The 57,671-nt window shown below is 39.9% G+C and carries 55 protein-coding genes (2 of these 55 cut by a window edge); 26 read left to right on the top strand and 29 right to left on the bottom strand.

Features of this window, described 5'->3' with window-relative positions; all coding sequences use genetic code 11:
* From IE199_RS19190 to IE199_RS19170, 5 genes are all read right to left on the bottom strand, one after another.
* Positions 1–541 carry the 5' portion of a cytochrome c1 gene (locus tag IE199_RS19190; protein WP_189773917.1) on the bottom strand. The gene continues 158 nt to the left of window position 1, outside the view, so 541 of the gene's 699 nt are visible here — the first part of the coding sequence; its start codon is at positions 539–541; its stop codon lies off the left edge, out of view.
* A complete protein-coding gene (locus IE199_RS19185; RefSeq protein ID WP_189773915.1) occupies positions 541–1,803 on the bottom strand; it encodes a cytochrome b in 1,263 nt (420 codons plus the stop codon). The genes IE199_RS19190 and IE199_RS19185 overlap by 1 nt, the downstream gene beginning before the upstream one ends.
* Entirely contained in the window at positions 1,803–2,393 is a 591-nt protein-coding gene (gene petA / locus IE199_RS19180; RefSeq protein WP_189773913.1) for a ubiquinol-cytochrome c reductase iron-sulfur subunit, read from the bottom strand. The genes IE199_RS19185 and petA overlap by 1 nt, the downstream gene beginning before the upstream one ends.
* 378 nt (positions 2,394–2,771) lie before the next feature.
* Positions 2,772–5,111, bottom strand: coding sequence for a penicillin-binding protein 1B (gene mrcB, locus IE199_RS19175; RefSeq protein ID WP_189773911.1), 2,340 nt, complete (start codon positions 5,109–5,111; stop codon positions 2,772–2,774).
* 9 nt (positions 5,112–5,120) lie between these two features.
* Positions 5,121–6,179, bottom strand: coding sequence for a CNNM domain-containing protein (locus IE199_RS19170; RefSeq protein ID WP_189773909.1), 1,059 nt, complete (start codon positions 6,177–6,179; stop codon positions 5,121–5,123).
* Between the two features lie 187 nt (positions 6,180–6,366).
* Here IE199_RS19170 and IE199_RS19165 point away from each other — a divergent pair, with 187 nt between their 5' ends.
* A complete protein-coding gene (locus tag IE199_RS19165) occupies positions 6,367–7,749 on the top strand; it encodes a S41 family peptidase (RefSeq protein ID WP_189773901.1) in 1,383 nt (460 codons plus the stop codon).
* 145 nt (positions 7,750–7,894) lie between these two features.
* On the opposite strand, the gene hrpB is transcribed toward IE199_RS19165, so the two are convergent.
* Entirely contained in the window at positions 7,895–10,393 is a 2,499-nt protein-coding gene (gene hrpB, locus IE199_RS19160; RefSeq protein WP_189773898.1) for an ATP-dependent helicase HrpB, read from the bottom strand.
* A gap of 143 nt (positions 10,394–10,536) precedes the next feature.
* On the opposite strand from hrpB, the gene thpR reads away from it, so the two are divergent.
* Together thpR and IE199_RS19150 are read left to right on the top strand one after the other, a co-directional pair.
* The gene (gene thpR, locus IE199_RS19155) at positions 10,537–11,061 is read left to right on the top strand and encodes an RNA 2',3'-cyclic phosphodiesterase (protein ID WP_189773896.1); all 525 of its coding nucleotides are present in this window, start codon (positions 10,537–10,539) and stop codon (positions 11,059–11,061) included.
* A 112-nt stretch (positions 11,062–11,173) separates the two neighbouring features.
* Positions 11,174–11,590: a hypothetical protein gene (locus IE199_RS19150; RefSeq protein WP_189773894.1), complete on the top strand. Its 417-nt coding sequence runs from the start codon at positions 11,174–11,176 to the stop codon at positions 11,588–11,590.
* 43 nt (positions 11,591–11,633) lie between these two features.
* Here IE199_RS19150 and pepB read toward each other — a convergent pair whose 3' ends face one another.
* A complete protein-coding gene (gene pepB / locus IE199_RS19145) occupies positions 11,634–12,926 on the bottom strand; it encodes an aminopeptidase PepB (protein WP_189773893.1) in 1,293 nt (430 codons plus the stop codon).
* Between the two features lie 166 nt (positions 12,927–13,092).
* On the opposite strand from pepB, the gene sfsA reads away from it, so the two are divergent.
* The 7 genes from sfsA (at position 13,093) to panC (ending at position 19,175) form a co-directional block, all read left to right on the top strand.
* A complete protein-coding gene (gene sfsA / locus IE199_RS19140; RefSeq protein ID WP_189773891.1) occupies positions 13,093–13,815 on the top strand; it encodes a DNA/RNA nuclease SfsA in 723 nt (240 codons plus the stop codon).
* Positions 13,816–14,095: 280 nt separating this feature from the next.
* Positions 14,096–14,536: an RNA polymerase-binding protein DksA gene (gene dksA / locus IE199_RS19135; RefSeq protein WP_189773890.1), complete on the top strand. Its 441-nt coding sequence runs from the start codon at positions 14,096–14,098 to the stop codon at positions 14,534–14,536.
* A 12-nt stretch (positions 14,537–14,548) separates the two neighbouring features.
* Positions 14,549–15,448: a tRNA glutamyl-Q(34) synthetase GluQRS gene (gene gluQRS, locus IE199_RS19130; RefSeq protein WP_189773888.1), complete on the top strand. Its 900-nt coding sequence runs from the start codon at positions 14,549–14,551 to the stop codon at positions 15,446–15,448.
* 127 nt (positions 15,449–15,575) lie between these two features.
* Positions 15,576–16,961 (top strand): polynucleotide adenylyltransferase PcnB, encoded by a 1,386-nt coding sequence (pcnB, locus tag IE199_RS19125; RefSeq protein ID WP_189773886.1) that lies wholly within the window; start codon positions 15,576–15,578, stop codon positions 16,959–16,961.
* Positions 16,962–16,965: 4 nt separating this feature from the next.
* A complete protein-coding gene (folK, locus tag IE199_RS19120; RefSeq protein ID WP_189773884.1) occupies positions 16,966–17,457 on the top strand; it encodes a 2-amino-4-hydroxy-6-hydroxymethyldihydropteridine diphosphokinase in 492 nt (163 codons plus the stop codon).
* A 69-nt stretch (positions 17,458–17,526) separates the two neighbouring features.
* Positions 17,527–18,321 (top strand): 3-methyl-2-oxobutanoate hydroxymethyltransferase, encoded by a 795-nt coding sequence (panB, locus tag IE199_RS19115; protein WP_189773882.1) that lies wholly within the window; start codon positions 17,527–17,529, stop codon positions 18,319–18,321.
* A gap of 8 nt (positions 18,322–18,329) precedes the next feature.
* Positions 18,330–19,175: a pantoate--beta-alanine ligase gene (gene panC, locus IE199_RS19110; protein ID WP_189773880.1), complete on the top strand. Its 846-nt coding sequence runs from the start codon at positions 18,330–18,332 to the stop codon at positions 19,173–19,175.
* A gap of 81 nt (positions 19,176–19,256) precedes the next feature.
* Here panC and IE199_RS22125 read toward each other — a convergent pair whose 3' ends face one another.
* The 5 genes from IE199_RS22125 to IE199_RS19090 form a co-directional block, all read right to left on the bottom strand.
* Positions 19,257–19,382, bottom strand: a complete 126-nt coding sequence (locus IE199_RS22125) for a hypothetical protein (RefSeq protein ID WP_268245336.1) — start codon at positions 19,380–19,382, stop codon at positions 19,257–19,259.
* A 185-nt stretch (positions 19,383–19,567) separates the two neighbouring features.
* Complete coding sequence (gene panP, locus IE199_RS19105; protein WP_189773878.1) at positions 19,568–21,202, bottom strand: pyridoxal-dependent aspartate 1-decarboxylase PanP; 1,635 nt, start codon at positions 21,200–21,202, stop codon at positions 19,568–19,570.
* 441 nt (positions 21,203–21,643) lie between these two features.
* Positions 21,644–22,327, bottom strand: a complete 684-nt coding sequence (gene trmB / locus IE199_RS19100; RefSeq protein WP_189773876.1) for a tRNA (guanine(46)-N(7))-methyltransferase TrmB — start codon at positions 22,325–22,327, stop codon at positions 21,644–21,646.
* Complete coding sequence (locus IE199_RS19095) at positions 22,327–23,100, bottom strand: ABC transporter permease (RefSeq protein ID WP_189773874.1); 774 nt, start codon at positions 23,098–23,100, stop codon at positions 22,327–22,329. Before IE199_RS19095 ends, trmB begins: the two co-directional genes overlap by 1 nt.
* A gap of 1 nt (position 23,101) precedes the next feature.
* Entirely contained in the window at positions 23,102–24,031 is a 930-nt protein-coding gene (locus tag IE199_RS19090) for an ABC transporter ATP-binding protein (protein ID WP_189773872.1), read from the bottom strand.
* A gap of 171 nt (positions 24,032–24,202) precedes the next feature.
* Here IE199_RS19090 and IE199_RS19085 point away from each other — a divergent pair, with 171 nt between their 5' ends.
* Both IE199_RS19085 and IE199_RS19080 read left to right on the top strand, forming a co-directional pair.
* Positions 24,203–26,527 (top strand): S9 family peptidase, encoded by a 2,325-nt coding sequence (locus IE199_RS19085; RefSeq protein ID WP_189773870.1) that lies wholly within the window; start codon positions 24,203–24,205, stop codon positions 26,525–26,527.
* Positions 26,528–26,759: 232 nt separating this feature from the next.
* Positions 26,760–27,074, top strand: a complete 315-nt coding sequence (locus tag IE199_RS19080; protein WP_189773868.1) for a DUF4389 domain-containing protein — start codon at positions 26,760–26,762, stop codon at positions 27,072–27,074.
* A gap of 58 nt (positions 27,075–27,132) precedes the next feature.
* Here the strand turns inward: IE199_RS19080 and efp are convergent, their stop codons facing one another.
* Complete coding sequence (gene efp / locus IE199_RS19075; protein ID WP_189773866.1) at positions 27,133–27,702, bottom strand: elongation factor P; 570 nt, start codon at positions 27,700–27,702, stop codon at positions 27,133–27,135.
* A gap of 37 nt (positions 27,703–27,739) precedes the next feature.
* Here efp and epmB point away from each other — a divergent pair, with 37 nt between their 5' ends.
* Together epmB and IE199_RS19065 are read left to right on the top strand one after the other, a co-directional pair.
* Complete coding sequence (gene epmB / locus IE199_RS19070; protein ID WP_189773864.1) at positions 27,740–28,756, top strand: EF-P beta-lysylation protein EpmB; 1,017 nt, start codon at positions 27,740–27,742, stop codon at positions 28,754–28,756.
* Positions 28,757–28,784: 28 nt separating this feature from the next.
* Positions 28,785–29,093 (top strand): hypothetical protein, encoded by a 309-nt coding sequence (locus tag IE199_RS19065; RefSeq protein ID WP_189773861.1) that lies wholly within the window; start codon positions 28,785–28,787, stop codon positions 29,091–29,093.
* A 26-nt stretch (positions 29,094–29,119) separates the two neighbouring features.
* On the opposite strand, the gene IE199_RS19060 is transcribed toward IE199_RS19065, so the two are convergent.
* The 4 genes from IE199_RS19060 to IE199_RS19045 form a co-directional block, all read right to left on the bottom strand.
* Positions 29,120–29,605 (bottom strand): DUF3016 domain-containing protein, encoded by a 486-nt coding sequence (locus IE199_RS19060; protein WP_189773859.1) that lies wholly within the window; start codon positions 29,603–29,605, stop codon positions 29,120–29,122.
* Positions 29,606–29,842: 237 nt separating this feature from the next.
* On the bottom strand, positions 29,843–31,489 hold the full coding sequence (gene groL / locus IE199_RS19055; protein WP_189773856.1) for a chaperonin GroEL: 1,647 nt from the start codon (positions 31,487–31,489) through the stop codon (positions 29,843–29,845).
* Positions 31,490–31,555: 66 nt separating this feature from the next.
* On the bottom strand, positions 31,556–31,846 hold the full coding sequence (locus tag IE199_RS19050) for a co-chaperone GroES (protein ID WP_189773854.1): 291 nt from the start codon (positions 31,844–31,846) through the stop codon (positions 31,556–31,558).
* A 91-nt stretch (positions 31,847–31,937) separates the two neighbouring features.
* Complete coding sequence (locus tag IE199_RS19045; protein ID WP_189773852.1) at positions 31,938–32,426, bottom strand: FxsA family protein; 489 nt, start codon at positions 32,424–32,426, stop codon at positions 31,938–31,940.
* A 125-nt stretch (positions 32,427–32,551) separates the two neighbouring features.
* On the opposite strand from IE199_RS19045, the gene cutA reads away from it, so the two are divergent.
* Both cutA and IE199_RS19035 read left to right on the top strand, forming a co-directional pair.
* Positions 32,552–32,884 carry a divalent-cation tolerance protein CutA gene (gene cutA / locus IE199_RS19040; protein ID WP_189773850.1) on the top strand — a complete coding sequence of 111 codons (333 nt, stop codon included), beginning with the start codon at positions 32,552–32,554 and terminating at the stop codon, positions 32,882–32,884.
* Complete coding sequence (locus tag IE199_RS19035; RefSeq protein ID WP_189773848.1) at positions 32,862–34,691, top strand: protein-disulfide reductase DsbD; 1,830 nt, start codon at positions 32,862–32,864, stop codon at positions 34,689–34,691. Before cutA ends, IE199_RS19035 begins: the two co-directional genes overlap by 23 nt.
* A 30-nt stretch (positions 34,692–34,721) precedes the next feature.
* On the opposite strand, the gene ung is transcribed toward IE199_RS19035, so the two are convergent.
* From ung to IE199_RS19015, 4 genes are read right to left on the bottom strand one after another with little or no spacing between them, the layout of a single operon-like run.
* Entirely contained in the window at positions 34,722–35,381 is a 660-nt protein-coding gene (gene ung / locus IE199_RS19030; RefSeq protein ID WP_189773846.1) for a uracil-DNA glycosylase, read from the bottom strand.
* 24 nt (positions 35,382–35,405) lie between these two features.
* Entirely contained in the window at positions 35,406–37,853 is a 2,448-nt protein-coding gene (locus IE199_RS19025) for a bifunctional diguanylate cyclase/phosphodiesterase (RefSeq protein ID WP_189773844.1), read from the bottom strand.
* A gap of 2 nt (positions 37,854–37,855) precedes the next feature.
* The gene (locus tag IE199_RS19020) at positions 37,856–39,049 is read right to left on the bottom strand and encodes a hypothetical protein (RefSeq protein ID WP_189773842.1); all 1,194 of its coding nucleotides are present in this window, start codon (positions 39,047–39,049) and stop codon (positions 37,856–37,858) included.
* A gap of 13 nt (positions 39,050–39,062) precedes the next feature.
* Complete coding sequence (locus IE199_RS19015; RefSeq protein ID WP_189773840.1) at positions 39,063–39,500, bottom strand: type 2 periplasmic-binding domain-containing protein; 438 nt, start codon at positions 39,498–39,500, stop codon at positions 39,063–39,065.
* Positions 39,501–39,818: 318 nt separating this feature from the next.
* Between IE199_RS19015 and aroQ the strand changes: the two genes are divergently transcribed.
* From aroQ to IE199_RS18990, 5 genes are all read left to right on the top strand, one after another.
* Positions 39,819–40,277, top strand: coding sequence for a type II 3-dehydroquinate dehydratase (aroQ, locus tag IE199_RS19010; protein ID WP_189773838.1), 459 nt, complete (start codon positions 39,819–39,821; stop codon positions 40,275–40,277).
* A 49-nt stretch (positions 40,278–40,326) separates the two neighbouring features.
* Positions 40,327–40,788 (top strand): acetyl-CoA carboxylase biotin carboxyl carrier protein, encoded by a 462-nt coding sequence (gene accB, locus IE199_RS19005; RefSeq protein WP_189773835.1) that lies wholly within the window; start codon positions 40,327–40,329, stop codon positions 40,786–40,788.
* Between the two features lie 22 nt (positions 40,789–40,810).
* On the top strand, positions 40,811–42,157 hold the full coding sequence (gene accC / locus IE199_RS19000) for an acetyl-CoA carboxylase biotin carboxylase subunit (RefSeq protein WP_189773833.1): 1,347 nt from the start codon (positions 40,811–40,813) through the stop codon (positions 42,155–42,157).
* A gap of 63 nt (positions 42,158–42,220) precedes the next feature.
* Entirely contained in the window at positions 42,221–42,829 is a 609-nt protein-coding gene (locus tag IE199_RS18995; protein WP_229854842.1) for a hypothetical protein, read from the top strand.
* A gap of 53 nt (positions 42,830–42,882) precedes the next feature.
* A complete protein-coding gene (locus tag IE199_RS18990; RefSeq protein WP_189773832.1) occupies positions 42,883–43,044 on the top strand; it encodes an oxidoreductase-like domain-containing protein in 162 nt (53 codons plus the stop codon).
* 29 nt (positions 43,045–43,073) lie between these two features.
* Here the strand turns inward: IE199_RS18990 and IE199_RS18985 are convergent, their stop codons facing one another.
* From IE199_RS18985 to ahpC, 3 genes are all read right to left on the bottom strand, one after another.
* Positions 43,074–45,629, bottom strand: a complete 2,556-nt coding sequence (locus tag IE199_RS18985) for a DUF748 domain-containing protein (protein ID WP_229854838.1) — start codon at positions 45,627–45,629, stop codon at positions 43,074–43,076.
* Positions 45,630–45,802: 173 nt separating this feature from the next.
* Positions 45,803–47,353 carry an alkyl hydroperoxide reductase subunit F gene (gene ahpF / locus IE199_RS18980; RefSeq protein WP_189773828.1) on the bottom strand — a complete coding sequence of 517 codons (1,551 nt, stop codon included), beginning with the start codon at positions 47,351–47,353 and terminating at the stop codon, positions 45,803–45,805.
* An 80-nt stretch (positions 47,354–47,433) separates the two neighbouring features.
* Positions 47,434–47,997 carry an alkyl hydroperoxide reductase subunit C gene (gene ahpC / locus IE199_RS18975; RefSeq protein WP_229854835.1) on the bottom strand — a complete coding sequence of 188 codons (564 nt, stop codon included), beginning with the start codon at positions 47,995–47,997 and terminating at the stop codon, positions 47,434–47,436.
* A gap of 143 nt (positions 47,998–48,140) precedes the next feature.
* Between ahpC and IE199_RS18970 the strand changes: the two genes are divergently transcribed.
* From IE199_RS18970 to IE199_RS18965, 3 genes are all read left to right on the top strand, one after another.
* Positions 48,141–49,064, top strand: a complete 924-nt coding sequence (locus tag IE199_RS18970; RefSeq protein ID WP_189773826.1) for a hydrogen peroxide-inducible genes activator — start codon at positions 48,141–48,143, stop codon at positions 49,062–49,064.
* Between the two features lie 130 nt (positions 49,065–49,194).
* The gene (locus IE199_RS22120; RefSeq protein WP_268245335.1) at positions 49,195–49,323 is read left to right on the top strand and encodes a hypothetical protein; all 129 of its coding nucleotides are present in this window, start codon (positions 49,195–49,197) and stop codon (positions 49,321–49,323) included.
* A gap of 112 nt (positions 49,324–49,435) precedes the next feature.
* Positions 49,436–49,621, top strand: coding sequence for a hypothetical protein (locus tag IE199_RS18965; RefSeq protein WP_189773824.1), 186 nt, complete (start codon positions 49,436–49,438; stop codon positions 49,619–49,621).
* A gap of 85 nt (positions 49,622–49,706) precedes the next feature.
* On the opposite strand, the gene IE199_RS18960 is transcribed toward IE199_RS18965, so the two are convergent.
* Together IE199_RS18960 and IE199_RS18955 are read right to left on the bottom strand one after the other, a co-directional pair.
* Positions 49,707–50,339, bottom strand: coding sequence for a LysE family translocator (locus tag IE199_RS18960; RefSeq protein ID WP_189773822.1), 633 nt, complete (start codon positions 50,337–50,339; stop codon positions 49,707–49,709).
* Positions 50,340–50,409: 70 nt separating this feature from the next.
* Positions 50,410–51,570 carry an alpha/beta hydrolase gene (locus IE199_RS18955; protein WP_189773819.1) on the bottom strand — a complete coding sequence of 387 codons (1,161 nt, stop codon included), beginning with the start codon at positions 51,568–51,570 and terminating at the stop codon, positions 50,410–50,412.
* Positions 51,571–51,795: 225 nt separating this feature from the next.
* Between IE199_RS18955 and IE199_RS18950 the strand changes: the two genes are divergently transcribed.
* Positions 51,796–53,946, top strand: a complete 2,151-nt coding sequence (locus tag IE199_RS18950; RefSeq protein WP_189773817.1) for a winged helix-turn-helix domain-containing protein — start codon at positions 51,796–51,798, stop codon at positions 53,944–53,946.
* Between the two features lie 83 nt (positions 53,947–54,029).
* Here IE199_RS18950 and elbB read toward each other — a convergent pair whose 3' ends face one another.
* The 3 genes from elbB to IE199_RS18935 are packed head-to-tail and all read right to left on the bottom strand — an operon-like array spanning position 54,030 to position 57,324.
* A complete protein-coding gene (elbB, locus tag IE199_RS18945) occupies positions 54,030–54,680 on the bottom strand; it encodes an isoprenoid biosynthesis glyoxalase ElbB (protein ID WP_189773815.1) in 651 nt (216 codons plus the stop codon).
* Entirely contained in the window at positions 54,677–55,870 is a 1,194-nt protein-coding gene (locus tag IE199_RS18940; RefSeq protein ID WP_189773813.1) for a multidrug effflux MFS transporter, read from the bottom strand. The genes elbB and IE199_RS18940 overlap by 4 nt, the downstream gene beginning before the upstream one ends.
* Positions 55,870–57,324: an aminotransferase-like domain-containing protein gene (locus IE199_RS18935; protein WP_189773811.1), complete on the bottom strand. Its 1,455-nt coding sequence runs from the start codon at positions 57,322–57,324 to the stop codon at positions 55,870–55,872. The genes IE199_RS18940 and IE199_RS18935 overlap by 1 nt, the downstream gene beginning before the upstream one ends.
* 96 nt (positions 57,325–57,420) lie before the next feature.
* On the opposite strand from IE199_RS18935, the gene IE199_RS18930 reads away from it, so the two are divergent.
* On the top strand, positions 57,421–57,671 hold the 5' end (the start) of the coding sequence (locus tag IE199_RS18930; RefSeq protein ID WP_189773809.1) for a DMT family transporter. 661 nt of this gene lie beyond the right edge of the window; only the first 251 of its 912 coding nucleotides appear in the window; its start codon is at positions 57,421–57,423; its stop codon lies beyond the right edge, outside the window.

The raw sequence follows: 57,671 nt of genomic DNA, 5'->3' as shown, positions 1-57,671 counted from the left end.
CGTATTCTTCTGGTGACATTTGACCACCAGTAGCTGGCGTTAATTCACCATGCTCGTCAATCGTTTGTAAACCTTGTAAGCCTTGTAACACGTGAGGCATACCAACGTCTTTAAACACCTTGTTGTTTACACCAAATGGACGTTCTGGATCTTGGTAGAAAGAACGCATATAAGTGTAAATGTAGTCAGGGCTTTTCAAACGAGCAATTAACGTTAAATCTGGTGGCGCAGTACCAAACCACGCTGCCGCATCTTTTTTCGGCATTGCGTTTTGGATGTGGTCACCAACATTTTTACCCGTAGGCATGTACTTTTCTTTGCCTTCTTCGTCACTAATACCTAAATCACGAAACGTACGATTGTAACGTTGGTACTGTAATGAATGACAACCTAAACAGTTTTGTAAGTAAGCTTCAAAGCCTCTTTTTAAAGATTCTTTATCACTTAAATCATTATTCGCTTTATCAAGCGGCATCGTAGGCCCAGCAGCAAACGCTAGAAAAGGCACACATGCTAAAATCGTTACGATTAACTTTCTCATTATCCTGTTACCCTCTCTGGAACTGGCTTAGTTTTCTCACCTTTACTGTAGAACCACAAGGCGACGAAGAATCCGAAATAACCAAAGGTAGCAATAACACCAATAAGGTTATTCAAGTCAGTTGCAGGTTTAGTACCTAAAATACCCAAAATGACAAAACAGATAGCAAATTGTGTAATGTTAAGTAGGTGTAACTTACTACGATAACGAATTGAACGAACTGTACCGCGATCAAACCATGGTAACGCAAATAACATACCGATAGCGGCAAACATTAATAGCGCGCCCATTAACTTATCAGGAACAACACGCAGGATAGTATAAAACGGTCCGAAGTACCAAACTGGTGCGATGTGTTCAGGTGTTTTCAAACCATTTGCAGGTTCGAAGTTTGGCGCTTCAATGAAGTAACCACCACCTTCTGGAGCAAAGAACATTACCCAGCTAAAACCAATTAAGAAGATCACAACTGCGACTAAATCTTTCACCGTGTAGTATGGGTGGAAAGGAATCGCGTCTACAATATCGTATTTCTTAGTGTATTGTTTGTGGAAAGTAAATTTGCTTTGCTCTTCAGGAGGTACACTGCCTTTTGGCTTTTTAATGTCAGTACCGTCTGGGTTATTTGAACCAACTTCGTGAAGTGCAATGATGTGTAAAAATACAAGAACACACAATACTAATGGTAAAGCAATTACGTGAAGTGCGAAGAATCTGTTCAACGTAGCACCAGAGATAACGTAGTCACCTTTGATCCAAATAGTAAGTTCTTCACCAACAACAGGAATCGCACCAAATAATCCGATGATTACCTGTGCCCCCCAGTATGACATGTTACCCCAAGGTAGTAGGTAACCCATGAAAGCTTCAGCCATTAATACTAAGTAAATTAGCATACCGAAGATCCACAGTAATTCACGTGGCTTTTGATATGAGCCGTAGATTAAACCACGGAACATGTGAAGATAAACAACAACGAAGAATGCTGAAGCACCTGTTGAATGCATGTAACGTAGCAACCAACCGTAGTCAACGTCACGCATGATGTATTCAATTGAAGCAAATGCACCATCACCTGATGGTTCATAGTTCATCGTTAACCAGATACCGGTCAAGATTTGGTTAACAAGTACTACTGTTGCCAAAATACCGAAAACGTACCAAAAGTTGAAGTTTTTCGGTGCAGGATATTGAATCGCATGCTTGTTCATGGCATCCATGAATGGCAAACGTTTTTCGATCCACGCCATAAAGTTTTCCATTACGCTTCTCCTTGACCAACACCGATCAATAAGGTGTCTGCAGTTGGGAATGAATGCTCAGGAACGACCAAGTTCAAAGGCGCTGGAACACCTTGGAATACACGACCAGCCATATCAAACTTTGAACCGTGACATGGACAGAAGAAACCGTTCTTTGTACCTTCAACTTTCTCTTCAAAATCGCCTTTATGGTATGTTGGAGCACAACCTAAGTGAGTACAAACACCTAACGCCACCATAAACTCTGGCTTAATTGAGCGATGACGATTTGTCGCATAGTCAGGTTGCTGAGGCTCTTGAGACTCAGGGTCACGAAGTTGATCTTCATGGCCAGCTAACTCTTCAATAATCGCGTCAGTACGACGTATAACATAGACAGGTTTACCACGCCATTCAGCACGGATTAACTGACCAGGTTCAATTTTGCTAACATTGACTTCAACCGGCGCCCCAGCGGCTTTCGCTCGCTCACTTGGGTTCCAGGAGCCAATGAAAGGCACAGCCACACCGACCGCACCGACACCACCCACTACCGAAGTAGCAGCAGTTAAAAAGCGTCGACGGCCGTTATTCACAGGCGCATTGCTCATTCAACATCTCCAAATTTTGGTTTATGTAGTTTAAAGATTGAATTCTTCTTGCTTACCTAATGATAGCCAAAGCATTGATTCTTTTTTAAACAAATAAACTTAGCGATAAAAAATTTTTCCGATCATAAAGAAAAGCCCTGTTTTTTACAAGGATTTATCCCTTTAAAAACGGAGTAAAAGTGAAAAAGATGTCAAATTGTTTCAAATAAAAAAAACACTGGTTTTGAATAACAAATTATTCACTTATTACGATGATATTTTGTACAAATATAGCTGACGATAATCTAATTATCGAAATGACGAACAAAAGTTCGTTATTTTGTTGGATCCTTTGTATTGAAAAACTGCATAAACACAGATAAAGCTCAGTAATTTTGGCTAATCAGAGCCAAATATTCGTTCTAACCAAGATTTTTTCTTTTTCGCTGGTTGCGGCTCAGAGCAAGAGTATTGCATTGCTAACCCTCGATTAACTGCAGGTAACATCACATTACCTTCACAATCAACTGCCATTGGATAACCGGTTTTTGCTTCAAAGGCAATCTCATCAACGCCGTCTGGTGGTGTTGACAACTTACTGACAGCACCTAACGAATTCATAAAGTCGGCATACAACACCAATGCACCTGAGCTTCCCGTTAGTTTTGTCGGTTGGTTATCATCGTAGCCAATCCAGGTTGTTACTAGATATTGATCATCGTACCCGACATACCAACTATCTCTTTGATCATTAGTTGTACCGGTTTTACCAGCGACGGTTTTGCCTTTTAAACGCCAAGTTAGTGACTTTGCCGTACCTTCTTTTGCAACTTTTGTTAAGGCATAATCAAGTAAATAACTCGCCTGCTCAGAGAAGTACTGTACATTTTCAGGCATATGTTCATAAACCGTTTCGCCCTGAGCAGAAATAATTTTATTCACTGTATGACCATAAACGCCATAGCCATTATTCACCATAGGTAAGTAAAACTGGTTCACTTCAACAGGCGACATATTAATCGCACCTAATAACATGGAAGGTCTTAGCGTGATATCGTGTTGATAGCCCAATAAATGCATAACCTGAGCGACATTTTCAAGCCCAAGCGCCATGCCCAAATTAACCGTTGGGATATTAAGAGATTTAACAAGGCTATCTTGTAACGATGCTTTACCAGAAAACTTACCATCATAGTTTTTTGGTTGCCAAACATCACCGTTATCGGCCTTAAAGGTTATCGCTTTATCATCTAACATGGTTGCTAACTGATAAGTTTGGTAGCGCTCTAACGCAGACACAAATATTGCCGGTTTAATGAGTGAACCAATAGGTCTAGATGCATTAACCGCTCGGTTGAAACCTGCATAACCTTTTTGTTTTCCCCCAATCACACCAACTATCGCACCAGTATTTTTTTCACTGACCACCATAGCCGTTTCAAGATCATGTTCCGCCGTGCCTGCAAGCTTTTCTAATGAAGTCTCGGCAACATTTTCCATTGTAGTTTGAGTGTATAGAGAAAATTCGGTAAAAACTCGAATGCCTGAATGTTGATCTTGTGGCGACAGTAATTCGCTCAGCTCTTTTTTAACTAACTGTAGGTAGTGTGGAAATTTTTGACTTTTTGTGCGTAATTTTCTTGATGATCGCACCGACAACGAAGAGTTTACCGCCGTTAAGTATTCATCTTTTGAAATGTATTCGTGATCAAACATTAGCTTAAGTACCAGATCACGACGACGTTTAACTCGCTCTTCGTAACGCCAAGGATCGTAATAACTAGGACCTTTAATGACACCAACAAGGGTAGCCATTTGTTCGTTACTTAACTGCGCAATGTTTTTACCAAAGTAAAACTCAGCCGCTAACCCAAAACCATAAATACCATTGGCATAATGTTGGCCTAGGTACACTTCGTTAATATAGGCTTCTAGTAGCTGGTCTTTGCTATAGCGATACTCAAGCAGCAATGCCATGATGGCTTCATTCACTTTACGCCAGATGGTTTTATCTCGTGTTAAGTACATATTTTTAACGAGTTGTTGCGTTAAAGTACTGCCACCTTGAACAGTGCGGCCCGCTTTGATATTGCTATAAAGCGCACGAGCTATACCAAGAGGCGAGACGCCATGGTGAAAATAAAAATCTCTATCTTCTACAACCAATAAAGTATCAAGTAATTTTTCAGGTACCGATTGCAGTGGTACTAATACTCTATCTTCTTTACTCTCTGGAACAATCCGATCGATCAGGTACGGCTCCAATTCAACCGCGTCTGTTGGTTGCTCATCAATATACAACTTGCTAACAAACTGTTGTTCTTGTCCCTGATTAACGTCGATCATTATTTTTTCTGGGTATTCTACTCCAGAGCCAAAATCGAAAGCTCGACGAAAAATAATGATACGTGATTTTGATAATGCAAACTGCCCAGGGTTGCTCACTTTAGTCACACGTTTATAACCCATTAAGGTCAATTCACGTTTCAAGTGGCTTAAATTAATTGGGCTATTTGGATAGAAGCGATGGACTTTGCCGTAGACTTGTACTGGGATTTTCCAGCGTTGACCCTCAAATTTTTCAACAACTCTTGCATCCAAATAGAGGGTATAAAATGCAATAACTAATAGCCCCAACAAGCTTAGTTTAAACATAAACCAAACAAATCGACGTAATTTGCTTTTTTGCGGGGCTACTGGATTTTTGTTATTTGTAGATTTGCCTTTAGAAACTACCACAGCTAGCCTTTACTCGTCGTAATCTGCTGATATTTTATTGTTGGTAGATTTCAATCGTTGCCTAAACTTTGCTTTAGCCAACATTTGCATATCTTCAACTTGGTCACTTTCATCCATGATTTCACGTCCTAAGAAAGTTTCTATGGCGTCTTCTAAGGTGACAATACCTGCGGTTTGTCCAAAGTGATCTTCCACTAAAAATATGTGTTCTTGTCGTTTGATAAATACATCAAGCAACGGCAAAACCGGCAAACTTTCTGAAATACTGTGAATAGCTTGTTTCACCTCACTGAGCTGCACATCACCCTTACCTTGTCGTTCCAACTCATAGAGCTGACCTTTGATAATAACCCCAACAATGCTGTCGATAGAGCCAGCAAATACAGGTATTCTGGTAAAGTTAGCGGTTTGAGGGGCAGACAAAGCCTCAGAAACCGTCATAGTTTCGTCTAGCGCGTGCACAACACTGCGTGGTGTAAGAATGTCTTCTGCTTTGACATCTCTTAAGGTCAAAATATTTTCAACCAACTGATTTTCTTGCCTAAAAAGTGAACCGCCCTTGTGGCCAAGTGCAGCAAACGCTCTGATCTCATCACGTGATACTACATCAAGCTTATCTTTACTAAACATGCGAGTCAGCAGTGATGAAAACCACACTAACGGATAAACGATTTTAACTAAAAAGTTAATGATGTATGCAGATGGTATCGCCAAATTACGCCAAAATTTTGCGCCAATAGTTTTAGGGATGATTTCTGAAAAATATAAAATGGCCAGTGTTAACAAGAACGCAATCAGGGTTTCTTTTTCTTCACCAAACACTCGAATGGCTTGTGCACCAACACCAGCAGCCCCCATAGTGTGAGCAAATGTGTTCAAGATAAGAATACTTGAAATAGATTTATCAATATTTTCTTTTACTTGGCGAAGTACTTTACCGCCAATTGGTTTTTCTGCTTGAGTTTTTTCTACAAAACTTGGCGTTACTGATAGTAGTACCGCTTCAAGCACAGAACATAAAAATGAAACTCCAATTGCTATGGCCAAATAGGTAAAGAGCAAAGTCATAAAATATAGATGAATGAATTAAAATTAAAGGGTTATTGTAAACTAGCTGTATTGCTTTTCATATGGCTGGGAAATTAATTATTTGTTTATCACAAATTAATACTAAAAAAATTTTCTAAAAAACAAACTATTAATCAAGGTACTTCGTCTTAACCATTGTCTAAATTAAAATGGAAAGTAAAAAAGTATGTTTTTTAGAATAATGGTCGCCGGCTTTTGTGCACTGCTCATGTTGCCTAGTCTTAAAGTATCGGCTGACTCAGAGTTAATTGATATGGATAAAGTTGTATCAGTCGCAGATTTACATGCTGACTTATACGCACTGGTAGAAGGTTACTATTCTTTACATCCCGCGCCACATCATAATCTTGACGCCATTGAGTTAAATAACACGGTTAAGAAAATTAAAAGTCAGTTGACTAAACCGATGACCGTGAAGGAAGCATGGCGATTGTTTTCTCTAATCAACCCAGTGTTACACGACGGGCACGCTGGAATTGCAATTCCGAGACGGAAGTCGCTCATAGAAAAGGAATTATCACAAGGGAAGCGAGTTTTCCCGCTGCATGTATATTTGGATCTGAATAATCGATTATTTCTTAGAAAAGATTTTCATGGCTCCTCATTTTTGCCAAGTGGTATTGAAATACTTTCCATCAATGGCAAAACATCAAAAGAAATCATCAAAGAAATGTTGTTGCGCAGATCGGGAGACAATGTGGAGCAACAAAGAGAACTAATATCACGTTGGTTTTCAGAGGAGTATTGGTCAAACTTCGATGCCGCTCCCAACTATGAAATTGAATATCTAGAAAACGACATTCGTCACACGGTAAATATCCAAGGAAGTGACACTCTTATGGATAAGAAGCTGTCACAGCGATCATTCGACAGTTTGTATAGCTACAAATTATTAAATGATTCAACTGGGTATATTCGTGTTGAGACCATGAATAAAAAGTTTTTCAAAGAGTTTCTTGCTATGACAGAAACGGCTTTTGAATATTTCAAAAAACAAAACGTTAGCGACTTGGTCATTGACATTAGCGACAATGGTGGTGGTGGCAACAGTATGTGGCAAAAGGGAATTATGCCTTACATAGCTCATACTCCTTATCGTTATAGTTCAGCATATAAAGCGAGAGTTACCAAAGAGATTGCAAGTGCAGACGATGTTATTGGAATGAGAGTTTCTGGCGATATTGAGATGACAGAACCAGATTTGACCAACCCACTAAAGTTTAAAGGTAACGTTTATATTCTAGTCGGAAGTATGACCTATTCGTCAGCAATTCACTTTGCGATTGCAGTACAAGATCATGGTATTGGTTCTATTATTGGTACACCAACTGCTGGTCGTTCTGGTACAACTGGTCTTGTCACTGATATCAAACTAAAAGCGACGGGATTGGACGCTTACGCACCAGTCGTTTTGTACAGTCGTCCAAGTAACAAAAATAATATGCTTTCGGTACAACCTGATATCTTTATTCCTTTTGATGCTATTCATTCTTATGATCTTGATAAGATGTTTGCAAATAAAGCGATCTGTTTATTGGCCAACGACTAAGCTAACATTAATGTAAACGGCAAGAAGCAGGCAATTTACCTGCTTCTAAATAGACTGTGGCTAACTTATTGTAAGGGTTTGATTTAACTAGAGGGTTCACTAGAGTTAAGTTCAAATAACGCCTGCACGCTAATTTACAAACATATTACCGAGGTTTTCTAGGTGGCGAGTTTGCTGGATCGTCTGGCCAGTAGTGCTTGGGATACCTAGACTTCATATCTTTTTGCACTTGGGCATAACTTCCACACCAAAAACCAGCCAAGTCTTTAGTCACTTGTACTGGGCGCTGCGCCGGTGACAACATTTCTAAGGTTAACAATATCGGAGCTTGTTGCTCCCCGACACTAGGCCCTACGGAACAGCCGTATAACTCATGAACGGGCAAAGAAACAATAGGATGCTGTTCATCAGAATAGTTAATAGGACACTTTCTGCCTGTAGCACCACGATAACTTACCGGTGCAGCTTGATCTAATTGTTGTTGTTGCGCATAACTGAGCAGTGTTAACAAGGCTTGGCTTAAATCAATACTATCTAGCGTCTTTTTCGACGTTGCACCCAGTAAAAATGGTGCCAGCCATTGTTCCAACGAAGCTAAAAGCTTTTCTTCACAAACATCAGGAAAGTCCAATTGATTTTGCCAGCGGTTAAGCCAACGCCAACGTGCCAATAGCTGTTTGTCTTTCTCTTGCCAGTTGAGCCAATGTATCCCTTGTTGACGAATAGTTGTTAGCCACATTTCGCTAAGTTGTGCATCGTTTAAAGCGATTTTGATTGGTTTGTCGGAAACAACAATAGCGCCAAGACTTGTTATTGCCTTACTGGTAATAGCTTGTTTTATCTCATCATAATTAACTAATAACTTTTCTTCTAAAGTTACTACCTGCCAATCAATCAGCTGTTCAAGCTCCACTGTAGCAACTAACCTTGCTTTAAGTATTGTGCGTTGTTTGCTGACGTGTGCAGCAACAAGCCATTCGTGATCTAGTATAGGATCGTCATTTGAAATACTCAGTCCTTTACCACTCGCCGTTAAATATTCGGCTTGATTTTTACGCTTTTTAGCAACTCGCTCTGGATATGCAAAAGCAAGTAAAACACCGGTGTGTTCAACTCGAATTTGAGTAATTTTTATCTGGCGATCAAACATGCCTGCCAGCTTTTCAGCTTGTTTGGTGATTTGTTGATATCGGCCTTGGTGCCAATTTTTAAGCAACACGTGAAGACGCATGACTAAATCGCTGTTATCACGTGCTTGCTCGACAGAAAATATATCTTTAGCCTCCAATAATGAAGTGACAACACAAGCGAGCTCAACAAGGCCTTCTACTTGCTGGCTTTGTTCTAATTGTTCTGCCGCTAAAATCATATGGGCAAAGCGAGGATGGCAAGGTATTGTAGCGCCGCGTTCACCTTGAACAGTCAAACGTTGGTTGTCATCAACCATCTTTAATTCATGGAGTGTTTGCCAAGCCTGTTGCTCTATCATTTCTTTTGGTAAATCAATAAATGGCATTTCACTTAATGAACTCACACCCCACCTGGCGGCTTCAAGTACAATTGGTACAACATCTGATTGCTCTATCGCCAAGCCGTTGTGCTGAGTCGCTCGTTCAAAAAGCGCTTCACTGTATAAACGGATGCATGTGCCTGGTGCAGTTCTTCCTGCCCTTCCCGCTCGCTGTATAGCTGATGACTTACTGATTTGACGTTGCACTAGTTTATTGGCCAAGATACCTTCATCATAAACAGCAATATTTTCTAGTCCCGAATCAATGACTAAATTAATGCCATCAATAGTCAAACTAGTTTCAGCAATATTTGTTGCTAATACCAGTTTACGTTGTCCAACTTCAGGTGCTTTTATCGCAGCCATTTGTTGATCAATAGACAAGTAGCCAAACAAACTAAATACGTCAATTGCTTGCTGTTCAAGGGCTTGATGTAAAAATCGAATATCATTGCTGCTGGGTAAAAATACCAAGATTGAAGAATCAGTTTCATTTATTTGCTGCTTTATTACCTGCAGCGCGTGATCTCGCCAGCGATTCATATTATTTGCTGGTGAATAACTCACTTCTACCGGAAAACTGCGTCCTTCACTGAATAAGTAGTAGGCGTCAGGAATAGCCTGCTGTAGCTGTGAAATTGATAAAGTGGCAGACATGATAACTAAGGTTAAGTCATCACGTAATCCTTGTTGGATATCTCGTGCCAAGGCATAGGCCAAATCAGTTTGCAGTGACCGTTCGTGAAATTCATCCAAGATAACTATAGAAGTCCCTAGCAATTCAGGGTCTTCTTGCATCATTCTAACCAACACTCCTTCTGTAACTACTTCAAGTTGAGTGTGACTACTTACTTTTGCTTCATTTCTGATTCGATAACCGACACGTTGCCCAACCCCCTCTCCTAACTGTTCAGCTAGGTATTGCGCAATATTTTTAACCGCAACTCTGCGCGGCTGTAGCAAATATACTTTGCCTGACAATCCTGTACCTTTTTCCAATAACCACAGTGGTAATCGCGTGGACTTGCCAGCTCCTGGCTGTGCACTGACCAGCAAAGTAGCATGCGACTTTATCGCTGCTAAAAATTCTTTTTTAAGGGAATCTATTGGTAGAAATTGTTCAGGTGAAGACACTGGCAGTTGCTCGATATAGTAGATTATCGTATTGAGATTATTAAACTGCCTTATGGTACCGTAATGACAAATCTAAAAACATAATCTTAACTGGATTATTATAATGAATACGTTTCTTTTTTAATCACTAACAACCAAACGATATGAAACGATTATTTTTTGCTCTTGATCTTAAAACTGACGACAAACAGGCTATCGCCCTGTGGCGAGATAAACACCCTATAACAGCCAAACCAGTGCAACCTGAGAATTTTCATATTACGTTGGCTTTTTTAGGGCAGGTGACTAGCAATATTGAAAAAGCACTGATAAACCATCTAAGTCAAATCAATAAACCTAAAATAGCCACAGAATTTGTATTAAAAATAACGAAGTTAGCGCACTTTAAAAAACCACAAGTACTCTACTTAGGCTTTGATCACTTTCCAGATGAGCTAAAGTCATTAGCAAAAGCGTTACGTCAACTTGCCATAGCTCACGATATTAAACAAGAAACTCGTCACTATTTACCCCATATAACAATCTTTCGTAAGGTCAAAACACTGCCGCAATTCAATTTGCCTGCACAATTAATTAATGTCAGTTCCTTTAGTCTGTACCATTCAGAATCAACAGAAGCTGGTGTGCAATATCACCCATTAGTAAGCTGGCCAATATGCAAGTTATAACCACTTGTTTCAATTGACAATAAATATTTGCATGTCACAAAAAATCTGCTTACTTGGCAAAAGCAAACGAAATTGCTATCAATATTGTCCCAGTTAGCAGCAGAGAGCAGACATGAAATTAGCGCAGCAAGGTGATTATCAAATTGAACGTGAAGGCAATATTTTGGTTGTTGATGCCCATGGGCCATTTAGTGAAGAAACTTCTCAACAATATGTTGCCCAAATGTATAAAGCCTGCGATGAATTTAACGGAGAGCCTTGGGGGTTACTCATCACCTTTTATGGTAAAACAGTGTTTACGCCCGATATTGAACAGGCTTTAATTGAGGTGACGAAATACAGAATGGAAAGAGGCATGATCGCCAACGCCAGCGTTATTATCAATAGCACTTCGGCAGATATTCAGCAAATGCAACTACGTAGAGTATATCAATCTTGTAAGTTAACCTTTCATGTTTTTAGTGATATCGTCAGCGCCAAACGTTGGTTGGTTAATTTTGTTAATGAGCAATCTCCAAAACGAGCTTAATAATTTAAGTTTCTCGCCCGAGATTGCTCATGTTTAACTTTATTTATTTCAATAACAATTGTGCAATTGTCGCAATACCCGTGCCAGTAGCACCTGCAGCCCACAAACTATTACTTGAACCGTTATAAGCTGCAGCTAAATCAAAATGTAGCCAGCCTTTGCCTTGCTCAGGCACAAAACGTGATAAGAAACCTGCTGCGTTACTTGCACCACCTGCTCCACCACCTTTTACCGTTCTACTATTCGCAGTATCGGCAAATGCAGAGGGACATTTGTCTTGATGCCAAGGCTCTAATGGCAACTGCCATAAAGGTTCATTGACCATTGTTGCCGCATTTTTTGCTTGCTCCGCCGCATTATCATCTAATGAGAACATTGCCGTGTAATCACCACCCGTCGCCAATACAGCGGCACCAGTTAAGGTGGCGGCATCGATGATCATTTCAGGGTTTGATTCACCCGCAAGTAATAAGCCATCCGCTAAAACAAGTCTGCCTTCTGCATCAGTGTTTGCCACTTCGCAGCTTATGCCATTTTTATAGTGAATAATGTCACTAACACGGTAAGCATGACCACTTATCATATTTTCAGCATTACAGAGGATCAGCTTTACTCGCTTATTGAGGCCCTGTTTAATGGCAAGAGCCAAGGCTCCAGAAACTGTTGAAGCGCCTCCCATATCTGACTTCATGTCAAACATGCCTTCACTAGGTTTTATGCTGTAACCACCTGTATCAAAAGTAATGCCTTTACCTACAAGACAAGCAAACACGTCTGCATCATCTTTTTGGCTTGGGTTATAATCAATTTCTACTAAGCAAGGTGCTCTATCGCTCCCCTTACCCACATTGTAGACGCCCATCCAGCCTTGCTCTGCTAACTCTTCACCTTGAATAATACGAGCAGTGATATGTGACGGAGCTACAGAAGTTAAATAGTCAATTACCGTTTGCGCTAATACCTGAGGTGACTGTGTACCAGCATCTTGGTTAGTCAATGAACGCGCCCAGGCGAATACTTGTAGTTTATTGTTTAATCGCTCAACACAAGCCTCGTCACCAGTAAAACTAACACTTTCAAGCGACTTTATTGTGGTAAAACCTAAAGCAAAAGACCATTGTAATACTTCAGACCATGCATCGCCGGTTAGCACAGCATGCTGAACTCCCATAGATTGAATAGTGCGAGCAGCGCTTTGTACAGCACGGCTCATAAATGGCGTATCTGCGGGTAAATATAAATATACCTGTCCATCGACTAACTGAATTTTCTGAGATTGCTGCCAGTCGTTGGCTAAACTTTCATGAGTCAAAATAACGTTAACAGAATTTGTCACTATGATTCTTCTTTTCTTGGGAAATGGTGCCCTTATTCTATGCGATCAATAAATTTTTTTCCCAAGTTTATAAATACGTTGTCAAAGCATGTTCTTCATCAGCGAAAGAAATTTTTTTTGTTACTTGGTACTATGGCACGGCCAATTTCGCGATAAGAATTACCCTATGGAATTAGAAGTACAATCTGCTAGTTTGATTAAGCGTTATAAAAGATTTCTCGCTGACATTACTTTAGACGACGGAACAGTGACAACCATTCATTGTGCTAATACAGGTGCAATGACAGGCTGTGCAGTACCTGGAGACACAGTGTTATTTAGCACATCAGACAATAAAAAGCGTAAATACCCGTGTAGCTGGGAAATAACCAAGACGAAAAACAAACACTATATATGTGTCAATACCATCAGAGCTAACCAACTTATTGAAGAAGCTCTGATCAAAAACGTCATTTCTAGCGTAGCTAACCACAGTAACTTGAAACGCGAGGTAAAATATGGCGAAGAAAACAGCAAAGCTGACTTTTATTTAACAGATAACAACGGAACAGACACATACATAGAAGTAAAAAGTGTCACCTTGCTGGAAGATGGACATGGCTTTTTTCCTGATGCCAAAACCTTAAGAGGCCAAAAACACCTCAGAGAGTTAACCGAAATAGTAAATTCGGGAAAACGTGCAATACTTTTATTTGCAGTTTTGCATTCAGGCATCAATGAAGTTTCAGCAGCGGCTCATATTGATCCAGAATATGCAGTACTACTAAACAAAGCTCATCAAGCTGGCGTTGAAATATATGCTTATAAAGGGAAGTTTGAGGCACAATCGAATCAAGTAAATGTCACCATTTCACATCAAATTCCCGTCAAATTAAGCAATCATGATTGAACTTTGATACAAAACAATTGCCAACAAAAGATTGACGAAAGGTTGTAAAACTTGCTAAAAAAGTTAGCTTGCTAATGGGCGAGGTGAATAATTTCACTAACACCTCACTTAAGTTATTGTAATTTAATACAAATTAAAAATATTTGGATAGTTTTCTTGAAAAACATCCTGCGCAACACAATATAGTCCTGATATTTCAGGTCTAATTAAAATTGGCACATGCAATCAAATAAGCATCTCGTTGTTGTTGTTTGATCTAGTTAGCATTAGGAGAATTAGCATGCCAAACAATAAAGCTTTAGGTATTTTAGCGTTAGCTGGTGTAGAGCCATATAAAGAAAAACCTAATGAAGAATACATGAATGCTGAGCAACTTGAGCATTTTAAGAAAATACTAGAAGCTTGGCGCAATCAGCTTCGTCAAGAGGTTGACCGTACCGTTTCTCATATGAAAGATGAAGCGGCAAACTTTCCAGATCCAGTGGATCGTGCAGCACAAGAAGAAGAGTTCAGCTTAGAGCTTCGTACTCGTGACCGCGAAAGAAAACTGATCAAGAAGATTGAAAAAACATTACAACTTATCGAAGAAGATGAGTTTGGTTTCTGTAAATCATGTGGTATTGAGATTGGCATCCGTCGTTTAGAAGCTCGCCCAACAGCTGACCTTTGCATTGAGTGCAAAACGTTAGCGGAGATCAAAGAACGACAAATGGCAGGTTAATCCTCCACTTGCATGATTGATATTGCAATACAACGACCACCTGTATCCTACCGTGGTCGTTTTGCTCCTTCACCTTCGGGTTTATTACATTTCGGTTCGTTGATCACAGCGCTCGCCAGTTATCTTGATGCCAAAAGCCAATCAGGCGAATGGCTAGTTCGTATTGAAGACATAGATCCACCTCGAGAAATGGAAGGTGCAAGTCAACTTATTCTCGATACACTGTTTGACTTTGGTTTACATTGGGATGGTGACGTTGTTTATCAAAGCCAACAAACTAAACAATACCAAGATGTGCTAAATCAACTGTTAGCATCAAACAGTGCCTACACCTGTCAGTGTACACGAGCACAAATTAAAGCGCTCGGGGGCATTTATCAAGGCCATTGCAGAGACCTTAATTTACCGTTTATAAACAGTGCCCTGAGAGTAAAAAATTTATTAAAAATAAATCAGTTCAATGACTTGATTCAAGGTACTAGCAGCGGTGATAAAAATTTAGCAGCTGAGGATTTTATTGTTCTTAGGCGAGACGGGTTATTTGCCTATCAACTTGCTGTAGTAATAGATGACATTGCACAGGGTATTACACATGTCATAAGAGGTTGCGATTTACTGGAGCCTACCGTACGCCAACTCACTTTCATTCAACAATTAGGCTATCAAGTACCTCAATATGGCCACGTGCCACTGGCAGTAACTGATCAAGGCTATAAACTGAGCAAACAAAACAAGGCACCAGCGGTTGATAGAAAAAATCCACAAAAAGCCCTGTTTAGTGCACTGCAATTTCTCGGTCAGCAGCCGCCAAAGTCTCTAGTTTTAAGTTCACTTGAAGAGTTACTAACATGGGCGGTTTCACACTGGGATATTAACAAAGTGCCCAAACAACAAGAGATCATGATCGTTTAATTATTAGCTTAATGCTTTTTTTTCGTTCTCTTTTGTATGCCACTGTTATATGATCCCGCCGTTAGTTTTCGTATTGAGGTTAGGTACTATTAAAAAGGTTATCAATTTGTGTAAAAAGGTTTTTGCTATGTCAACTTCCCCCAAAGGCCAGCAAGCTGTTACGCAACCAGAAGGTCCACAAATTATTCCCAGAGACCAACACCCAGTCTCGCGAAACTTAATCAGTGCTAATGCACTTAAAGTGCTGTATCGCTTAAACAAGGCAGGCTTCGACGCATATCTTGTTGGTGGTGGCGTACGTGATATTTTATTAGGTCTAACACCAAAAGATTTTGATATTGCAACTAATGCAACCCCTGAGCAAATTAAAAGCCTATTCCGCAATTGCCGCCTCATTGGCCGCCGCTTTCGTTTAGCTCATATCGTATTTGGTCGAGATATTATTGAAGTTGCAACATTTAGAGGTCACCACGACTCAGCACCTAAAAAGTTGCAAAACTGCAACAAAACATCAAAACAAAATGACCAAGGCATGTTATTACGAGATAACATCTACGGCTCAATTGACGAAGATGCAGAAAGACGTGATTTTACCATTAACGCACTTTACTATTCGATTGCTGACTTTAAAGTATATGACTTTGCCAACGGTATCGAAGATATAGAACAACGACAAGTGCGTTTGATAGGCGATCCTGAAACTCGTTATCGCGAAGATCCTGTGCGCATGTTAAGAGCGATTCGCTTCGCTACTAAATTAGACATGTTAATTCATCCAGATACCGAAGCACCAATTAAGCCTCTTGCTTCTTTGTTGGAAAGTATTCCTCCTGCTCGTTTATTCGAAGAGTTTTTAAAGCTTTTCTTATCTGGAAAAGCGAGTGAAAACTTTAACGCATTAAGAGAATATGGCTTGTTTGGCTATTTCTTCCCGCAAGTAGAAAGCGACCTAAAGGCAGGTCAATATCCGCACATGCAGGCGTTTATCAACCAAGCGCTTAGCAACACTGATGACAGAATCAACAATGAAAAACGTGTCACACCTGCATTTTTGTTTGCGGTATTTTTATGGTATCCACTACAGCAAAAAATTCGCGAATTTCATGACTCAACAAGCCTAACACCACAAGATGCATTTTTTGCAGCTTATGGTGAAATAATGGGAAAACAGCAACAAAGTATTGCCATTCCTAAACGTTTCCAATCAGTGATCAAAGACATTTGGATCCTACAAGAAAAATTAGTTCGCCGAGAAGGGAAACGTGCATTCAAAACCTTCGAACATCCCAAATTTAGAGCTGGATACGACTTTTTGTTGTTAAGGTCACAAATCGAAAATAAAGATAGCCCAGCATTGGTTGAGTTAGCATCCTGGTGGACAGACTTTCAAAATCAGGGATATGAAACGCAACAGCAAATGGTTAAAACGGCTGCGAGACCTAAAGGTGGAGCAAGGCGTTCACCGCGCAAGCGCAGAAAACCAAGAATTAACAATAGTAACCAAAACGGGTAGAACCATGGCGAGAGCTTATATTGGTATTGGCAGTAATTTGTCTGATCCAGCAAAACAAGTACAACTAGCTGTCGACACCCTAAAAAATATTGAATTTACTAAGCTCATCTCTGTGTCTTCATTGTATGCCAGCAAACCTATGGGGCCACAAGACCAACCCGACTACATGAACGCGGTTGCCGAATTAGAAACGACACTTGAAGCAGAAGAGCTATTAGATCAGTTGCAAAAAATTGAGCTTAATGCTGGACGAGTTCGCAAAGGAGATCGTTGGGGCGCACGTATCTTAGATCTCGATATATTGTTATTTGATATGCAAAGCATCAATACCGAACGTTTAGTGGTACCTCACTACGGTATGAAAGAACGCGAATTTGTCTTACTTCCACTAGCAGAGATCGCTCCTACACTTATCCTGCCCTGTGGTAGCAGCGTTGCCACACTGGCACAGTCGATAAATACTAACGAACTAAAAATTCATAGCGAGTTAGCGTAATTTCGCTACAATAGAGCTAATTTTTAACGTAATACTACGTGAATTAAACACCAATTTGGAAACTTTCTTATGGGAAAAGTCACGACCGCTACCTTGCAAAAAATGAAACAGCAAGGCGAGAAAATTGCCACCATTACCGCCTACGATGCAAGTTTCGCCAAACTATTTGATCAAGCGGGTATTCATGCCATTTTGATCGGTGATTCATTAGGCATGGTGCTACAAGGACAAGATGATACCTTGCCTGTTAGCATCGAACATATGGCATACCATACACAGTGCGTAAAACGAGGTGTTGAAAACACCCTTATCATCAGTGATATGCCTTTTATGAGTTATGCCACCAAAGAACAAGCGTTCGACAATGCCGCAAAACTAATGCAAGCAGGTGCTAGCATGGTCAAAATTGAAGGCGGTTTATGGTTAGCTGATACCATTGCTGGTTTAGTGGAACGTGGTATTCCAGTATGTGCACATTTAGGTTTAACGCCACAATCCGTCAATGTCTTTGGCGGTTTTAAAGTACAAGGTCGTGACCAGGACAAAGCTCAAGAAATGATTGAGCATGCCAAAGCACTTGAAGCGGCAGGCGCTCAACTATTGGTACTAGAATGTATTCCAGCATCACTTGGCAAAGCCATTTCAGAGGCAATAAATATCCCAACGATTGGCATCGGCGCTGGTAAAGATACAGACGGTCAAATATTGGTCATGCATGATGCTCTTGGAATTTCATGTAGCTACATGCCGAAATTCTCACGAAACTTTTTGATTGATACCGGCGATATTAAAAAAGCTATTGAACTGTATATCGACGAAGTGGCTGCGGGCAACTTCCCGGGCGATGAACATATATTTAAATAAGGTAAAGCATGCAAACCGTCAGTGATATCCAAGCATTAAGAGAGCAAATTAGCCAATGGCGTCAGCAGGGCCTCAAAATAGGTTTTGTACCAACAATGGGCAACTTACATGCAGGTCATATATCTTTAATTGCTGAAGCCAAGAAGCGCGCTGATAAAGTTGTCGCTAGTATCTTTGTCAATCCTATGCAGTTTGGCGTAAACGAAGACATTGATAGTTACCCTCGTACCTTGGCAGACGATCAGCAAAAGCTAATGGCCGAAGGTACCGATTTGCTATTTACTCCAACACCAGACATAATTTATCCAAAAGGGTTAGATAAACAAACCTTTGTTGAGGTACCTCAAGTATCTGAAGGGTATTGTGGTGAAAGTCGACCGGGTCATTTCAGAGGTGTTGCGACCATAGTCTGTAAACTATTTAATCTTGTGCAACCTGATCTTGCTTGTTTTGGTTTAAAAGATTACCAACAAGTACAAGTGATTCAAACCATGGTAGAAGATCTGTCAATGCCTGTTGAGATTGTGCCAGTTGAAACAATCCGCGAAGCTAGTGGTTTAGCGCTTAGCTCAAGAAATGGCTACTTAACGGAACAAGAATTAGAAATAGCTCCAGTACTTAATCAAAATATTCGTTGGTTAGCGGAGCAAATTCAAACTAGTACTGACTTCATTGGTCTAGCAAAAAGAGCAGCTGATGCCATAAACGCACAAGGCTTGAAGACTGACTACATTCATATCTGTCACGCTAAAACACTACAACCAGCAAGTGAAGATGATCATGAGCTGGTCATTTTAGCGGCGGCACATTGTGGTAAAGCTCGTTTGATCGACAACATGCAAGTTTTCAAGTAGCTTTTAAAAGTCATACCGTAAAAAAGCCGTACATTAGTTAAAATGTACGGCTTTTTATTATTTGTTCATTACAAAATTAAGTTATTCGTATGAGCGCTCAAGCCACATAATTTGGCTCTTTAAGTCTTCAATTTCCTTTTGAGCATCTAGTAATTGCTGCTCGATCGAATTTTCTTCAAGTTGTTGCTCATCTTTTAATTCCGGCATTTTGCTGTCCTCATTATGCATAACATCGCCCTCATAAATGTAACTCATAATGAATTATTACACATGAACTTTCATTATGTAAGCATAACGAAACATTTAGCTTTCATGACGAAAGCTAAATGTGTAAATATTATTCAACAACAACTTATAAAATCTTTAAAATTCAGTGGGTAATATCAGCGTAATTACTGCTGTACTAACTTAAATAATTTGGGCAGGAAACGTTGGCTTTCAAGTGCCAACTCAGCTTGCTCTGATAATACATCTTGCAAAATATCATCAGAGGTTAAAGGATTTGCTAACACAACACGAAAGACAAGTGTTTTACGTCCTTGGTATTTCTCAACCTCAATACGGGTACGAGAAACAAACGACTTACCATTTTCACGTTGGCGCTTTTGAATATACTTAGTTAACTTATCGAGTAGTTTATTTACTTCTAACTGTTTGTCAGCAGTTAATTTATCGATGCCTTGCTGAATCTTTGCAGGATTGTAACGATAGGTCAGCAAACATAGCTCAGGCTTTGAAATTAACTCAAAATCTGGATGGGCCTCAATAATATCAGCAAAGTACTTGGCCTTATCAATGCTCTGATTAATCAGTAACTCATAGCCCGGACGGCTGATAATGTGCAAACTAGCATATACCAACATTGCCATGCCAGGGCGAGAGCCCTCTAAGGTATGAGATCCTAAATCTTTTGAACCCTTACGTAAAATGTATTCAGCATGATGTTCAATTGATGCAACCGACGCTGGGTTTTTAAAAACCACCAGTCCAGCGCCCATTGGCACATACATTTGTTTGTGGGCATCAATGGTGACGGAGTCTGCTAACTCGATACCAGCTAACAAGTTCCGGTGTTTATTTGATAAAAGTGTTGCTCCACCCCATGCTGCATCAACATGAAAATGACAGTCATAGTGTTTTGCTATTGCAGCCATTTCAGTTAGCGGGTCAATATTGCCGGTTTCTGTTGTTCCTGCAACGCCAACAATACTCATAACACGAATATTCTTAGCACTTAATTCTTCACATTTGGCTTTAAGGGCAACGCAATCAATCTTGTTATGCTGATCAGTTGGAATAGCGATAACACTGTCTTGGCCAATGCCTAAGACATCAGCTGCTTTTTTCAGTGAATAATGACCACGTTTAGAAACAAGAATGGCAACACCATCATATTGATAGTGTTTTAAGGCAGCGTACAAGCCTTGTCGCGCAACACCTTTAAACTCACCTTCTGGCTTTAACAAGTTATTGCGCGCAACCCAAAGTGCCGTGATATTTGCAACAGTACCGCCAGAGCAAAACGCTCCTAAGGAATGATCTGCGCTGTGCATCCACTGCTGATAAAAATCATCTTGGTAGCCATAAACCAAGCGATGCATCATACCTAAAACCTGACGCTCAAGTGGCGTGAAAGCTTTTGATGTCTCAATTTTAACTAAATTTTGATTTAGTCCTACCATCAATTTAGATAGTGGTAACAAAAAGTAAGGTAAAGCTGAAGTCATATGCCCAATAAAGCTGGGACTTGAGGTATGAACAGACTGCGCAACAAGTTTGTCTAACAAATGATGCATATGATCAGATACAAACGATGGATCTTCAGGGATTTGTGAACAGGCGAAGTCTTTTTCTATTTCGGAAAGTGCAATTTCTTTTGCAGCGATATGATCGCCCAAAAAACCCGCAAGGTTTTGCGAGATCTCTTGTTCAATGCGACCTAAGGTTGAGTCAGGCGCCTCTGGAATGGTGAAAATACGATGTAACGACTCTTGAGTCGCTTTTGCCGCACGTTTACTTGTAGCCATATATTGCACTAGTAGTTAATTTGTTAATGCTTAGGTTAAATGACAGTTTCAAAAACCAATAAGATTGTAAACTGGTATAAGTGCGGCACTTTAATAAAATTTGATGTAAATGTCTTGCTTTTTTCGCGCATCTAACGCGATATTTGCCATTGCGATCACATTAATGTAGCTAAATAGACGATACCAAGCTCAACGATTGCTAAGCTACTTAACGCCATCATCAATACATTTTTTTTGATATTGTTAGTCATTTTTAATTCCCTACAATTTGCTTAACTGTAGTCAACAATAATCAAAGTGCACGCCAACTTTTTAAACAGCTGATTTAAAAGAACTTTTACCACAACCCAGTAAAAACCCAAGCTCTTTGTAGTGTGTAAAAAAGCGAAATTTGGTCAATATGACTAACAAATTTTTATCTTTTTCACACTTTACCTGTTATCAAACAATCTCTAATTGCCAACACTGTTGGCCACTAGCTTGATACTTAGCCTCAAAAGGAGTCAATGGTAACTGATCTTTAACAGCGGTTAATGTGCCCTTTCTACCCGCGAGCTCCGCCGCTAATAAAAACTCCTCTAAATACAACTTCCAGTTGCTTCGCAAGGTGATGGTTTCACCAATACTAATAATTTCCGGAAATACTGCACTGCCATGCCAACGTCGTTGCACATGTTTAGATTTAGGCCATGGATTTGGGTATAAGATATAGTGTTTTTTGATCAACCAGTCTTGCTGCTCAATAAGGCGATAGAGGTCATTGAGATCTGCCCTTACCAACATAAAGTTATCGATATCGCTGGTCTCTGTTTTTTCCGTTAGTTCTTGATCATTTTTACCTAAGCGATGTGCAGATTTATCAACACCAATAACTAGCGCATCTGGGTTACGTTTAGCGAGTAACCGAGTGCTTTGACCAACGCCACAACATGAATCAAGGATAATATCTCCCTGGTGTTGAGCCACACGGTTTGCCACTTGTTCAAAAGCAGCTAAGGTATGCTCTTGATAAGGCTTGCGAGATCTATGTGCCAGATGTTTTTTGACAATCTCTTCGAGTTTATCATGCACACCCATTTGATTACTGACGATCGCTTTTGAATCGCCCTGCATATCATTATTCATTAACTACGTAACCCAATACCTTTGGTGATTAAATACATAGCAATAGCATATAGGGTGACGATAAACGCGCCTAGTACGCTAAAAGCTAATGTTAAACTCACATCACTAATACCCAAGAAGCCATAGCGGAAAGCGTTAACCATATAAACGATAGGGTTAAGTTGAGACACTCCCTGCCAAAATTCAGGTAATAAACTAATAGAATAGAACACACCACCCAAGTAAGTTAGTGGTGTTAATACAAATGTTGGAATAATAGAAATATCATCAAAGCTGCCCGCATACACAGCGTTGATTAATCCTCCCAATGAAAAAGTTGCTGATGTAAGAGCTACCGTTAAGATGATCACCCAAATATTGTAAATTTGAATATCGGTAAAAAACATGGCGATAATTGTCACGATTAAGCCAACAAGAATACCTCGGGCCATACCTCCACCGACATACCCAGCCACAATGACCCAATTTGGTACAGGCGCCACTAACATTTCTTCAACGTTACGTTGCCATTTAGCACTAAAAAATGATGAGGCAACGTTAGAATAAGAATTAGTAATAACACTCATCATGATTAATCCAGGCACAATAAAGGCCATGTAATCAAAGCCCCCCATTTTACCAATGCGTGAACCAATAAGAGAGCCAAAAATAACAAAATATAAACTTATGGTAATTGCAGGTGGCACCAATGTTTGCACCCAAATACGCATAAAACGATGGGTTTCTTTATGTAAAATACTTTTTAATGCAATCATGTTACGAGCAGACGACATATTACTTTTCTCCCTCTTGTTCACCAGAGCCAACCAAGCTGACAAAAAGCTCTTCAAGGCGGTTACTTTTATTTCGCATGCTTTGCACATCGATATTTTGTTCACTTAACTGTTGAAACACATCATTGATGCGTTGCGACTTTCTTACATCGACTTCCAAGGTATGATCATCAATAACTCGTGAGCAAAAACCTTGAATTTGAGGGGCTGGGCTGCCAGCTTTTAAATCCAGTACAAAGGTTTCCATATCTAGCTTAGCTAAAAGCGACTTCATATCAGTGTTTTCCACAATAACACCAGAATCAATAATGGCGATATTACGGCACAACATTTCCGCTTCTTCTAAATAGTGTGTGGTTAAGATAATGGTTATGCCTTGTTTATTAAGCTCTCGCAAAAACTCCCACATTGAGCGTCGTAATTCAATATCAACACCGGCTGTAGGTTCATCGAGGATCAGTATTTGTGGCTCATGCATCAAGGCTCGAGCTATCATTAAACGCCTTTTCATGCCACCAGATAACATACGAGCAGCATTATCGCGTTTATCCCACAAATCGAGTTGTTTAAGATATTTTTCAGCACGCTGATGAGCGGTAGCTCGCTCAACGCCGTAATAACCAGCTTGATTCACTAAAATTTTAGTAAGTGACTCAAATTGATTAAAGTTAAACTCTTGCGGTACTAAGCCAATATGGCTTTTAGCGGTTTCTAAATCACTGTCAATGTCATAGCCAAATACTTTGACCTGACCTTCAGATTTATTCACTAAGGAGGTAATAATACCTATCGTGGTTGATTTACCCGCTCCATTTGGGCCAAGTAACGCAAAAAAATCACCTTGGTTTACACTAAGGTCGATACCCTTCAATGCCTGAAAGCCACCTTTATACGTTTTTTTTAAGCCGGTAATGTCTAGTGCTTTACTCATGATGATTTGAATTTAAAGAAAATGTCATCTATAGATGCGGCAATAAACAACAAAATTCAAGCGTTTTAACAAAATTTTATTCACCTTGATATCGCGTTATTCCATCGCAAATGATTGCCTTTGAATTGTATACAATTTAAAGTAAAGCGATTATCAAAAGGAAAAATATCCATGCAATTACCTACACTCAAAAAACTATTAATAAGTGTAGCTATTACTTCTTCATTGATGGCATGTCAGGCAACAGAAGAAACCACTAGCGCACAACCAACAAGTGTTGAACAACAGCAAAATAAATTAACCCTTGATCGCATTTACAAGGACTATGAATTTAGGTCAGATTACATTGGCCAAATTCGCTGGTTAGAAGATGGCTCTGGTTATACCGCAGTTGAAAAATCTAAAACGACAAAAGCAGATGACAAAGGTAAGCAGGTACCAATTGGTCGTGATATCGTGTTATACGATCCTGAAACACTAAAAGGCGAAGTATTAGTTTCTGCCGAACAATTAACGCCAAAAGGTGCAGATAAACCACTCGCAATTCACGACTACATTTGGTCTGACGATCGCCAACAGTTACTTATATACACTAATAGTAAACGCGTATGGCGTTCAAACAGCCGCGGTGATTACTGGGTATTAAATCTAAAAACTGGCGAATTAGAACAACTCGGTGGTAACAAAGTTAAGCCAAGCAGCTTAATGTTTGCTAAGTTTTCACCTGATGGAACCCGTGTCGCTTATGTTACTGGTGACAATATTTACGTCGAAAACCTAACATCAAATAAAATCACACAATTAACGAATGACGCTGGTAACGGTGTGATCAATGGATTATTTGATTGGGTATATGAAGAAGAGTTTACTATTCGTGATGGTTTCCGTTGGAGCCCTGACGGTAAAAAAATTGCCTATTGGCAATTAGACACGACAGGCAGCAAAGACTTCATCATGATTAATAACACAGATGAACTTTACCCAACCATCACTAAATTCCCATATCCAAAAGTAGGTGAAACTAACGCCTTAGCTAAAATTGGTATTGTCGATTTAGCAACACAAAAAACAACATGGGCTGATTTACCTAACAATTCACGCGATATGTACATTCCTCGTATGAACTGGTCGGGTAACAGTAAAGAAGTTCTTGTTCAGCACTTAAACCGTAAGCAAGATACTGACAAATTATACTTGGCCAATGCTAGTACCGGTAAATCTAAAGTCATTTACACAGAGCGTGATGATGCCTTTCTTGACGGTATTACTGATGCCAAGTGGATTGATAACGGTAAGCGTTTCCTATGGACCAGTGAAGCCTCTGGTTGGCGCCACTTTTATAGCATTTCTCGCGATGGTAAAAGCAAAATTGATTTAACACCTGGTGAGTTCGATATTGTCAGTATTCAAGCAGTTGATGAAGACAGCGGCTGGTTGTATTACATTGCATCTCCTAAAGATGTAAGTCAGCGTTACTTATTTAGAAGTAAACTAGATGGCAGTGTGGTCAATCAACAAATAACACCTGAGAGTTTTGCTGGCAGTAACAGCTATCATATGTCACCAGATGGTCAATGGGCTATCCACACACATTCGAGCTTTGATCAGCCTTCAACTAAACGTTTAGTCCGTCTTGAAAACCATCAAGAAAAGCACATGTTGATGGATAACAAAGAACTCAAAGCAAAACTTGCTACGCTAAATAAACCAAGTCATGAATTTTTCCAGGTAACAGCGCGTGACGGTACGGTACTTGATGGCTACATCATGCGTCCTGCAGACTTTGATCCTAAGAAAAAATATCCAATTATTTTCTACGTTTATGGTGAAGCTTGGGGTCAAACAGTGCAAGATAGCTGGCGCGGCAATTCTTACTTGTGGGATCAAATGATGACTGAAAAAGGTTATTTGGTCGCTTCAATTGATAACCGTGGTACACGTGCACCGAAAGGCAGACACTGGCGTAAACAAGTATATGGCGCCGTAGGTGTGCTTTCTTCACGTGATCAGTCAGATGCACTAACCGAAATGGCAAAACGCTGGGATTATATCGATACTGACCGTGTTGGCATTTGGGGTCATTCAGGCGGTGGTTCAATGACACTAAACATGCTATTTCGCTACCCAGAACAATACCATGTAGGCATTTCATTGGCACCAGTGCCAGATCAAAAGCTGTACGATACCATTTATCAAGAACGTTATTCAGGCCTATTACCTGAATATGAAGAAGGGTATAAACAAGGTTCACCGATCACTCATGCTAAAAACTTACAAGGCAACTTGTTGTTAGTACATGGTACCGGTGACGATAACGTACATTACCAGGGTGCAGAGCGTTTAATTAACGAATTAGTTAAACACAATAAACAATTTGACTTTATGTCGTATCCAAACCGAAGCCACGGTTTATGGGAAGGTCAAGGTACTACGTTGCACTTACAAACGATGAAAACAAATTACTTCGACAAAAATCTAATGAATCGAGCTAAATAGTTTTCTTACTTTTTTAAAAATTTAAAAGCCCACCTTTGCGTGGGCTTTTATTTTTTTAAACATTACTGTTTTCGTCAAATCCACTAATACTAACTAGTCAATTTAACCAAGTATTAGTTTTATCTTTAAGCTCCGCCCGTCCACAAGCTCCATAACCATCTGATATATTTAAATAAATATAATTGGTTTTTATTTTGCAATGACAATAACAGAACAACATAAGGGGTGATATATGAGAGATGTTAACTCAGATTCGAAGAAGAACTGGCAAAGCGCAAATACCTGGATGCGTGGATTGTTTATGTTATTGTTTGGTTTTGTCGCAGGGTTTGCTCGTTTTTTAATTACTATTATCGCCGTTTTTCAATTTGTTTGTTTGTTGGTTACAGGCAAACCTAACACCGCGTTAAAACGTTTTGGTTTTAGCCTTAATAACTATATTTACCAAATTAATCAGTTTTTAACATTAAACTCAGATAAATATCCATTTCCGCTAAGTAGCTGGCCTGAAGAAAAGCCACATTATCGATATTCACCAAGAAGCTAAAAGAAAAAAACTCGCTAATTAGCGAGTTTTTTATAGGGTGATGTAACAATAACTTGGCTTATTTGCCAGCTCGAGAAACATATTCTCCTGAGCGAGTATCTACTTTAACTACTTCACCAATTTGTACAAATAAAGGTACACGTACAACAGCGCCTGTTGCTAATGTCGCTGGCTTACCACCTGTGCCTGCTGTATCACCTTTTAAACCAGGATCTGTTTCGGTAATTTCAATTTCAACAAAGTTTGGTGGTGTAACTGAAATCGGGTTACCATTCCAAAAAGTAATGGTACATGGGTCACCTTCAACCAACCATTTTGCCATATCGCCAACCGCTTTTTCGTCAGCTGCAACTTGCTCAAAGGTTTCATTATTCATAAAATGCCAGAATTCGCCATCGGCATACAAGTAGCCTAGATCTGAATCCATGACATCTGCACCTTCAACCGAGTCACCTGACTTAAAAGTTTTTTCTAAAACTTTACCAGAAATCAGTTTACGAATTTTCACACGGTTGAACGCTTGGCCTTTACCTGGCTTTACGATTTCATTTTCAAGAATATTGCAAGGTTCGCCGTCTATCATAAGCTTTAGACCAGCTTTAAATTGGTTTGTACTGTAAGAAGCCATAATTACTCGCTTTACTTCCGAGAGATTGAATTTATAAATGACGCAGATAATAACCCAAATTAACGATAATTTGCACACTTCGTGGCAAAAAGAGTTAGCTGATGTGGTTACTGACCCCAAAATACTGCTAGAACAGCTTGAAATTCCGGTAGCAGACTACCTCGCGCACTTTAAAGCGCGTAAGCTTTTTCCTGTACGAGTACCCAAACCTTTCATCAAACGCATGCAAAAAGGTGACTTTAATGATCCGCTGCTAAAACAAGTAATGCCATTATCTGATGAGTTTATTGTGACCGATGGTTTTAGCACCGACCCTCTAGAAGAACACGATACGGTAGCTGAAGGTTTGCTGCATAAATATAAACATCGGGTGCTTATGATCGTGAAGTCCGGATGTGCCGTTAATTGTCGCTACTGTTTTCGACGTCATTTTCCATACGCTGACAATAGCCCCAATAAACAAAGGTGGCGTTCAGCATTAGATTACATCGCTCAACACGACGAAATTAATGAAGTGATATTTAGTGGTGGCGATCCACTCATGGCTAACGATCAACATTTACATTGGTTAATCAGTGAAATTGAAGCGATATCGCATGTTACACGCCTTAGAATTCACACCCGCTTACCTATTGTTATACCTAGGCGCATTACACCAGCGCTTGTTGCCATGTTAGCTAATACACGATTAAAACCGACGATAGTTTTTCATATCAATCACGCCAATGAAATAGATCAAACTGTCATCAACGCGATTGAGCCCTTAATAGAAAAACGTATTCCACTATTAAACCAAAGCGTGTTACTCAAGGGAATTAATGACGATTGTGCAACACTATGCCAGCTCAGTGAGCGCTTATTTGACAACGGGATCATGCCCTACTACTTGCATCTATTTGATAAAGTTCAAGGCGTAGCTCATTTTGATTTATCTGAACAAAAGGTTGATAGCTTAATAAAAGAATTAATGGCAACTTTACCAGGCTTTTTAATGCCCAAAGTGGTTAGAGAAATTGCTGGAGAGCCTAACAAAACGCCATTAAAACTGGCATAATAGCGAAAATTTTTAATGAATAGATATTATGAGCGACGCAGTTAACCAGCAACTTATTGAAAACATTTCAATCATTTTAAAAAAATCTTTAGCAGCTGACGCCACACTAGCGGATCTTCGCGAAAAGAAAATGGCGAAATTTGACAATATATTCACCGCAGACGCCGGCTTTAATGTCAAAGCAAATACCTTTCAACCTTATGTTGAAGAAGTTGCAGACGAATTATTGTCTTGGCAACAAAGCAAAGACCAAAGCAGCTTAATTGCATTGGTTAAAAAAATTGAACAACTTTTTACTGTATTGGGTAACTTTGAACAAACCTATAGCGGCCAATAAAAAAGCCAGCAATTGCTGGCTTTTCTTTAGCTTTTAAACGTATCTCTAAACCAATCATCTAACATACGTTTTTCATAACTTAGCAAATCGTTGCCATATTTAGCACCGCCTCGCATCATAAAGCTCATATCTTTCAAGTTTTCTTCACCGGAGTGTAAGGTATTGCCCGAGGCATCAACAACCTCATAAGAAAACTCTAAGCGGGGAAAGTATATATCTCTGACTATGCGAATACGTTCCATATTAAATTTAGCGTCACCCGCCAAGTCAACATCGGTAACATTAATTTTAAGCACTTGTCCTTCAGGTAAGGCCTTTGCTAATTTAGCGAAATGTTTTTCAAAGTTGCTAAATATTTGACGCTTAAATTTTTCGCGATGACTATCGCCCGGATCAATATCGCGATATTTTTCAGGATTAGTCCAAGTCACTTCACTAGTGCCGGCTAAAACGGATGGCGCGAGCAGCATAGATGACAAATAGGTAATTACAACAAAATGTAGTTTCTTCATAGAATTATCCTCCGTTTTACGATTTATCGGCTTTTAACCAATAAATACTATTCCCTATATTAGACCGCAGTTTTCTAAAAATATATGTATTTAATTGTTACCTTCTCTCAAAAAAAACATACCATCTAACACAATAGCGAATATATGGTTGTCAAAAACACAACAAGTAAGCAAAGTTAAGACAGAAAAAAACCCGCCAAAGCGGGTTTTTCAAAGTACTTTAAGCGCTAGGCTGGCTTACATCATACCACCCATGCCGCCCATACCACCCATGCCACCCATATCAGGCATTGCAGGAGCGTCTTTAACTGGAGCATCTGTCACCATAGCTTCAGTTGTTAACATTAAGCCAGCTACTGATGCAGCAAACTGTAAGGCTGAACGAGTTACTTTAGCTGGATCTAAGATACCCATCTCGATCATGTCGCCGTATGCACCGTTACCTGCGTTGTAACCAAAGTTACCTTCACCGTTGCGTACTTCGTTTAATACTACTGATGCTTCTTCACCACAGTTTGACACGATTTGACGAAGTGGCGCTTCCATTGCACGAAGGGCAACGTTAATGCCGTGTGCTTGGTCTTCGTTGTCACCTTGAAGGTTTTTAATCTTCTCAGCTACACGTACTAGGGCAACACCACCACCAGCTACAACACCTTCTTCTACTGCTGCGCGAGTAGCGTGAAGTGCATCTTCAACACGTGCTTTTTTCTCTTTCATTTCAACTTCAGTTGCTGCGCCAACTTTAATAACGGCTACACCGCCAGCAAGTTTAGCTAAACGCTCTTGAAGTTTTTCTTTGTCGTAATCAGACGTTGTTTCTTCAATTTGACCACGAATTTGTGCAACACGTGCTTGAATGTCAGCTTCTTCACCGATACCGTCAATGATTGTTGTGTTGTCTTTAGAGATAACAACACGCTTCGCTTGACCAAGATCTTCTAATGAAGCTTTTTCAAGTTCCATACCGATCTCTTCAGAGATAACTGTACCAGCTGTTAACGTAGCGATGTCTTGTAACATTGCTTTACGACGGTCACCAAAGCCAGGCGCTTTAACCGCTGCAACTTTAACGATACCGCGCATGTTGTTTACTACTAGTGTAGCAAGTGCTTCACCTTCAACATCTTCAGCAATGATAAGTAATGGCTTACCTGCTTTAGCAACCGCTTCTAACGTCGTTAATAATTCACGAATGTTAGACACTTTCTTGTCTACAAGTAAGATGAATGGATTTTCTAATTCAACACTACCGTTTTCTTGGTTGTTGATGAAATATGGTGATAAGTAACCACGGTCAAACTGCATACCTTCAACAACGTCAAGCTCGTCTGTTAATGCTTGACCTTCTTCAACAGTGATAACACCTTCTGCACCTACACGATCCATTGCTGTAGCAATGATTTGACCTACTGTTGTATCAGAGTTAGCAGAAATAGTACCTACTTGCTCGATTGCTTTGTTATCAGCACATGGTGTAGATAGTGCTTTAAGCTCTTCCACGGCTGCAATAACTGCTTTATCGATACCACGTTTAAGATCCATAGGATTCATACCAGCGGCAATCGATTTTAAACCTTCGTTAACAATCGCTTGAGCTAATACTGTTGCAGTAGTTGTACCGTCACCCGCTTCATCATTAGCTTTTGACGCTACTTCTTTCACCATTTGAGCGCCCATATTTTCAAACTTGTCTTCAAGTTCGATTTCTTTAGCAACTGAAACACCATCTTTAGTGATTGTTGGGCCACCAAATGATTTGTCTAGTACTACGTTACGGCCTTTTGGACCTAAAGTAACTTTTACTGCGTCAGCTAGGATGTTAACGCCTTTAAGCATTTTTACACGTGCGTCATTACCAAATAATACGTCTTTTGCTGCCATTGTTTTGTTCCTATAAATTTTGTTCTAACGTTCACTTAATCGTGATGATTTAATGAATACTGGTGATTATTCTACGATTGCTAAGATATCTGACTCGCTTAGAATTAATACTTCTTCGCCATCAATCTTATCAGTTTTTACACCGTAACCTTCATTAAAGATAACTTGGTCACCTACTTTCACGTCTAAAGCGCGAACTTCGCCGTTCTCTAAAATACGGCCATTACCTACCGCGATAACTTCACCACGTGTAGATTTCTCAGCAGCGCTACCCGTTAAAACGATGCCGCCAGCAGATTTTGATTCTACTTCTTTACGCTTAATAATTACGCGATCGTGTAAAGGACGAATGCTCATTGATTTCTCTCCTGAGAATGTTGTTTATCAAATAAAGTTGAGAATTAAATAGGGTCGTATTTTGCCAATACAACCCTTGATAAAAAAAATTTTAATCTTTGCGCTCAAACTCGCCTTCAATGGTTTGACCTTGGTTGTTTCCTGGCTGTTTATCACGTTCAATCTCTGATTGATGAAAAGAAGTTTGGTGATGAAAGCTAAATGACTGGCTCTGCGTTACTGCAGCTGCCGTTAACTGTGATTGTACGGCTTTAATTAACGTTTTTCTAACTTGAGGAATCAATAAACTCAAGCCGAAAAAGTCAGTAACAAACCCAGGTGTTACCAGTAATACACCAGCGACCAACAATAATAGCCCTGCCACTATTTCATCGGAAGGGGCTTCGCCATTGGCCATTTTTGTTTGAACTGATTGCAAGGTAGCAATGCCTTGTTGTTTTACATTTTTTGCGCCAAGCCAAGCGGTAATTACAACAATAGCTATCGTAGGCCAGGCGCCTAGCCAGGCGCCTACTTGCATTAAGACGGCAATTTCGATGATGGGAATGATGACAAATAAAACAAATAAAATTCGAAACATATAAAATTCTCTCGCAGCGATGAAACAAATATGAGGGCGAACGGGTCTTTTTCAAGCGAGTGCAATTTACAGCGCACAATTATTACTTTAGATTAAGCCTTTGTTAAATTCGTTCAGTAATCTTTATGTATCAAATTGTTCTATGTAATTGCCCAAACGATGAGATTGCCAGTCAAATTGCTAAACACTTGGTCGAATTAAAATTGGCTGCGTGTGTCAATGTAATACCCGGTGTTCGTTCCGTATACCAATGGCAAGGGAAAATCGAAATTGATCATGAAGTTCAACTGATAATTAAAACTCGTCAAAGTTTATTTGAACAATTGAGCCGAGAAATCACACAACTTCATCCTTATGATGTTCCAGAAATAATTGCGATGGAGATCGCCGCTGGTAATCATGCTTATTTACAATGGTTGGAAGAATCTTTAACACATGATGATAAAAAAACTAGTTAGTCTTGTATTCCTTACATGGGTATTTTTGTTATCGAACGCGGTAGAAGCTCGTGTTCAGCAATCTATCTTTGATACCTCCGCGTCTTCACTTTTTAGTAACGAAAACGAATTTCTAAAACCTGATCAGGCATTTAATTTTAACTTTGCACAGAATGCTGATCATATTGAAATAAGCTTTGATATTGTCGACGGTTATTACTTGTACAAGAATAAGTTTGTTATTGAAGCGAGCAATGCCACTATAGGAGAATATCAATTACCGCAAGGTGTTGACCACGAAGATGAATTTTTTGGTAAACAGCAGATTTATGAAACACCTCTGTCGATAAAAATTCCTTTAATGAATATCGGCGATAACGCTGAACTGATGATACGCTATCAAGGTTGTGCTAAAAAAGGGTTGTGTTATCCGCCAGAAATCAAAACTATTCAATTAAATAAAGTCACAGCAAGTGCCCAAAATGTACTGGCTGAAATGGGTTTATCTTCTGAAACAACTGAGCCTGCCCCTAAAACAGCAGATAATTCAAATACCAGTGAGCAACACCAACTTGCGCAAATGTTAGCAGGCGACAATATTTGGCTCACTTTAGCTGCATTTTTCTTGGGCGGTTTATTGTTATCGTTTACGCCTTGTGTTTTTCCTATGTACCCGATTTTAACAGGGATTATTGTAGGCCAAAAAAATCAGCTTTCGACTAAGCGGGCATTTAGTTTGTCATTTTTCTACGTACAGGGAATGGCAATTACTTATACCTTGCTCGGTATTGTTGTTGCTCTAGCTGGTGCGCAATTTCAAGCTATGTTCCAACACCCTGTTGTACTGATTATCCTTAGCGCACTGTTTATATTTTTAGCTCTTTCTATGTTTGGTGTGTTTAATTTAGCCCTACCAAATAGCTGGCAAAATAAGCTTAACAATTTAAGTAACAGTCAAAAATCTGGCTCATACTTTGGTGTTCTAGCCATGGGCGCTATTTCCGGCTTAGTTGCATCACCTTGCACTACTGCCCCCCTAACAGGCGCACTACTTTACATCTCACAGTCGGGAGATGTTGCATTAGGTGCTGCCGCGCTATATGCACTAAGCATAGGTATGGGACTACCACTGCTTATTTTAGGCAGTTCAGGGGGTAAATTATTGCCAAAAGCCGGTGCCTGGATGAATGTAATTAAAAATATTTTTGGCCTATTATTATTAGCCGTTCCTATTTTCCTATTAGAACGCTTTATTTCAGCTAACGTAATTGCATTGCTTTGGTTGGCTTTAGTGTTAAGTACAGGTTTCTATTTCATTCATATCACCTTGTCGTCAGCACCATCAATAAAACGTCATATCGCTTCAATATTAGTTTTAATTGCCACAATGGCGTTGGTTATTTATGTAACACCGCAAAGTCAATCTCCACTGCAAAATAGCGAGCAAACAGTTCAAGAAAAATCTTTTGTACATGTAAGTAACTTAGCTGAACTTATGGCAGAAGTTAAAGCAGCAAACGCTAATGGCGAAACTGTAATGGTGGATCTATATGCTGATTGGTGTATTGCATGTAAAGAGTTTGAACATAAAACCTTTCCCAAGCCAATTGTTCAACAGGCATTGGCCAACACTCGGTTAATTCAGATTGATTTAACTGACACAGGTTCAGACACGAGTGTTGAGCTAATGGAACATTTTGACGTGTTTGGTCTACCGTCAATTTTGTTTTTTGATTTAAATGGCAAAGAGTTGGATCAACGACGTGTTACTGGTTTTATGGCTGCCGAAGAGTTTGCGACCCACGTAAACAAGTCCTTTGCTCAGTAACCAACACGATATACTGGTGGGTTTATGGTATTAAACCTGCCAGTTAATTGGTTCACTACCTTGATTGAGCAAAATATTATTGGTTGTTGAAAAATGTTTACAACCTAAAAAACCACGATGTGCTGATAACGGAGAGGGATGAGGCGCTTTCAACACAGTATGTTTGCTAGTGTCTATGCTTTTGCCTTTTTTCTGGGCATGTGAACCCCACAATAAAAAAACAATGCCTTGGCCGTGTTCACTTAACACCTCAATAACGCGATCAGTAAATTGTTCCCAACCTAAATGTTTATGAGAATGTGCTTGGCCCTCTTCCACTGTTAAAACAGTATTAAGTAGCAACACCCCCTGCTCGGCCCAAGGCTGTAAATACCCATGATTAGGCATAACAAACCCTGGTATATCAGTTGCTAACTCTTTATACATATTCACTAACGACGGTGGAGCTTTAACGCCAGGTTTAACAGAAAAACACAAACCGTGTGCCTGCCCTGCACCGTGGTAAGGGTCTTGCCCTAAAATAACCACTTTAACTTGATCAAACTCTGGGGTTCTAAAAGCATTAAATACTTCATCCTTGGGAGGGAATACATTAATGCCTTGAGCTCTGCGCTCTTCAACGTATTGTAAAGTATCAGTAAAGTAAGTTTTTTGCTTTTCTGCAGCAAGTAAATCAGACCAAGTTGTCATAGTGTTTTAACGATAAATATTGATTTAGCCAATCTTACAGACCGCAGGCTGAATTTTCCAATACCCATTAGCAATACGTGTATCTAAAAACTCTGCTAAGTCATGTTCTGGTATAGGTTTTGAAAAGTAATAACCTTGAATAATATCACAATCATTTTCCGCTAAACTGCGTAACTGTGCACTACTTTCAACACCTTCTGCGACCACTACTAAACCTAAATTTTTCACCATCGCAATGGTAGACATAATGATCTGATAATCAGCATGATTTTCTAACATGCCAAAAACAAAGCTTTTATCAATTTTTATCACATCAACCGGCATTTTCTTGATATAAGCAAGTGAAGAATATCCAGTACCAAAGTCATCAATGGCAAAACTAAAACCAATAGACCTTAACTCCTGCATACATTCAATTGCACGCTCAATATCTTTAACTAAAGTTTGCTCTGTTAACTCTAATTCAAAACATGATGCTGGTAATTGAAACTCTTCTAACAAAGCTTTTAGGTAGTTGGTAAGATTGAAATCAATAAACTGAACAGCGGATAAGTTTATCGACACCGTCACGTCAGTTAAGCCACTTCGCTGTAAATTGCTAGATATTTCAAAACACCGTCTGATCACCCAGTAACCCAGTTCAACCATATGTTCAGAGTTTTCCAAAATAGGAATAAAATCATCTGGTGAAATCATACCTTTTTCAGGATGATTCCAGCGCAGTAATGCTTCAAATCCACATAGTTTTTTAGTCGCTGTTTGTAGCTGCGGTTGTAAGCTTAAACTAAATTGCCCTTTCGCTAATGCTTGTCTAACTTCCGTTTCCATCATCACTCGATGAGCAACTCGTTGGTACATATCGGTGTGATAGATATGATATTGAGCACCGCCATTATCTTTTGCTTCATACATTGCAATATCGGCTCTGCTGATTAGCTGTTCAGGTTTAGCAATTTCCTCATCGCTGAATGCAATACCTATACTTGTCGACACGTAAAACACGCTACTGCCTATGCGAATAGGCTGTTTAAATTGCTCTAGAATTTCTTCAGCAATCGGCACCACCTGCTCAATATTGGTGATATGGCTAAGTACAATCACAAATTCATCACCGCCAAACCGGCAGGCTAAATCTGTATGTTTTACACAAATTCGCAAGCGATTTGCTGCTTCAATTAACAGTTTGTCGCCCTCACCATGACCGTGACTATCATTAACCTTTTTAAAATCATCTAAATCGAGAAATAAAACTGCCACACCTGTTTTTGCAATGCCAATATTTGCTACTGCTTTTTTCAACTGGTAATTCAGCATATTGCGATTAGGCAAACCCGTTAATAGGTCATACATCGCAATATTTTCTAACTCTTGCGTTTTTTGTTCGACTTCAATGTTAAGCTGCTCGAGTTCATAACTCAGATCCGTGGCCGCATCAGCAACAATATCTAACTCATCTGCCAACATGCGTTTGCCTTTTAAACGTATTTGACGAAACTGCTCAAATTCCCTTTTTGCTAACAAAGGTAAAGCGCTGGATAACGTTAAGATACGATTAGTAAACGGGCTGGCAACAAAATAAACTAATACCGCTAAGGCAATGAATATAAGTAACGCAGACAGTAAAAACTCAAATGCTTGCTGTTTATATTGCTGCTTAATTGAAGAAACATCGTCAACTAACGCCAAATAAAACTGTTTATCTGATGTAGTTGCAAGGTGCATTAAATTAATCAAATAACTTTTTTGCTGGTAGTCAATTTCCAAACCAGCATCTTTAAAATCACTAATGGATATATCTTTAGGATATGACTGAAAAAGATCAGTCATAAAGACCATATTTGTGGCAAATAAAAAGTTAAAATGACTGTCATCATCGGCATTATCAGCTGAGACATTAACTACCGCAATTTCACTTTTTAATGACTGATTAATTGCAAAAACCACATCGGTTAACGACATCGACATGGCAACAACAAACAACTCTCCTTTATCATTTAACAAAGGCACAACAACAAGTTGCAAGCAGACCTCATTACAATAAAGTTGTGAATAAGGTTCATGCTTTTCAAGCACTTTGCTGATTGCTTGATTAATTTCAGCGTCAACCTCTGTGGTTGAATATTTCAGTTCCCCCTGACTATCTAATAACCAGATATTTTCAACGGCGTGATTCATTTGTAAACCATCATATTGACGGAACAAGGCATCCGCTAACGTTGAAGGGTTGCTGTGCTGATTAAGTGCAATAACATCGGCAAATGATTCAATCCATAAACTCAAACGCTCTCGCTGTGCAGCCGTATGCATGGCGAGTTGTTTTTGCCCTTGTGTGACTTTTTCAATTTGAAAGTCTCTGAATTCTTGTTTCAACCTATTCAGAGACATGGTTGATATACCGATACTCATTAACAAAAGTGCGCTGATAATCAACAGCAACAATTTTGTAGGAACACTTATAAATATTTTTTTCATTCTTAAAACCAGTATACAAACTGTATAGCTGCTAACTGCCAATACTCGTCGTCATTAACCTCTGAATTAGGGATTACTACAGGCGTTAACCGAGCAGTACCTTTAATCCAATGATGCTCGAGTTGCAGCTGCAAGTTTGTTGCCAGATCTACGGTAGTACCAACAACAAATTCATGTTGGTAACCAAAGTGTTGTGGAATAGTGCCTCCACTGATCTGATTTAGTTTTGTTCCGGTTTTGTCTTTACGGTCAGCGTAATAGTGTTCTGCCCGAGCCAATATTTTGACGTCAGAATTGTAAAGGTACTCTACTTGCGCAAACCCACCTTGGCCTGTTGGTTTACGTGTAAAGTTTTTTGATAAAAGTCCGTTAATTTCCATGGTCTCTTGCAGTAACTCGTAGCTAAACGTCCACTTCTCTCCATGATACTCACCATTAAAATAATAGCGCTTTAATCCAATTGTGCCATCTAAAAAGCCACTAAAATCTCCACTAAGGTAACTGAAGTCGGCATCGGTTAATGCTAAACCAAAACGCCAAGAAGACATGTCAGGCTGCCAATAAATGCTAGTTTGCAGATCTTTATTATGCTTAAGTTTACCCTGCGACTTAGGCCCTAATAAAATTCTAGACTGCTCAGAAGAGATGTCAGATTCACTAGAGCTGATGTTAAAATCAAAGTCACCATAGCTGTCACTAAAATACTTCGCAGTTAATGCAGCACCATCTCCACCAATTGATAGGTTTCGAGTGGCATCAAAATAAACAGATTGCGGTAAGATGATGCTCGGTCGCGTCATAGGTACATCGCGTGTTGCCGAATATAACCAATGGTAGTTTTTAATGCGGCCAATATATAAATTGGTTTGCCATTTTTCGTTACTAAATACCGACCAATCTACTAAAAAGTAATCCAAACTAAAGCCATCGGGATAGCGATTACCACCGTTTAGATATGTCGCTTGACCAGCAAGGCGAATGTCATTAGTTAATTGATACGACGCGTTTATCCCAAGCTCGGTTAACGCTAACGATGCTGACTCATCATCATTTACAAAATTACTGCCATCTGCATCAATTGCACCTTGAGCGACAAAACCATGCCATTGCACTTTTTGCTCATTGTCAGCAAGAGCATGATACGACACAACACTACAATATGCCCCAGTTAAAGCTAGCCAAAAGTTGCGCAACATGTTCCCTACTTTCCTATTTTGTAATTTTAATAACATTAACTTGTTCATTCCTCGAAATTTCTTGCATATAACCCAAAGCGCCTGGTGTCTTAGCCACTGCTTTAAGCATTTCCTCTGGCGAATTAACAACGATAGGTGCCACACCTAAACCTGAAAACGTCGACTTGTTCCAGATACGTTCCAACTTGTAAGGCAATATCTTTAGGGTTTGATGGGCAAACGTTTTGTGATCTTGATGTTGACTGGGCAAAACAAACAAAACGATGGGGGTATTATCACCCCACCTTGTTTGTCGCATAGAATAAATACGCTTCAATTGAGCTACGGTCAGCTCTTGTTCCGCCACCTCTTTATGTGCGATCAGTTGCGAGCCCAATGCTGGCATACTCATACAAAACATGATGCACACAAGGGTTGAATGAATAATACGACTGATAACTATTTCCTTCATATTACAGCCACTTTGGGGGACAACGGAAAATTCGTAAGTGGGTAAATTTAACTGATTACTGTTTAATAATTCATAGAGTTATAAAACAAACTGCCATGATAATTCTAGCGAAGTTCACCAAAATCACCAACATAAAACTATACCTTCTCAAACACCTCAAGAGATTAGACCAGTATTTTGCTGCTAAATTCGGCGAAATCACTATAATAATTCACAAATCATAGAAACTTTGCGGAACAAGTCAAATCTGTGTTTATTTGTTCGGCAAGATATGTAATGATGGCTAACATTCGATAATTAGAAGCACGTTCACTGCAAATGACATCAAAGTATAAGATTTTACTGTTAAACGGTCCAAATTTAAACATGCTAGGTAAGCGCGAACCGAGCATTTACGGTACAAATACCTTAGCTGACCTAGTTGAACAGTTAAGCAAACAGGCTTGCGAGATGCAAATTGACTTAACACATGTTCAGTCAAATGCAGAACACGAGCTCATTGATGCCATTCATAGTGCTTATAAAAAAATAGACTTCATTGTGATCAACCCTGCAGCATTTACGCACACAAGTGTGGCGATAAGAGATGCATTGCTAACAGTTGACATTCCATTTATTGAGGTCCATCTATCTAATGTGCACGCGCGTGAATCGTTTCGACATCATTCTTTTTTTAGCGATATAGCGCAAGGCGTTATATGTGGTTTGGGCACTAAAGGCTACAGCTATGCCTTAGATGCTGCACACCAATTTTTACAGAATAACGGTGACGCCTAATTTAGCCGTCACAATACGTACAACTATTAATTGTCATTAAGGAATTTTCATGGACATTCGCAAGATCAAAAAATTAATCGAGCTAGTAGAAGAGTCAGGTATCAACGAAATTGAAATCTCTGAAGGCGAAGAGTCTATTCGCATTAACAAAGGTGGCACTATGGTGCAAGCACCTATGATGCAAGCTGCACCAATGATGGCTCCAGCGCCAGCTGCTGCACCAGCAGCGGCTCCTGCAGCAGCTCCTTCTGCTGATGCAGCACCTGCAGCTATTTCAGGTCACGTAGTTCGTTCACCTATGGTTGGTACTTTCTACGCATCTCCATCTCCTGATGCACCATCTTTTGTTGAAGTTGGTCAACACGTAAACGCTGGCGATACATTGTGTATCGTTGAAGCAATGAAAATGATGAACCAAATCGAAGCAGATAAATCAGGTGTTATCAAAGAGATTTTAGCGCAGAACGAAGACGCTATTGAATTCGATCAACCGCTATTCATCATTGAATAAGCCCAAATCCGAGGGTAATTCCATGTTAGAAAAAGTCGTTATCGCAAACCGAGGCGAAATTGCATTGCGCATACTACGCGCGTGTAAAGAGCTCGGTATTAAAACTGTTGCTGTACACTCTACAGCTGACAGAAACCTAAAACACGTTTTATTAGCCGATGAAACTATTTGTATTGGTAAACCACCAGCAAATGAGAGCTATTTAAACATTCCAGCCATTTTAACTGCTGCTGAAGTAACCAATGCTGTGGCAATTCATCCAGGTTATGGCTTTTTAGCGGAAAACGCTGATTTTGCTGAACAAGTGGAACAGTCAGGTTTCACCTTTATTGGTCCTAAAGCTGACAGTATCCGTTTGATGGGTGACAAAGTATCAGCGATTAAAGCGATGAAAGCTGCTGGTGTACCATGTGTTCCAGGTTCAGATGGCCCATTAACAGATGATAAAGATGCTAACCTAGCACACGGTCGTCGTATTGGTTACCCAGTGATCATCAAAGCGTCTGGTGGTGGTGGTGGTCGTGGTATGAGAATCGTACGCGAAGAAGCTGAGTTACTAAACGCCATTCAATTAACCAAAGCAGAAGCACGCGCTGCATTTAACAATGACATGGTTTATATGGAGAAATTCCTTGAAAACCCACGTCACGTTGAAATTCAGGTAATTGCTGACGGCCAAGGCAATGCTATCCATTTAGGTGAGCGTGATTGTTCAATGCAACGTCGTCACCAAAAAGTTGTTGAAGAAGCACCAGCTCCGGGGATCACACCTCAAATGCGCGCTAAAATCGGTGAACGTTGTTGTAACGCATGTATCGAAATTGGCTATCGTGGTGCGGGTACTTTCGAATTCTTGTATGAAAATGGTGAGTTTTACTTCATTGAAATGAATACACGTATTCAGGTTGAGCACCCAGTAACTGAAATGATCACTGGTGTTGACTTAATTAAAGAACAATTACGTGTTGCTGCGGGTCAGCCATTATCTTATACACAAGATGATATTAAAATTGCTGGTCACGCCATCGAATGTCGTATTAACGCTGAAGATCCACGTACTTTTATTCCGTCACCGGGTAAAATCACACGCTTCCATCCACCAGGTGGTATGGGCGTTCGTTGGGATTCTCACATTTATGCTGATTATTCGGTACCACCACATTATGATTCAATGGTTGGCAAGCTGATCACTTATGGTGACAATCGCGACGTTGCCATTGCTCGTATGCGTAATGCACTTAACGAATTAGTGGTTGATGGTATTAAAACCAATATTGCACTTCACAAAGATATCTTGAGCGATCAAGGTTTTGTTAATGGTGGTGCAAACATTCACTATCTAGAGAAAAAACTGGCTGAAAGTGAATAAGCTAGCAACAAATTAATTTAAATGGCCTCGCAATCGCGGGGCTTTTTTTTAAAGGAATAAATCATGTTTAAAAATTTTGCCTCGATATTACTAAGTTCTTTGTTTGTCCTACCAGCTGTACATGCGACAACAATTAAAGAAGCACCATTAGTTTCTATCGACACCCACAACCAGTTTTTTGACAGCATTCGACAGCATTGCGGTAAAGCTTTTGCCGGTAAAGTAATCGTCGACAACAGTGATAGTGATTACTTTCTGAATAAGTCATTAATCATGCATGTGCGTAAGTGCACAGACAGTGAGCTACAAATCCCATTTCATGTCGGCAAAAATGCCTCTCGCACTTGGATCGTCAGCAAAACAGGCTCTGGCTTGTCACTTAAACATGATCACCGTAATGAAGACGGCAGTTACGATACACAAACCATGTACGGCGGCCACACTTTAGATGCTGGCTGGGCGCAAGTGCAGTCATTTCCTGCGGATCAATATTCAAAAGAATTGTTTGTTAAAACAGGCATTGCACAGTCAAACGGCAATACTTGGCAAATGTATATTTACCCTGAAAAATTTACCTATCGCATGATTCGACAAGGTCGTGAGTTTCGTGTCGATTTTGACTTAACCTCACCAGTTACAACACCAGCTGCGCCTTGGGGTTATAGCGATTAGCAGCTAAAACACGTAAACTACTCGATGAATAAAGCCATTAAGTGAGTAGTACCATGAGTGAGATTGCTGAAAAGCCTCAACCACCTGCAGACGGTGAATGCTGTGATAGCGCCTGCAACCCTTGCGTTTGGGATCATTATTACGCAGAACTTAAAACATGGCGTTTAGAGCAAGCAAAACGCCGAGAACAAGAAAAGGCAAACCAACCTAATTAGTTGGTTTGCCTTTGTTTTTCAGACCAAGTTTATTTAATACTAAAACTTAAATGACCTTGCGCTTTTTTCGTTGATAACTCTGACGCACAAGGCACAATTCTGTCACTAGCAATACCTTTTTCATCCACTAAATAGTCGACAAAGTGATGGAAACGTTGTTGTCCCATCGCTTTTAATTCACTGATCTTTTTATCGGCAAGCGTTTTGACTGGCCCGCTAATACCATCAGCTTTACCGAGTACTGGACAAGCCGTTATTTGCAACTTAGGTTTATCTATCAAAATTTGCGCTAACTGATCAGCAAAGGTTTTTTGTTTATCATCTAATATTACCTGTTCAGCAGGGTATTTTAGATCATCCACATTAATGGCAAATAGAGTGCCTCCCGCCATCATAGCGACACTAACAATATTGGCGTAAGGTACAAAGGTTTGCATTAAATAACTTTTTGCCCCTTCCTTCATCGCTTTGGTGGTGATCAAAGAAATAATGCCCGTTAAACCAATATCTGGATCATCCAAGTTACCACTTAGCGGAATATCAATGTCTAGGTTGCCTTTGTCATCAGTAAGTTGGCCAATCGCCAAATTGAGCGGCACTAAATTGTTCTGTGTCACCTGATGATCGTCCTTACCAATATAAGGCGATAAGGCAATCGCTTTTATGTGGGTATCAACCTTACCTTTGATTTCTTTTTTATCCACTGCAAAATCAATTTTGGCGTTTAACATACCTTGTTTGATGTTATGACCAATAGCATCGGCAATAAAAGGTGAGTACTGGGTTAGGTCGACCCCAGTGAACGTCCCTTTTGCACTCAGCCCTTGTGTCGGATCAAACGGTGTTAGCTGACCCGCAACATCGATAGCCGCTCGTTTACCCATTCTCGCTAACAAGGAATACTCAGCCTTCGTAGTGATAGGCTGAGAAACAATATTCTTCACCCAAAGACGTTCGATCTGTAGCTGCTGAACCATAGGAAACTTGAGTGAATAGTCATAATAATTAATATTAGGAACACCTAAAATCTCGACACTTCCCAATGAAATTGAAGTTTGTGCTGATTCACTTTCTTGCTCATTGGAGGTCTGTTCGCTATTTGCTTGTTCAGTGCTTGTTTGCTGAGTATTTGTTTGCTCAGCTTCGTTTGAGTTTTTACTTCTTAATGTTAAGTTTGCAAGCGGCTGTTCTTTCGTTTTCACCACAGTGATTTGTTCGATATCTGCTTTAATATCCTCAATCGCAATAGCCTGCGGTTTAATAGCAATATTTGCAATGTTAACAGTACGCCACTTTGCTAACGGTGGTAGGGCACTATCACCTAACGATAAACCTTGTGGTTGTTGTGCTAGCGTTGAAAATTCACCATTCCCTAAGCTAAGCGCTGGGATATTAAGTGATAATGCATCAGACAATGCCCAATCAAGGTCTGTTATATCAAGCTGTGCAAGCTTAAGTAGTACATCATTATTGGTCGCATCTATCCATGAAACCCCTGAACCTGCTAACGTCACAATGCCCTTTGCATTCATCCCTTGAGCGTCAGCCATTAACGCTATTGACGAGCTAGGCGCATTGACATTAAAGCTGTCGAGTGAAAAGTTTGATACCTGCCCAGACACATCCAATGGTAACTGTAAGCTGGTTAACGCTAAATCAGTTGTGCCTAAACTGGCAGATAACTCACCACTGTTGATAGTCGAAATAGCTAAATGAGTATTGTTACTTGAGAGCGCTAACTCACCTAATAACGCCTTTTTACTCTCCCCTGCTGTGAGCAAAGGAACAGCCAGTGATGAAGCATTAAACGTTAATGACGCTAGCTCGACCGACCAAACTTTTTCTAGTTGATTCACTGCAGCTTTTACATTCCATGTCAGCTGCCCTTTAGCGCTACTCCAAGGCTCAGGTATCCACTGGGCATAATGATCTATCGTCAACGCACCTTGCATCTCGCTGATATCTAGTTGCCATTTACCTTCTAGCTGCTCAGCTTTAGCCGTCACTTTCATCGGCTCATTGTTTAGCTGCATCACTAATTCAGCATTGACACGCTGCGCAAGTGAGGAAAATTCACTGTCACTAATTTTAGCTTGTTGTAATACAAACTGGTGTTTACGCTGTGCATTTAACTCAACATTGATGTTACTGAGTAAAACTTGCTGAATAAATACGTTTAGTGGCTCACTTGTCGTATTATTCTCTTGTTGTTTTTCTTCAGTTTTTGACGGTAACCAGCCACCTAAAGAAACGGTATCATTTTGATAATTGAGCACAATTTTACCATCAGCAATATTGGCTTGCGCTATCGCAATATTGCCATTAACTAACTGGCCAAATCGTGTTTCAACTGAAAGCTGAGCTAATTCTAATACCGATTTGTTTTGATAGGTTAACAGCACATCAGATACTTCCACTGTCATGGCAAATGGATTTAATCGGATCTTATTTATATTTACGTTTAACCCTTGCTCTGCAAGCGTTCGATTAGCTAAATAACTCACTAAGCCCGCGGTACCTAACATTAAATAGGCAAATAACACAGCTACAGAGGTAATGAAGATAAGTTTACGTTTGTGTTTCATCATGAGTCTAAATTGAAGAAGCGGTTAATGCATCGAACAACTATCCTACTTATCCAGTAACAACTAAGCAATGACCATTAAGTGACAATTGATGTCTGTATAGATAAAAAAGAAAAACCCACTAAACATCACAATCCTGATGATGCTAGTGGGTAAGCGGGAAACCAATAAGTTTAGAAGGCTTTGATAAGATAATCGAAGGCTGATAATGCCGCCTTTGACCCTTCTCCCATCGCAATGACGATTTGTTTATAAGGCACGGTCGTGACATCACCACAAGCAAAAATTCCGTCTTCCGATGTTTGGCCTTTTTCATCGATAATCACTTCACCATATGGTGTTAATTCAACAATACCTTTCAAAAATGCACTGTTTGGTAATAAACCGATTTGTACAAACACACCGGCTAAGTGCTGACGCTTTTGCTCACCTGTTTCACGGTCGGTATAGTCTATAGCAACAACCTTACCGTTATCTGCGATAATTTCTTTGGTCGCGACATTGCTTAACATAGTGATTTTTTCATGTGCTTGTGCTTTATCCACCAACACTTTGTCAGCTTTAAATTCAGGTAAAAACTCAAACAAAGTGACGTGGTTGACCATACCAGCTAAGTCAAGCGCCGCTTCAACACCTGAGTTACCGCCACCGATAACGGCAACATCTTTACCTTTAAAGAATGGGCCATCACAATGTGGACAATAAGCGACACCATTACCGATGTTTTCTTTTTCGCCCGGCACGCCAAGTTCTCTCCACTTAGCACCTGTTGCGATGATCAAAGTTTTACTTTCAATTTGCTCACCAGTAGACAAAGTTAAGGTTTTGATTTTGCCTTTTTCAATAGTGTCTACACGCACATGTTCTTTAATGGTGATATCGTAATCACTCAGGTGCTTGATCATATTGCCCGTTAGTTCAGTTCCCGTTGTTTTAGAGACTGAAATCAGGTTTTCAATACCAACCGTGTCTTTAACTTGGCCGCCAATTCTGTCAGCCACTAAGGTGACATTTAAACCTTTACGTGCGCTGTAGATCGCTGCTGCAACACCACCTGGACCACCACCAATGACAGTAACATCTTGCAACGGTAATTTTTCTGTTGCTGCTGCCTTGCTAATATCAGGGTATTTTTCCTGTAACTTACTAACCAAAGTTGCGGTGTCAATTTTGCCGTTAGCAAATAATTCACCATTTAGATAAACACTAGGTACCCCTTGAATATTGCGAGTAGCAATAAGTTCGGGGTACAGGCCACCATCTATCATTTCTGATTCTATCTGGTCATTTAATAAGGCAAATTGGTTTAGCGCCTGCACAACGTCAGGGCAGTTGTGACAGCTTAGTGACACAAACACTTCAAATTGCAGTGGTTTATCAATAGCAGCAATTAACTGCTGCAAACTGTTATCAAGCTTTAGCTCGGTACCTGAAGCTTGTAATATCGCCAAAATTAGCGAGTTAAATTCGTGACCACCAGGAATACCGGAAAAGGTGATACCTGTAGCTTGTTCATCAGCCAACAATGAAAATGATACTGGGCTACGCAGACCTACATCACTTTCAGAAATTTGAATTTTTTCAGAAACAGATGCTAACTGGGTTAAAAAATCTTTTAGCTCTGCTCGTTTTTCATGCTCGCCTGTTTGTAAAACCAGTGTCACAGAGTTTTTCATGTTGGCGGTATATGATTTTAATGCGTTTAATACGTCGTTTGTTAACATAGTTTTACCTTACTGCTTAGGTGAACATAGGCAGCGCACATAGCGCTGCCTGCCAATGACATTGATTTCAATGTTTATGTTTAGATTTTGCCTACTAGGTCAAGGCTAGGTGTTAATGTCGCTTCACCTTGTTCCCATGCTGCAGGACATACTTCACCGTCGTTGTCGCGAACATACTGAGCCGCTTTAACTTTACGAACCATGTCTTTAGCGCTACGACCAATGCCACCAGCGTGAATTTCAGCTACTTGGATGATGCCGTCAGGGTCAGCTAAGAAAGTACCACGGTGTGCCATGTGGTCTTCTTCAATCATCACGTCAAAGCCGCGAGTGATGTTACCTGTTTGGTCACCAAGCATTGGATACTTGATTTTGCCAATAGCATCACTTGAGTCATGCCATGCTTTGTGTGAGAAGTGGGTATCTGTTGATACGGCGTACACTTCAACACCTAGTTTTTGTAACTCTTCATATTGGTTTGCCATATCTTCTAATTCAGTAGGACAAACAAACGTGAAGTCTGCTGGGTAGAACAAGAAGATTGACCACTTGCCTTTTACTGATTCAGACGTTACTTCTACAAACTCACCGTTATGAAATGCAGTTGCTTTAAATTCTGGGATTGATTTGCCAATTTGTGCCATGATGTTTTTTCCTCATCGTTAATGGATATTTGTTTAAAAAGCTTGTTTGCTTTCGATGGGTGTATAGTACGGCAGTAAAAATTGTTAGAAAAATTGATTAATTCGATTATTATATTCAATAAAACTGAATTACAGAGTGCCTTATGATTTCACTAAAACAAATAAACTATGCCATTGCCGTAGCTGAAACTTTGCATTTCAAAAAAGCCGCTGAAGCCTGTAACGTTTCGCAATCAGCATTAAGTACCGCCATTCATGAACTTGAAAAGCATTTGTCGGTAACGCTATTTGAGCGAAACAACAAAAATGTATTTATTACTACGCAAGGTGAATTGTTTTTACAAAAGGCGCGCAACATAAAATTGGAAGTAGACGACTTATATCAGATGGCACAACTGGATAAGTCACCATTAACCGCACCTATGACTATTGGTGTTATTCCAACGATTGGTCCTTATCTATTACCCAAAGTATTACCCGCGGTACGCAAAGCGTTTCCCAACTTTAAATTAAAGATCATCGAAGAGCAGTCACATGTACTGGTTGATATGGTGAGAAAAGGTGATATCGATACCGCAATATTGGCCTTACCGTACCCACTGGAAAATTTGATCAGTTTTGACTTTTGGCAGGAAGATTTTTACTGGGTCAGCCATCAAGACGAATGCCCTAACAGCTTAAAAGAAATCACCAGTAATGAGTTAGCACTAGAAAAGCTGATGTTATTAAAAGACGGTCACTGTTTAAAAGACCACGCATTGGCGGCATGTAGTTTAAGTAACAAAGGCATGGAATCGTCGTTTGATTCCACCAGTTTACACACTATTGTGCAAATGGTGGCAGGTAAACTTGGCACAACCTTAGTACCGCATATGGCACTGGATCAGCTTGTTGCTAAAAGTGCAGAGCTACGTGCAGTGCACTTAAACGAACCAGGGCCACACCGCCGCATCTCATTTGTTATTCGACCAAACTATGTCAGAACCAAAGATATCGACCAGCTAAAAGCACTGTTTAGTGAACAAATGGCCAATTACAGCAAAGAGCTGGTCATTGAACATAGTTAATCCACTGGGTACTTCTATTCAGTACCTCTATGTTCAATTTTTTTGAATGTTGTCATTAAATTCTTGCCATGTACTAGAACGTATTTATTTGACAAAGTAGTGATGTAAACGCAAATTAAGGAGCAACAACATGGCAAATTTTATAAAACAACTGATTGAGTCAAAACCCACTGAAACAGCAAAAGCGCCAAAGAAAGACTGTAATTACCCAGACAACTACTATGGCGATCAGCTATGCAAAAAGTCGGAAGAACAATAATTGCACTTTTAAATAAGGGACAGACCACGATTAAAGAGTTCATTTAATTGTGGTCTGTCCCCATTTCTAATGAAACGCTGCAAACTTTAACCATTATCAAGAGAAGGATGTCTTGAAAAAACTTATCAACATTATATTTTTCACCTACATTGGTTACCAAATAGCTTCTTTTTTTCTATATGGCGCGGCGAATTTGGTGATTATCGATCCCTTAGTTGTAGGGATTATTGGTGGAGTGTTAATCGCTAATTATTGGAAGGTGTTATATCGATGGCTAAAAGGGGCTGACCACGATTAAGTTCGTTCTGTTATTCGTGATTTGCCCCCAAATCCACCAAAAAGCCAGTTAAGTTGAAAACAATGTGCCAGCTCAGAATATGCCGTTATTTATCTGTTGCTAGTTTGGTAGCTAATGCGAGAAAGATAACGCCTAACATACCATCAATATGTCTTCCCAGTTTTAGTTTGCTGCCAGCCCATTGTCCCAAAGCGCTAAAACAGAAGGCGAATATCGAATTGATCATCAAAACAAACACACTTAAAAGACAACCTAAAATTAAGATTTGCTGGCTTAACATGTGTTGACCTGAAGTAAACTGAGGTAAAAATAAGCTAAAAAACAACAGAGCCTTAGGGTTTAGCAAGTTATTTAAAAACCCTCTGATAACTAATTGAGCATTGGTTGCGCTTTTAGCTGGATGAATCTCATCTGTTTGACTGTTATTGAGCCACCAATTTCGTAACAGCTTTACACCCAAGTATGTTAAATAAAGAGCCCCAATCGCTTTAACTAAATAAGCCAAAACGGGAACCGACTGCATAAGCTGACCCAAACCCAACGCCACCAATAAAGTTTGCAACACGCCTGCAGCAAAAATACCTAACGCTATCATCAGCCCTGTTTTAAAGCTTTTAGTCGAAGAGTAAGTTGAAATCAGTATTAAATCGGGTCCCGGCGATATTGCTAAGAAGAATATCGCGGTAAAAAATAACGGTAAAATTGACCAATCAATCATGCAAACTACACTGCGTACTTTTTAACAAGTCGCACAGTGTATACACCTAAAAGTAAAAACAAAAGTATGATTACTTAGCAATCTCTTGCTTAAGGTATGTTCGATAATACTCAAAGGCATTTTGCTCAACGTTTTCCACTTTACTTAACGCAATCGCCTTATCAACCATGATCAATGCTTTTTCAAGTTGTGCATTTTGTTCAAGGGCAAAAGCGATGCGAAAATACGCGTCAGCAATGTGTGGAAAGGTATCTATATTATGCTGAAAAAGATTTATCGCTTTATCGACGTTTTTGTCATTAAGTGCGTAGTGACCAGCATCTTTAATCACACTGTAAGGCGGCTTCACTTCATAGCCTAAGTCCTTAGACAAGGCTTTATAGAATGTTTGTATTGCTTCAAGCCCCTGCTTTTGAATATCCTCTGGGCATTGAAACATAGCAAACAGATCACGATATGCAGGGTTGTGACCTACCATGGCCGTGGTATTGTGATTTTCATCTTCAACTAATTCCGTTTTATAGCGCAAACCTTTTGGTGCATGTTCAGCCAATAGTTGTTGGTATTTTTCAAAAGCACTCAACATCATGCCACCTTCAGTACCCATGTTGATATACAAATAATTATTTAAATCTTTGGTATTGGTTAACACGTTTTTAGCCGTATCAAATAACACTTCGTCATGCCACCATAAGCTTGGACTAAACGCAAAATGTGCCTGAAAGAGCCCTGGCCTAGATTGGAAGGCATACACTGACAATAATCCGCCAAACGAGTGGCCTGAGAGGATCTTTAAACCGTTCGTACGGTGGGTTTTATTGACGTATGGAATAAGTTCTTTTTCCATAAAATCTAGAAATTTTTCTGCGCCACCAGAAATGCCCCAACGGTTATAACTTTCATTATACGTTGGGGTAAAGTCACGTGTGCGATCGGTGTTTTTAATCGCGACAATGATCATTTCTTGCGCCATATAAGATTGGTTGAGTAAGTCCAAGGTGCCTACCGCATGGTTAAAGTTTCTGGTGCCATCTAACAAATAGAGCACAGGGTAACTTTGCGATTTGTTTAGCTTGTAGCTATTGGGTAATTGGATCAATAGCTCTCGCTGCTCAGATAATATGTTGGAGTACAAGCTGTCAGTTTTTGATTCACCACGTGCTTGCGCATTCACCTGAGTTGTTGCGATTAATAGCCCCCACATCAACACAGTGATTAACGGTTTATACATCATGTTTCCTTTTTATAAGGTTGTCTTGTTATCGATAAGTAGCCTGAGTTATTGGCTAAAAAAAGTAATGATGATTAAAGGAAAAAAGGTGATGAAAAGGTGATAAAACCAATAAGCCCTTTGTTTTGTGAGAGTTTTTGCCTTAGGATAACCGCCTATTTATTTAAGATTTAATTTCACGATATTCAGTAAATCAGCTTTTTGGACAACTGACTTAAATACTATATGAAAAAATTTGGCGATTATGTTTTTGATGAGCAACAAATAAGGCTTTTACACCAAGGGCAAGAGATAAACGCCGAGCCTAAAGTGCTTGAGTTACTTGCACTGTTCATCAATCAGCCAGATAACATCATTTCCAGACAAGATATTTTAGACGCCATTTGGCCTAATTCACTGGTTACCGATAACGCGATAAACAAACTTATTGCTAACTTACGCAAACTGTTAGGTGATGAAGTTAAAAACCCACGTTATATCCAAACGATACCGAAAAGAGGTTATCGTTTAATTCCAGAGGTTGTGCCTTACACTGACTCAACAGTGAACCTATCACCAAAGGCTGAACTGAACATTGAACAAAATACTCAAGTTAAAGCCGCTGAGCTTGCTGAGCCGACAAATAAAAGCCATCAAACGCTTAAGGTATTCGCTTTTCTGTTTGTATTGTTGGTTATTGTCATTTGGCAAATGTTTAACTCAAAAGAACAAGCAAATAAAAGTTACTACTCTATCCCATTAACACGTGCCCATGGCGCTGAGCAGTCGGCACACATACACCCAGATAAAGTCACCTTATATTACTTAAAGCAACAGTCAGGTAGTGCACAAAGCCAACTATGGAAAAAAGATATTAAACGCGGACAAACACAACAAATCGATACAGGTCAGTACAATATTCAACAAATCATCGGGCTAGATATTGATGACAGTACACAAACAACACAGCTACTATTTTTAGCACAACTCTCTGAGCAATGTGCTGTTTACAGGGCAACACTGAAGGACACCACAATTGAAAATACGGTAGATAAGCTATTTGATTGCAGCAACAAACGTATTAAAGACATGGCATATCATGCCAAACGCCAAATCATTTACTATGCCGCACAGCCCAAAAATCTATGGCCAAATCAAATATATGCTTATGACCTAATCAGTAAAAAGCACCAGTTAGTTACTCAAGTAGAACCACAAGGCTGGGGACACCATAGCTTAGATATTTCACCGGATGGTAACAAGCTGCTGATCATGAGCACTAAAAGCGATCATAAAACCCAGCTGTTATCACTGAATTTAAACAACAACACAATCGCCGAAGGCATTAAGTTTGACTACCCCGTAGTGGAAGCCATTTGGCATCATGATTCAGAGCAAATCTATTATTTTGGCCCTGCACCAACAGAAAAAATCATTAAAAGCGATTTTGACGGTCAAAATGCTACAACTGTTATCAATGTGTCAGAAAACTTAGCCTCTAAAATGACGTTGTTTCCTGATGGTGAACACATCGTCTTTAGCACAGAGCAAAAAAATTGGAGTAATCGCTGGTTATCTAGCGAGCAACAATTAACGAGCATTATCAACAACTCAAGAGTGAACGACACCACACCAGCCCTATTTCATCATCAAGCTAAATATTTCTTTGTTTCAGCACGCTCTGGCCACCAACAAATTTATCTGGCCAGCGAAAGAGATAAACAAGCTAAAATTGCGACGCAATTTAACCAAACACTATCGATAAACCATGTATCGTTATCTCACGATGATACTAAGGTATTAATTAATATCGAAAATAAGGTGTATTTGGTACCGGTTAGCCGCTTAAGCCCTGCTTCACCAGTGCTTGAGTTTAAAGAAAGTGAGTTAATTTACACCAGTAAAAGCCCTATCATTGCTACAGATTGGCTAGGCCAAAACGCTATCGCCATTACCGCTGTTGAAAATGGTACACCAAAGCTCATCGCCATTGATGAAAGCAGCAGAAAAGTTAACCCTATGGGTAATCGATGGGCATATGGGCTAAGTGACGCGACAGAGCAAAATGTTATTTACCTTATTGAGCAAGAAAGTCACCTGTTGTATCGAGCCACGCTAGCTGAACAAGATTTCAGCCTTTATGAATTTGCTCAATTGGCGAATACGACCTTGCGCCTACCCAAGTTGTTTTTTCATGCAAAAATAGACAACAATGTGTTGTATTACGGTGTGCCCGAAAACAACAAAACCGTACTCAAAGCAGTTTCTATTAAGGGGAATACTCAAAAAGAACGCTTTGAGCTATTAGACGTTTTAAGTTACGACGTTAGCAACGGCAAGATTATGGTCAGCGATATTGAAAGCCTTGAGGGTGATGTGCACAGGACTGCACATTAAACTTAAAGTAAATCAGGGACAGACCACGATTAAAGAAATCATTAAATCGTGGTCTGTCCCTGATATCTGATATCCGCTCTATATCAAGCCATTTTCAGCACTTGCGCAACCAGCTTGCTGATACCTGCATCAGCTTCAACTAGTGACTCTGCTAACATATAAGCAGGTGTGCTGACCACTTTACGCTGTTCGTCAATGGCAATTTCATCTACTGCACGTTGTTGGTGATCACCACCCAACGCATTAAACGCTGCCGCGGTATCAGCATCAGTGCCAATAGTGCCTTGCACGCCTTGACCATACACTTTTGGCAATAACGCTGGCGCAATACACATATAGCCTGCTGGCTTGTTGGCTTGTGCAAATGCTTGGCAACTGGCCAATACTTCAGCTTGCACAGTCATATCAGCACCTTTTACTGCAAAGTCAGATAAATTTTTTGCTGCGCCAAAACCACCAGGTACCAATAAGGCATCAAATTCGTCAACGTTAAGTGCTGATAACGCTTTAATATCACCACGAGCAATTCTCGCCGCTTCAACCAATACGTTGCGGTTGGTTGCTTCTTCTTCACCTGTTAAATGATTAATGGTGTGCATTTGCATGATATCCGGCGCAAAACACTGATAGCTCGCCCCTTGTTTGGCAAGGTGCAATAAGGTTAAAACACTTTCATTAATTTCTGCGCCGTCGTAAACACCACAGCCAGCTAAAATAACTGCTACTTTTTTCATCTTTTTATCCTAACCAAATGAATTAACTGAATTAAAAATACTATAAAAATAGAAGACCACATCAAAAAGGCAAACGGCAGTGCTGTACCGTCGTAGAAAAACGCCAATATTGGCCCCGCTAATGAACCAACACCAAAACGTAAAATACCAATGACCGCGGTTGCGGTGCCTGCTTCTTCTGAGAACTGCAACAATACCATGGCATCGGCATTAACCGCCATGATGGAAATACTGCCCATTAATGGGATCAAGGTTGCTACCGTGTAAAACAGTGGATATTCAAGGAAGTTCACTAACAATAAACCCGACGCGCAAGTCACGCCGATAGAAAGCCCCAATGCCATCATTTTACGTGAACCTAAACGGGTCACTAAGCGGGTATTGGTAAAGTGTGCGGTCATCAAGCCCAATACTGTGCAGGCAAATAACAAGCTGAATTCAAACTCCGCCACGTTGTAAACTGTCATATAGATAAATGTAACCGAAGTAATAAAAGCAAAAAACGCTAACGACACTAACATTGAGCTTAAAATATCTAATCGTGCAGACTTATGCGACAAAACCACGCGATAACGTTTAAAAAAGTTAAGGCTTTTATTGCCACTTTTGTGCTGCGCTTCTGGCAAAAATTTGTAGGCCGCCAGCAATACCAACATGCTATAACCAGCCAAAAACATAAAAATAGCCTGCCAACTGTGCAGTAACATAATACTGCCAATACTGGGAGCAACCATAGGAGCTAACATCATGATCATCGACACATAGGAAAATCCTTTTGCGGTATTTTCTTTATAACGTTCACGAATTGTCCCCGGCACCACCACAATCGCGGCGCTGCTGATAAATGCCTGACAAAAACGCAGCAATAAAAACTGCTCAGCAGTTTGCGCAAATATCAATAAAACACTAAAGACAAAAAAGCCGGTTAAACCAATAAGTACCATACGGCGGCGCGGATATTTGTCAGATAGAGGCCCAACCAAAAACAAGCCAAGAGAATAACCGAGTAAATAAATACTTAAGCTATTTTGAATGGTCGGCATATCGGTAGAAAAGTTATCTGCAAGTAATGGCATTGCAGGCAAGTACATATCAATCGCCAAAGGAGAAACCGCAACAATAGAGGCCAATAGCGGTAATAAAAGTTTAAGAGACACTGCGATTGAAGTGCCGTTGTTTGTTTGTGACATTATTTGTTGTCCGGTAGCGGGTAATTAGCGACAAGTTCACCTAAGGTTTTTAATGCAGACTCAATATTGTCATTCCATTTAACACCAAAGCTAATTCGCATAAAGTTTTGATATTTGCCCGAAGGAGAAAAAATTTGCCCCGGCGCAAAACTCACCCCTTTGGCAATCGCTTGCTTGAAGATAATACTGGTGTCGACATGGGAACGGCAGCGGATCCACAGCACACTGCCACCTTGAGGATTAGATGTGCACACCTCATCGGGGAAGTATTTGGAAATTGCACAAATCATGCGTTCTTTATTAAAGCGTAATGTTTTGCGCATCAGCTCCATGTGGCGATCATAATCACCACTGAGCACATATTCGGTTAACGTCCATTGTTGCAACATCGCCGTTGAGCAAGATTGTGCGCGTTTAATACGCTTGGCTGCTTCTTCATGTTTGCCTGGAATTAACCAGCCGATACGATAACCCGGCGCTGCAGTTTTAGAAAAGGAAGAACAGGTCATCACTAAGCCCTTTTCTGAATAGAGTTGTGCGGGAATGGGTCGCTGCTCGGTTAAATATAAATCGCTGTACACTTCATCTTCAATTAAATAGATATTACGCGACTCTAATAATTTCACCATGGCTTGCCGATCTTGATTGCTCATCAACGAACCCAGTGGATTATTGATTGCAGAAGAAAATAAACAGGCTTTAACAGGGTGTTTATCAAGCACATTAGCAAGTTCAGTTAAACATACACCACTGTCGGTGCAGGTATAAACCTCAAGTGCCTTCATGCCTAAACTTTCAATGAGCTCGATCAATCCAAAATAACAGGGGGATTCTACAGCAATTATGTCACCTTTTTGTGCAACACATTGCAGCGCAATGGAAATAGCTTCTTGTGCACCATTGGTGATCACCATATCTTGGTGGTTAACATCAACGCCCTGCTCTTGGTACCGCAAGGCTAAAGTAAGTCTTAACTTAGCATCTCCATTAACGGGCCCATAACTAACCGCTTTTTCTGCCGTTTTGCTGATAACAGAGCGCATCAATCGCGCCAATTTTTTATCAGGTGGGTGTGCATTTATCGGATTAGAAATGCCAAGCGCAACGGTATCTGGCAGATGAACCGCATCATACACTTGTTCGATTAAACTTCGACAAGAAACCTCAACCGGTTGACACTGTGCCCACTTAGCGCGCATGGGTAATAAGGTTCGTGCAGTTTTTGCATTCAGGTAATAACCTGACTGCGGCCTAGCCGAAATCGTGCCTTGGCGTTCCAATTCTAAATAGGCTTGTTTAACTGTGGGCACACTAATGGCAAATTGGCTGCTGAGCTTTCGAAGGCTTGGCAGTTTATCGCCGGCCTTTATTACACCCGCTTTGGCTTGTTTATCAATAAAATCGATAACCTGCTGGTATAAAAACTCAGGTGCTGATTTATTTAATAATCGCAAACTGTATAGGTTCCATTTTTATTTTTTTGTATATGTTATTAAAACAAACAGACGCTACACTGTCTATGTTCGCTACACATTTAATTGAGGATCGGCGTGAATAACATTTTTCTTTATACCCTGACCGTGCTGATCTGGGGATCAACTTGGTTTGCCATTAATTTTCAACTAGGCAATGTAGAACCTGAAGCTTCTGTTGTTTATCGTTATGTCCTTGCTTCGGCAGTTATATTTATATTTTGTATCCTAAAACAACAGTCGTTAAAGTTCTCTTTGCGCGCTCATTGCCAATTGTTTGCGTTTGGCATTTGTCTGTTTGGCATTAATTACTTTTTACTTTACAACGC

It is taken from the genome of Thalassotalea marina, assembly GCF_014656435.1.
Lineage (GTDB): Bacteria > Pseudomonadota > Gammaproteobacteria > Enterobacterales > Alteromonadaceae > Thalassotalea_C > Thalassotalea_C marina.
The sequence above is the reverse complement of the archived record's forward strand: the minus strand, read 5'-3'. Positions and strand labels throughout refer to the sequence as shown.

Bases quoted from the DNA above. Each gene is read 5' to 3' on its own strand.
- IE199_RS19185 (WP_189773915.1), bottom strand. From the start codon at position 1,803: ATGGAAAACTTTATGGCGTGGATCGAAAAACGTTTGCCATTCATGGAT.
- petA (WP_189773913.1), bottom strand. From the start codon at position 2,393: ATGAGCAATGCGCCTGTGAATAACGGCCGTCGACGCTTTTTAACTGCT.
- IE199_RS19170 (WP_189773909.1), bottom strand. From the start codon at position 6,179: ATGACTTTGCTCTTTACCTATTTGGCCATAGCAATTGGAGTTTCATTT.
- IE199_RS19165 (WP_189773901.1), top strand. From the start codon at position 6,367: ATGTTTTTTAGAATAATGGTCGCCGGCTTTTGTGCACTGCTCATGTTG.
- thpR (WP_189773896.1), top strand. From the start codon at position 10,537: ATGAAACGATTATTTTTTGCTCTTGATCTTAAAACTGACGACAAACAG.
- IE199_RS19150 (WP_189773894.1), top strand. From the start codon at position 11,174: ATGAAATTAGCGCAGCAAGGTGATTATCAAATTGAACGTGAAGGCAAT.
- sfsA (WP_189773891.1), top strand. From the start codon at position 13,093: ATGGAATTAGAAGTACAATCTGCTAGTTTGATTAAGCGTTATAAAAGA.
- dksA (WP_189773890.1), top strand. From the start codon at position 14,096: ATGCCAAACAATAAAGCTTTAGGTATTTTAGCGTTAGCTGGTGTAGAG.
- gluQRS (WP_189773888.1), top strand. From the start codon at position 14,549: ATGATTGATATTGCAATACAACGACCACCTGTATCCTACCGTGGTCGT.
- pcnB (WP_189773886.1), top strand. From the start codon at position 15,576: ATGTCAACTTCCCCCAAAGGCCAGCAAGCTGTTACGCAACCAGAAGGT.
- folK (WP_189773884.1), top strand. From the start codon at position 16,966: ATGGCGAGAGCTTATATTGGTATTGGCAGTAATTTGTCTGATCCAGCA.
- panB (WP_189773882.1), top strand. From the start codon at position 17,527: ATGGGAAAAGTCACGACCGCTACCTTGCAAAAAATGAAACAGCAAGGC.
- panC (WP_189773880.1), top strand. From the start codon at position 18,330: ATGCAAACCGTCAGTGATATCCAAGCATTAAGAGAGCAAATTAGCCAA.
- IE199_RS22125 (WP_268245336.1), bottom strand. From the start codon at position 19,382: ATGCCGGAATTAAAAGATGAGCAACAACTTGAAGAAAATTCGATCGAG.
- panP (WP_189773878.1), bottom strand. From the start codon at position 21,202: ATGGCTACAAGTAAACGTGCGGCAAAAGCGACTCAAGAGTCGTTACAT.
- trmB (WP_189773876.1), bottom strand. From the start codon at position 22,327: ATGAATAATGATATGCAGGGCGATTCAAAAGCGATCGTCAGTAATCAA.
- IE199_RS19095 (WP_189773874.1), bottom strand. From the start codon at position 23,100: ATGTCGTCTGCTCGTAACATGATTGCATTAAAAAGTATTTTACATAAA.
- IE199_RS19090 (WP_189773872.1), bottom strand. From the start codon at position 24,031: ATGAGTAAAGCACTAGACATTACCGGCTTAAAAAAAACGTATAAAGGT.
- IE199_RS19085 (WP_189773870.1), top strand. From the start codon at position 24,203: ATGCAATTACCTACACTCAAAAAACTATTAATAAGTGTAGCTATTACT.
- IE199_RS19080 (WP_189773868.1), top strand. From the start codon at position 26,760: ATGAGAGATGTTAACTCAGATTCGAAGAAGAACTGGCAAAGCGCAAAT.
- efp (WP_189773866.1), bottom strand. From the start codon at position 27,702: ATGGCTTCTTACAGTACAAACCAATTTAAAGCTGGTCTAAAGCTTATG.
- epmB (WP_189773864.1), top strand. From the start codon at position 27,740: ATGACGCAGATAATAACCCAAATTAACGATAATTTGCACACTTCGTGG.
- IE199_RS19065 (WP_189773861.1), top strand. From the start codon at position 28,785: ATGAGCGACGCAGTTAACCAGCAACTTATTGAAAACATTTCAATCATT.
- IE199_RS19060 (WP_189773859.1), bottom strand. From the start codon at position 29,605: ATGAAGAAACTACATTTTGTTGTAATTACCTATTTGTCATCTATGCTG.
- groL (WP_189773856.1), bottom strand. From the start codon at position 31,489: ATGGCAGCAAAAGACGTATTATTTGGTAATGACGCACGTGTAAAAATG.
- IE199_RS19050 (WP_189773854.1), bottom strand. From the start codon at position 31,846: ATGAGCATTCGTCCTTTACACGATCGCGTAATTATTAAGCGTAAAGAA.
- IE199_RS19045 (WP_189773852.1), bottom strand. From the start codon at position 32,426: ATGTTTCGAATTTTATTTGTTTTATTTGTCATCATTCCCATCATCGAA.
- cutA (WP_189773850.1), top strand. From the start codon at position 32,552: ATGTATCAAATTGTTCTATGTAATTGCCCAAACGATGAGATTGCCAGT.
- IE199_RS19035 (WP_189773848.1), top strand. From the start codon at position 32,862: ATGATGATAAAAAAACTAGTTAGTCTTGTATTCCTTACATGGGTATTT.
- ung (WP_189773846.1), bottom strand. From the start codon at position 35,381: ATGACAACTTGGTCTGATTTACTTGCTGCAGAAAAGCAAAAAACTTAC.
- IE199_RS19025 (WP_189773844.1), bottom strand. From the start codon at position 37,853: ATGAAAAAAATATTTATAAGTGTTCCTACAAAATTGTTGCTGTTGATT.
- IE199_RS19020 (WP_189773842.1), bottom strand. From the start codon at position 39,049: ATGTTGCGCAACTTTTGGCTAGCTTTAACTGGGGCATATTGTAGTGTT.
- IE199_RS19015 (WP_189773840.1), bottom strand. From the start codon at position 39,500: ATGAAGGAAATAGTTATCAGTCGTATTATTCATTCAACCCTTGTGTGC.
- aroQ (WP_189773838.1), top strand. From the start codon at position 39,819: ATGACATCAAAGTATAAGATTTTACTGTTAAACGGTCCAAATTTAAAC.
- accB (WP_189773835.1), top strand. From the start codon at position 40,327: ATGGACATTCGCAAGATCAAAAAATTAATCGAGCTAGTAGAAGAGTCA.
- accC (WP_189773833.1), top strand. From the start codon at position 40,811: ATGTTAGAAAAAGTCGTTATCGCAAACCGAGGCGAAATTGCATTGCGC.
- IE199_RS18995 (WP_229854842.1), top strand. From the start codon at position 42,221: ATGTTTAAAAATTTTGCCTCGATATTACTAAGTTCTTTGTTTGTCCTA.
- IE199_RS18990 (WP_189773832.1), top strand. From the start codon at position 42,883: ATGAGTGAGATTGCTGAAAAGCCTCAACCACCTGCAGACGGTGAATGC.
- IE199_RS18985 (WP_229854838.1), bottom strand. From the start codon at position 45,629: ATGAAACACAAACGTAAACTTATCTTCATTACCTCTGTAGCTGTGTTA.
- ahpF (WP_189773828.1), bottom strand. From the start codon at position 47,353: ATGTTAACAAACGACGTATTAAACGCATTAAAATCATATACCGCCAAC.
- ahpC (WP_229854835.1), bottom strand. From the start codon at position 47,997: ATGGCACAAATTGGCAAATCAATCCCAGAATTTAAAGCAACTGCATTT.
- IE199_RS18970 (WP_189773826.1), top strand. From the start codon at position 48,141: ATGATTTCACTAAAACAAATAAACTATGCCATTGCCGTAGCTGAAACT.
- IE199_RS22120 (WP_268245335.1), top strand. From the start codon at position 49,195: ATGGCAAATTTTATAAAACAACTGATTGAGTCAAAACCCACTGAAACA.
- IE199_RS18960 (WP_189773822.1), bottom strand. From the start codon at position 50,339: ATGATTGATTGGTCAATTTTACCGTTATTTTTTACCGCGATATTCTTC.
- IE199_RS18955 (WP_189773819.1), bottom strand. From the start codon at position 51,570: ATGTATAAACCGTTAATCACTGTGTTGATGTGGGGGCTATTAATCGCA.
- IE199_RS18950 (WP_189773817.1), top strand. From the start codon at position 51,796: ATGAAAAAATTTGGCGATTATGTTTTTGATGAGCAACAAATAAGGCTT.
- elbB (WP_189773815.1), bottom strand. From the start codon at position 54,680: ATGAAAAAAGTAGCAGTTATTTTAGCTGGCTGTGGTGTTTACGACGGC.
- IE199_RS18940 (WP_189773813.1), bottom strand. From the start codon at position 55,870: ATGTCACAAACAAACAACGGCACTTCAATCGCAGTGTCTCTTAAACTT.